Source organism: Colwellia piezophila ATCC BAA-637 (genome assembly GCF_000378625.1).
Classification (GTDB): Bacteria; Pseudomonadota; Gammaproteobacteria; order Enterobacterales; family Alteromonadaceae; genus Colwellia; species Colwellia piezophila.
Map to the genome: position 1 here is coordinate 173015 of NZ_KB905167.1, position 57671 is coordinate 230685.

A 57671-nucleotide genomic window follows, 5' to 3' on the forward strand; every position below is an offset into this window, starting at 1 on the left:
GCAGTAATGGTTTAGGTTTTGTTATTTCAGTTGATACTATTCAACATATTATTGATAGCGACCCAGGTACCTTTTCTGGCTTTATCCCATTATTACTAAGTAAGGAACAGTCTTACGCTATTAATAATTCAGCTGGGCACGGCATGTTAATACAACATGTTATTCCAGGTACTTTAGCGGATAAACTCGGCTTTAAAGGTGGTCACTTGAGTGTGGTTATGGGTCGTAGTCCTATTTTATTGGGTGGTGATATACTACTTGAGGTTGGCGGTCGTGCTATAACTGATTTGGCTTCAGCGGTGCAACTTAAGAAACATATTGCTAGTTATGAAAAGGGCGATAAAGTTACTTTTAAATATCTGCGTAATGGCGAAATTAAAGAAATTTACTGGATTGTTGAGTAATGACTGCTAAGTAGCCTATTTAGCTACTGATGAGTACGGTGCTGAATAAGAACTGATACCAAGTTGATTAAGTTCTTTCCCACTCAGCGAGAGTTAAAGGGTTTAGAGGCAAGGCATTGATTGAAGAGAATGGTTATTCCCTTGTCAAAATCAATAACGCCGTATATAAACCCTTTAAACTCGCCCTATGGGAGCTTACTCAATGATCACTAACATCGTTAAATTTATTTGGTTTAGAATGACTAGACCTTAACAAATTTGCCTTGTTATTGAACATTGAACACAGCTCTGAGCTGGGAAGAAATTTAATCAAATTGGTACAGCACAAACGGCAGATATCCATCGGCCGTTTTTTTTGTGTTAACTAACCTCTACTCTGAATAAGGAAGTTACTCAAAAAGCTATTTTTGGCGATATCAGCGTTTGTATTTCTACCCATAACCCGTTATTGGCTAGGTAATACCGCCTTGTTATCACCAAAACTATCAATATTAAGACCAATAAATAATTTTATAATATAGGTGTTTGTGCTATGTGATTGATAATAAATAAGAACTTATGAAAATTAACATTCATTATCCAGAATTGAGGGTAAATAATTAAAAAAACATTTTTTAATGGTGTTCTATTACCGACTCTTTATAATAGTTGATAACATTGCTCGGAAAAAACTTATGAATATAGTATATAAAACAAGAACGCAGCTAGTGGTTGAAACACTTAGAGAGAAGATCCTTAGTGGTGAATTTAAGGCTGGCGAGTCACTTCGTCAAGCGGCGTTAGCGACAGACTTAAACGTAAGCCGAATTCCAATCAGAGAAGCCTTACTTCAACTTGAAGGTGAAGGCCTTGTAGTCTTTGAACCACATAAAGGCGCGACAGTCACAGAGTTGAATGCCAAGCATGTTGGCGAACTTTTCGACTTAAGAGCAATGCTTGAAGGTAATCTTTTAGCTGCATCGCTACCGCTTTTAAGCAGTGAAAAGCTAGCTGAAGCAAGTGATATTCTTGCACAATTAGATAAAGCCTTGGGTAAGGAAAATGCCGCTAATACTTGGAGTGAGCTTAATTCCCGCTATCATAATTGTTTGTATTCAGCGGCTAATCGTCCACAAACTCAAGATTTAGTTAATACCCTAAATAAGAATGCAGACAGATACATTCGTATGCATTTATTATGGGCAGGTGGGATTTCAAAAGCGGGCCCTGAGCATAATCAGCTACTGGCATTTTGTAAAATTGGTGATGTTGATAAAGCTGTTACCGTATTAACAGATCATATCCTCGGCTCTAGAGACGAGATCAAAGCCTTTTTAGAGCAACGTGAAGCAAACAGCTAAACCCTTTAAATTTGAGGTTGATCTGTTTACTGTGTTGTAAAAGTAAGCAGATATTGACTTTACCTCTTCATTTCTATAGTATTCCCGCGCCTTAAAATCACAGAAAACTTGCCTGTTTTTGTCTATGCTTAACTCAGTTAAGTATAAATAAACATGCTCGCCAATTAGCATTCGTAGTTGTTTAGTCTTTTATTAAATAACCGCGACAAACCCAATGAGATAAAAATGTTTGAATTACACGCCAGTAAAGTGTCCAACCTAAAAAATGATGTGCTATCAGGGCTAACCGTTGCCCTAGCATTAGTCCCTGAAGCGATAGCTTTTGCCTTTGTTGCCGGCGTTGGCCCCTTAGTAGGTTTATATGCCGCCTTTATGGTCGGCTTAATTACCGCTATTTTTGGTGGCCGTCCAGGCATGATCTCTGGTGCAACTGGCGCTATGGCTGTAGTAATGGTTGCTCTTGTGGCAACCGGTAATGCGATGGGGGAGGCCATGGATGTACCGGTTGATAATATGGGACTGCAATATCTATTTGCAACGGTTGTACTCACCGGGATACTGCAAATGTTGGCTGGTGTATTTAAGTTAGGTAAGTTTATTCGCCTAGTGCCACACCCGGTAATGCTAGGTTTTGTAAATGGTTTGGCTATTGTTATTTTCTTAGCGCAACTTGGGCAGTTTAAAGTAACCAATGCTGCCGGTGAGCTAGAGTGGATGCAAGGTACACCACTTTATACTATGGCTGGTTTGATCTTTGCAACAATGGCAATCATTCACTTTTTCCCTAAATTAACTAAAGCAGTGCCTTCAACCTTAGTGGCTATTGTTGGTATATCTTTCTTAGTTTATTTTATTGGTTTAGATACTAAACTAGTTGGCGATGTCGCTTCTATTGCAGGTGGTTTACCTACCTTTGGCATTCCTGATGTGCCATTTTCACTTGAAACATTGAAATTCATTTTCCCTTTTGCTTTAGTTCTAGCGGCGATTGGTTTAATTGAGTCATTATTAACATTGACCCTAATTGATGAATTAACCGGAACACGTGGCCGTAGCAATAAAGAATGTATTGCTCAAGGTGCGGCGAATACGGCGACAGGCTTCTTTGGCGGCATGGGTGGTTGTGCGATGATAGGTCAGTCGATGATTAACGTTAATTCGGGTGGTCGTGGTCGTGCATCGGGTATTACCGCTGCCTTAGCTTTATTAGGTTTTATCTTATTTGCATCGGGTTTAATTGAGCAAATTCCATTAGCAGCACTTGTTGGTGTTATGTTCATTGTTGTTATCGGAACTTTTGAATGGTCTAGTCTACGAATTTTAGGCAAGGTACCTAAAGCCGATGCCTTTGTAATCATTTTAGTTTCAGCGGTAACAGTGTATTCAGACCTAGCGGTAGCCGTTATTGTCGGTGTTATTGTCTCTGCGCTAGTATTTGCTTGGGAGCATGCTAAACATATCGCTGTTACTCGTAGTGTTGATGAAAATGGCTCAACGGTATATGAAGTAAATGGTCCAATATTTTTTGGTTCCATTGCTAACTTCCTCGAACAATTCACCCCTGAAGATGACAGTAGTGATGTTATTGTTGAGTTTAAAAATGCCCGTGTTGTTGATCACTCAGCAATCGCCGCGATTGATACCTTAGCGGAACGTTATTTATCGCGTAACAAGACCATGCATTTAAAACACTTAAACAAAGAGTGTAAGGAATTGCTAGAGAAGGCTGATAAATTAGTTGAGCTTAATGTAATTGAAGACCCTGATTATCATATTGCTAGTGATAAACTAGCCTAAGTAGGTTTACTGTAAATAGCGTTAATTTCGCTATTAATGCTTGCTGTTATAAAAAATGCGTTGATAAGTTATACTTAACTTACAGCGCATTTTTTATTTGTTTTTCTACTTTTTTTTTAGTAAGTGAGGTTAAGTGCAATTAGAGTTCTTTGACGTTCCTAGCCCCTGTGTCAGCATTTGTGAGTCTGATGAGAAAGGCCACTGCCGAGGCTGCATGCGCTCGCGTGATGAACGACAAGAATGGATTAACTTTACTAACGATGAGAAACAAAAAGTAATTAAACGCTGTCTACAACGCAAAAAACGTAAATTGAATCAGCTAAAGGCAAAACCAGCGGAACAAGTTGTTGAGCCTTTACTTGACGAAGACCGACAACCTTCATTACTTGACCCGCCGAGTAGACCTGCAGCTAAGTCCAGACAAAATACCGATTTAGACTTTAGCGAATTTGAGCTTTGATTTTTAGTTTTTTCTTCGTTTTTATTTTAGTTATATTGCAGTGTTTATTAGAATAACCTACCACAATTCCATGTGTTAATATTTCCTTGAACTCGAACTTAAGCGATACTTTTCAAGGATGAATCTATGCGGTTACCGCACCTTTTTATAATATTTCCCTTTCTATTGATAGCTTGCAGCCAAGAGCACGCTAGCGTGGCCATTACCTCTGATGAACGTCTCAAACAACAAATAATCGCGAGTAGTATCGCTATCGATGTCGACAACTCAGGAGACATCGTTACTCAATATTTAGTGGCCTTTGCAAAAAAACTTGATAAAGTACGGATTCTCGGGTTAGGGGAGCAAACCCATGGTGCGGGTAGTGTTTTCACCTTAAATACATAGTTAATAAAATATTTACATCAACACCATGGTTTTGATTTGTTTATTTTAGAAAGCGGCATGTACGATGTGGCTGAAATAGTTAAAAAAGCTCAACAGGGTCAATCGATAAAAACATTGGCGCCAGGCAATATCTTTTATATGTATGCTAACAGTGAAGAGGTTACGCCTTTATTTGATTACGTTAACGAGCAACTCAATACTGACAACCCTTTAACTATGGTTGGTTTTGATAGTCAGCATACCGGTGGCATAGCATTAACTAGGCTAGTTACCGATTTAACTTAAGCCCAGGGTGAAATTGACAATGACTGGATAAATAGCCAAGTGTGGCGGATTTTTTCACAGCAGATTCAGCAAGTTTTGGACGGCTCGAAGGTCCGTTTTCCACTAGATCAAGAAACACTGTTTTTTAACCAACTTGATCAAATAGCAGATAACTTCGAATTAAGCGGTAATGGCTTTTGGTTGCGTATATCCAAAGGGTTATTGGCACAAGCGAAAAGGCAGTGGCAATTGGGTGATAACCGTAGTCAGCAAATGGGTGAAAATATTAAATGGTGGGCTGAGCAATACCCAGATAAGAAGATTGTTGTTTGGGCGCATACATGGCATTTAACTAAAGAAGGCAACAATCAAGTTAATGCTGGCAAAGTGGTTAGTGAAACCTTTGGTGATGCTTATTACATGGTGCACTTTAGCGCAGAGCAAGGGCAGTATTTAAGTTATATCGATTTAAAAAATAAACAGGTCGCTAAGTTAAAACAAAACTCAGTCGAGGGGTTTTTTAAGCAGACGACATCCTCAGCCATCAATTACATTGAAAATAGCGGCTTATCACTGCAAGGCAGTACTATGGAAGCTTTTGCTAATGACTATCAAAAGACACTACCAGCAAGTGAGTGGGACACTTATTGGGATGGCATGTTTATTCTAAAAGAAATAACGCCAGCTACTTATCAGCGCTAAAGTGTATAAGTTAAGTATTACCTGCGTTTACATGCCAGCGTCAAGTTAGATAATAGTGGTGAGAACTGCGAAATTTAAGTTTAGCTTTAGGGTAATAATTGCCCACTTAATACACGGTAAAGTATCAATGAAGTACTAAATTAAACTTTAAGTTAATTATTGTTATAAAACGGTTGCCACTGATAATTTTTAACTATACTATACGCGCTCTTCAGAGAGTTCAACTCCCTTGAGAATGCCCCGATAGCTCAGTTGGTAGAGCAGAGGATTGAAAATCCTCGTGTCCCTGGTTCAAATCCGGGTCGGGGCACCATATAAAGATAAAGCCTCAGCATTACTAATTATAAATAGTACTGCTGAGGCTTTTTTCGTTTATAAAGTTTGATTTATTAGTGAGTTTATAAGAACCGTTATTAGAAAAGTTATTAGGCTATTTATTAGGTATTGATTAGCTGGTTGTTTTGCTTAGTAACAAGTTATGGGATGCATGAAATTGTCTATCACTGCCCGTTGAGTACTCTATGCTCAACGGGAAATACAGTAGAGTATAAAGCTAGCTTTTAAAGCTGTTCCTTCAAAGCGAATAGTAAGTCTAACGCTTGTCTCGGGCTTAAGTCATTAACATCGGTATCGATAAGCATAGTTAATGCAGGATGTTCATCAGGAGTTAAATTCAGCTGTTCAAAAGCATTACTTTGTACTGGACTGGCAGTCAATACCGAGGGTATTTGTTGCTGCTCTAATTCACTTAACCTTTGCTTAGCGCGTTTTATTACCATTTTGGGCACACCCGCTAATTGAGCCACTTGTAAGCCAAAGCTTTTACTGGCGGCGCCTTCTTGCACTGTATGCATGAAAATGATGGTATCGTCATGTTCCATGGCATCTAAGTGAACATTGGCAAGGGTTTCAATTTGCTCTGCTAGCATCGTTAGCTCAAAATAATGCGTGGCAAAGAGGGTAAAGGCCTTGGTTTTTAATGCTAACATTTCTGCACAAGCCCAAGCGAGTGATAAACCGTCATAGGTACTTGTACCACGGCCAATCTCATCAAGTAGCACTAAACTTCTGTCGGTAGCGTTGTGTAAGATATTAGCGGTTTCCGTCATTTCGACCATAAAAGTTGAACGACCACTGGCTAAATCATCTGAGGCGCCTATTCGAGTAAATATTCTATCAACTAAGCCTATAGTCGCGCTGCTAGCCGGTACGTAGCAACCTATATGAGCAAGCAATACGATTAAGGCGGTTTGACGCATATAGGTTGATTTACCGCCCATGTTCGGGCCGGTTATTATCAACATTTTACGCTGTTCAGTTAACAGGACTGAGTTTGCGATAAAAGCATCACTGGTCATTTGCTCAACCACAACATGTCGACCAGCGTCAATGATAATGCCAGGCTCTGTTACCAGTGTTGGCTTAACATAATCCAACGCTAAGGCGCGCTCTGCGAAGGTGGTCAAGACATCAAGTTCTGCGATGGCTTGGCTTAATTGCTGCAATTGCGCTAAATCAGGCATGACCTGATCGAACAACTCCTGATAAAGCGATTTTTCTAAGGCCAAGAATTTACTTCTTGCACTTAGCACCTTATGTTCATGTTCTTTTAATTCTTCGGTAATAAAGCGCTCATTATTTTTTAATGTCTGACGGCGGATATAATCATCAGGGACATTAGCGGCGGCGGTGCGGCTCATCTCAATAAAAAAGCCATGCACCTTGTTATAGCCAACTTTTAGGGAGTGAATGCCAGTGCGCTCTTTTTCTCGTTGTTCCAGTTGTTTTAAAAACTCGGTAGCACCATCACTTAAATCACGTAATACATCGAGTTCGCTATTATAGCCTGGCGCAATAACACCGCCGTCGCGAATAAGTACCGGGGGGTTTTCGATTATGGCATGTTCAAGTAATGCTTGTAACTGCGGCATGGGTTGGCTTTGTTGAGCTATAGTACTTAAGTAATTAGCGGGCGATTCAGTTAACTCATTGTTAAGTTCATTCGGTAACTCATTCTGCAACTCTGGTAGTTGTTGTAATGCATGGCGTAAGCGAGCAAAATCTCGCGGTCGTGCAGATCTTAAAGCTATTCTAGAAACAATACGTTCAATGTCGCCTAAGCCTTTTAATATTGGTTGAATTGGTGTGATCAGGTCTCGCGCTATAATATCACTTACCGCATTTTGGCGATTATGAAGCACGGTTAGGTCGCGTAATGGGAAGTGCAACCAACGTTTAAGTAGACGCGAGCCCATTGGCGTCGATGATTTATCTAAAATTGACGCTAGGGTATTCTCAAGTCCACCTTGCAAATTTTGCGTTAACTCTAAATTACGTCGGGTGGCAGCATCAAGTACCACGCCAGTATTGGCTGATTCACAAATAATGGCGCGAATATGGGGCAGAGCAGTGCGTTGAGTATCTTTAACATATTGGAATAAACACCCTGCAGCCGCTAAACCTAAGGGTTTGTCATCAACACCAAAGCCGGTTAATTCTTTAGTATCAAACTGTTTATTTAATAAACTAATGGCGGTTTCTAGATCAAATTCCCATTCAGGACGACGGCGTAAACCTTTTCTTTGCTCGATTAAACTAAAATCTTGTAGTGATTCACTATAAAGTAATTCCGCCGGTGATAACCTTTGTAGTTCAGCTTGCAGTTGTTCACTGGTTTGTGGTTCAGTTAAAACAAAGCGGCCACTGGCCATATCTAAATAAGCCAGTCCAAAAGCTGGGGCTGAGCTGGTTTTTAGCTTTGCTTGTGGAGATTGATTATCAACGATGGCAACAATGAGGTTATCTTGCCTATCCAGTAGCAATGCTTCATCACTGAGTGTACCTGGCGTGATAACCCGCACTACTTTACGTTCAACCGGACCCTTGCTGGTCGCGGGATCGCCTATTTGTTCACAAATAGCGACTGACTCACCTAAAGCAACCAGTTTGGCTAAATAATTTTCCACTGCATGATAAGGCACACCAGCCATTGGAATGGCGTTACCACCAGTTTTACCACGGGCAGTAAGCGATATATCTAATAAGTCAGAGGCTTTTTTGGCATCATCAAAAAATAATTCGTAGAAATCGCCCATGCGATAAAAGATCAAAATATTTGGGAACTCAGCCTTAATGGTTAAGTACTGGCGCATCATGGGTGTATGTGATGAAAGATCTTTTATGGCAGTGGTCATGAAATGCTAAAACTCTTATGTTATTACTAGCTTGTTGTTAGCTTAGTACTAGGGATGAAAATACCGGCAGGCATTCTCGCTAGATTATGCCATAAGCAGGATTAGCATTTCTCATTTTTTGATAAGCATAGGGGCAATATTTATTACCTTGCCATCCAGGTATTAAAGAGTGACCAAGCAACTAACCACATAACTAAAGCAATAATGATATCTATAGTCATTTTTACCCTTGGTCTACTTAATTGCTTAGATAGCTTAGCCGCGCCTAACGCTAAACAACCAAACCAAGCCATTGAGCCTAAAATAGAGCCAATAAGAAAGTATATCTTTGCCTCACCGGCATATTGCCCACCCACGCTACCAATGACCATAACCGTATCGATATAAGCATGTGGGTTTAAAAAAGTGACCGCGAGCGTGGTTAAGAAAACAATTTTAGCCGATTTTTTTTTCAATACGCTATCAGCGCTATTGTTATTTTTGGCAAAAGCCGATTTCATTGACAATAAGCCATAGACACTAAGAAATAAAATGCCGCCCCAGGTTAATAGATTAAATAAAGTGGGGCTTTGTGACAGTAAAATACTACCACCTAGGACACCAAGGCTAATTAATAAAACATCATAAAGTACAAAAAGTGCCGCCGTCATTTTATGATGGTTTCGACTAATTCCTTGGTTAATTAACATAGAATTTTGTGTGCCTATGGGCATGATCATGCTTAATGTCAGGGTAAAGCCTTTGGCTAAAATTAATAAGCTCATAATGGTACTCGGTAAAATTGTCAGGGGATTTAATAAAGTTAGGGGCTGTTGAACTTTCGATATTACTTTTACAGCAACATCTTTGATATTTAGGCAAGGCAGAGCATGTGAAGTGGTGTGGCTACATGAACTTGCGATAACGCCGTATAAATTTCAAACAAGTGCTGCCCTTTGGGTTCATTTAAAATGAACTTACTTCTTGTTGCTCGCTTCTCTAATAGAATAACTATGATTCAAAGCTCGCGCCGCGATTAAGTCCGTTTTAAATTGAATAAAATTTAACCCTGAAAGATCAATAGCCCCTAGTTTGCACTAATTTTTCATTTAATTATAATTAATAATATTTAACTATCATTAGTAAAACTTATGACTGAGGTTGTGAGTAATAAGAGGATTTATGGAAAATTTTGATTATAAGTTGCTTGCTGCATTAGCAGAAGTCATTGAACAACAAAGTTTTGAATTAGCGGCGCAAAAATTATTTATTTCACAATCTGCTATTTCACAACGAATTAAGGCACTAGAAGAGCATGTTGGCCAACCGGTACTTATTCGTAATCAACCCATTATTACCACGCCTGCAGGAGAGCAATTACTGAGCCACTTTAAGAAGGTTAAGCAGCTTGAGCATGAGCTAATACCATTATTATCGCCAGAAACGCCGGTAATGCCGATGAAAGTATCGTTAGCCATTAACGCTGATAGCATTGCTACTTGGTTTATTGATGCCATTACCCCAGTGCTCAAGGATCACTTAGTGGAATTAAACCTCATCATTGAGCATGAAGAGCGGACGTTAGATAAGTTACGCAGCGGTCAAGCCATTGGCGCAGTAAGTGTTATTGAGCAACCGCTCAAAGGTTATCGATCGTTCAAATTAGGTGAGATGGAATATTGCTTGGTGGCTAGCGAAGGTTTTGCACAAAAATACTTTCCTAACGGCGTTAATCAAAGTTCTCTGAAAATGGCGCCGGCAATAAGTTTTGATCATAAAGATGATATGCATGTGCGTTATATTGCTAAGCATTATAATTTAGCGGCCAGTGAGTATTATTGTCATAGCGTACGGTCGTCAGAAGCTTTTGTTGCCCTAGCAAAACAAGGTGTGGCGTATTGCTTGCTGCCGAAATTACAAATCACTCGGGAGTTACTCAGTGGGGAGCTAATTAACCTATCACCAGAGAATGAGTTAATTGAAACTTTATTTTGGCATAGTTGGGTGCTAGTTAAAGGTATTAATAAGAAAATATCACAGCAAATAGTAAAAATAGGACAACAAAAACTAGCAGGTTAGCTATTTTTTTTGAATGAAAAAAGTACTGTATGATAACGTGATTACTTGCTACAACACCTAAGTAGTAACTTTTTAATGTTAAATTAAAAAAAGTTACTATGTTAAATAAATGTCAACTTATTCAGTTGCTTGTATGTATGGTCCATTTGTTTTTGTTGGTTAGATAAAAAATATTGTAAAAGAACTTGATACTGTACGCACTTACAGTATACTTGCTTCATTAAAACGAAATAACACAACAGCTCGCGGAGTATTCAATGAAAGACGATAAAGAAAAAGCACTAGCAGCAGCCTTAAGTCAAATCGAGAGACAGTTTGGTAAAGGTTCAATAATGAAACTTGGTGATAATACCACCATGGACATAGAAACTATTTCTACTGGTTCATTAGGATTAGACATTGCACTAGGTGCTGGTGGTTTACCGTTAGGTCGTGTTGTTGAAATTTATGGCCCTGAATCAAGTGGTAAAACGACATTAACTTTAGAAGTTATTGCTCAAGCACAACGTGATGGGAGAGTTTGTGCCTTTATCGATGCTGAGCATGCACTTGATCCAATCTATGCAAAAAAACTAGGTGTAAATATTGATGAGTTACTTATTTCTCAGCCAGATACCGGCGAACAAGCTTTAGAGATTGTAGATATGCTAACGCGTTCTGGTGCTATTGATGTGATTGTAGTTGATTCTGTTGCTGCTTTAACACCTAAAGCTGAAATTGAAGGTGATATGGGCGATTCACACATGGGCTTACAAGCTCGAATGATGAGTCAAGCAATGCGTAAGCTAACCGGTAATCTTAAATCATCCAATACCATGCTTATTTTTATTAATCAAATTCGTATGAAAATTGGTGTTATGTTTGGTTCTCCAGAAACCACTACGGGTGGTAATGCATTAAAATTCTATGCTTCAGTACGTTTAGATATCCGTCGTATTGGCGCGGTTAAAAATGGTGATGAAATCATTGGTAATGAAACTAGAGTAAAAGTGGTTAAAAATAAAATTGCACCACCGTTTAAACAAGCTGAATTCCAAATTTTATACGGTCAAGGTATTAACAACTTAGGCGAATTAATTGAGCTAGGCGTTAAGCATGGTTTTGTTGAAAAAGCGGGTGCTTGGTATAGTTGTAATGGTGAACGTATTGGTCAGGGTAAAGCTAACGCGGCTAAATATTTAGATGAACATCCTGAAATGGCGAAAGATGTTGATACTAAATTACGCGATATGTTTTTATCAAAAACAGTTGAGACCGAAGATAAAAAAGTAGAAGCTGTAACACAGTAGTTTATAAAGAGTCTAAAACTAAGCTTCTATAGCTAAAAATAAGTACAAAAAAAACGTAATCTTAGACGTAAGGTTACGTTTTTTTATGGCTTAATTTAGTGGGTATTTTAGCTCTTAAGTCTTATACAGATTGGTATTAAATGTTTTTAGTGATTGTGACCACAACCGCCCTCAACGTGGACATGACCATGTTCAAGTTCTTCAGCAGTGGCTTCACGCACTTCAATAATCTCAACATCAAAACTTAAGTCTAAACCTGCAAGGGGATGGTTACCGTCAACGGTAATCTCATCATCTTGCACATCAATAACAATCACAGTTTGTTCACCATCATCTGTTGTTGCACGCAATTGGGTGCCTAAACCAAGATCTTCAACACCAGCAAGAGCTTCTCTAGGCACTGTTTGTACATAATCGTCAAAACGCTCACCGTAAGCTTGATCACAAGATACTGCAACTTCGAATTTGTCTCCCATTTTATAACCTAAAATCGCATCATCTAAGCCAGGAATTAAATAACCTGTACCTTGAATAATAGCCATGGGCTCATCTTCGTATGAACTATCAATTAATGTGCCTTCGCTGTCAGATACTGCATAGTGCATAACAACAACATTGTTTTTAGCGATTTTCATGTTTTATCCTAATGATTTTAAATATTGAGCTTATTCAGCCGCAAGGGTATACGGTAATGTTTGATTTATTATGACAGAGTCCGTTTGCGAAGCAATGCGCATTGTTGGCAGCTCACCATCGTTAGCAAGCACGGCTTGTATGACACAACTACCGTCATCTGCTTGATAATAAGCGAGGATATCGCCAGCTTTACGCCAGTTATCGCCTAATTGCTTTTCAATTTTGTCATCAGCTTGCAGCTGTGCTGTTAGTTGTACCTGCAAAGAAAATAGAGCGCGTTTATTTTTTCCTAAATACTGCATTCTAGCGACGGTTTCTTGGCCAAGGTAACAACCCTTAGTGAAACTTATACCATTAATAGCCTGTAAGTTGAGCATTTGAGGAACGTAGTGACCACTAGTACTTGCAGTTAAAATGGGAAAACCTTGGCTTATTTCTAATAAATCCCAAACTGAATGAGAGTATGTAGGAAGTGCTAACTTCTCGATGAGTACTGATATAGCGATTTCTTCATCAATGATGATATAACGAGGCTGATCACCACAAAGGTAAACTAGGCTGGTTGAGCCAACTTGTACTACCGGACTTAAACTATCAGGGACTTGCGCGAACTCTTGTTGCAATAATGAACTTGCTTCTTTACCAACCAAAGCAATAAAGCATAGCTCTTTAGCCTCATCGATATTAACCTTAGCGAAAACACCAAATTTTTTCAGTGCGTTAAGTGAATTTTCAATACCGGCTTTAGGTTGTAATAATAAATGAGCAGCAGAGCGGTTAATTAATCTAAAAACGGAAAAAACTTTTCCTTTGGCATCACAGTGAGCCCCAACAAGTAGGTTTGTTGCGGTGCTATTGTCAACATCACAAGTAACTTGTCCTTGCAGATATTTGCTTTGCTCTTCACCAGATAACGAAATTGCCCCAAATTCACTAAGTTCAATAAGGTAAGTCGCTGGTAGTTGTGCTAATGATGGTAATTGTGTGCTGATAGTAGTGGTCATATTGAACTCAATGAAAAATCGCGGCTTGTATACCCGTGACCATTCAAGATGCATGTTTCAGAGTGCTTGAGCAATTTAAATTCAAGGCGCTGTGATGAAATAATGGTTGTTCCATTATAAGTCACAGCAACGATGAAGTGATGTTGCTCAAACGCTTCTTCGATGGGTTTAAAATGACTTTATACCGCGTTTAAATAATCAAACCATAGAATGACTATGCTTAAATTATTCTCCTTGCCTAAAGCCATTTTAATTCCCACTGAAATCCTGCACTTTGATTGGTAACGGGTATATATTAAAGGTTAACTATAGAATAGGGGCGAAAATGGCAAAAACAACTAAGGTGATGGATTATATTAGTAGTAATTACTGTTTTTAATAGCTGTGCTGGCTGAGTTATTGTTACAATGCGTCCGTGTTAATCACCAGTGTTCATCAACAAGGGGTACTTATGTCTGGTAATGAAGCTTCAAGCAATGCAGTGACAAATAATGAAAACTCGACTAATATTTCAAAAGTTAATAAAGCTCGCTTAAAGTGGGCATGTCGTCGCGGTATGCTAGAGTTAGATGTATTGTTTATTCCTTTTGTCGATGAAGCTTATGATGACTTATCAATAAAAGATCAGTTTATTTTTGAACGTTTACTGACTAGTCAAGATCCTGAATTATTTGCATGGTTTATGGGGCATGAAGTTTGTGAAGATACAGAATTCAACGCTATGGTGCAATTTATACTCAAACGCGTCAAAGTATAATGTCAATGTTCGTAAATCTCGCTTAAAGCTCGCTACGTATGGTTTATTAGGGCTAATACTTAGCTTAATATTGTTAGTAAACTTTACCTATTACTATGTTCTAGCGCTAGTTATCGCGGTGATAGGCCTCATATATCTATGCTTCTTGGTAAATGTTAAACATACTCAGCCCATCATTCACTCCTTTACCTTAACGGAGAGTGGCGATATTCACCTAGATAAAAACCCGCAGCGTTATCAACTTGTACAAGTGAGTCGAGTGAGCTTTATTGGTTGTTGGTTGATTATGGTGCCAAGTGAGTCGGTACTCAGTCAGCGCAGTATTGTGGTAAATCATACCCTGAAACAGTTTTTTATATTTAAGGATAGTATTTCCGAGCAAGATTTCTCTCGTCTTGCTCGAGTGATAAAGCAGCTAAGTTAACTTTGTTCTAGTTTAGTTTAACTGGGTGATAGTATGGTTGGTTGTGCCGTTGGTAATAAGTCTGGATAATCTAAGGTGTAATGTAAACCTCTACTCTCTTTTCGCTCCATGGCACATTTGATAATGAGCTCAGCCACCTGCACTAGGTTTCTTAATTCAAGTAAATTATTACTGACTTTAAAGTTTTGATAATAATCTTCTATTTCTCTCTGTAACAACTCAACCCGATGTAATGCTCGTTCAAGACGTTTTGTGGTGCGAACAATGCCAACGTAATCCCACATAAATAATCTAAGCTCGTGCCAATTATGCTGAATGACCACTTCTTCATCTGAGTCAGTTACTCGGCTCTCATCCCAAAGTGGTAGCGTTAAGTAGCGGTTATCTTGCACTAAGCTCTCAGTGATCTCTATGGCTGCTGCTCTAGCAAAAACTAGGCATTCAAGTAGAGAGTTACTGGCTAAACGATTTGCACCGTGCAAACCGGTATATGACATTTCACCAATAGCATAGAGTTGGCTAATATCAGTTCTACCTTGATGATCAACCATAACACCACCACAGGTATAATGAGCGGCAGGCACAATAGGAATAGGTTGTTTAGTAATATCTATGCCTAAGGACATAGTTTTTTCATAGATAGTTGGAAAATGCTGCTTAATAAAGTCACTGGGTTTATGGCTAATATCAAGGTACATACAATCTGCACCTAAGCGTTTCATTTCATAATCAATCGCCCGAGCAACAATATCACGTGGTGCTAACTCTGCGCGTTCATCAAAAGCAGGCATAAAGCGACTGCCATCAGGGCGTCTTAACTTAGCGCCTTCACCGCGAAGCGCCTCGGTCAGTAAAAAGGTACCAGCAGAAGGGTGAAATAAACAAGTCGGATGAAATTGATTGAATTCCATATTGGCAACGCGACAACCTGCACGCCATGCCATTGCAATACCATCACCACTAGCAACATCGGGATTAGAAGTATATTGATATACCTTGCTAGCACCGCCAGTCGCTAAAATAGTTTTTTGTGCATAGATGCTTTCTACTTTTTCAGTATTTCTATTCCATACATAGGCGCCAATACACTGTTTTGGTTGGCTACCCGAGGAGCTAGGTTGACAAATTAGGTCGATAGCATTAAATCGTTCAAATATACGAATACGTGAATGTTGCTTTACTTGATCGGCTAACGTTGTTTGGATGGCTTGGCCTGTTGCATCAGCGGCATGTAATATTCTACGATGACTATGACCGCCTTCGCGCGTTAAGTGGTAACGGTCTTCCCCCTTAGCATTATGCTCCTTATCAAAGGCAACACCCTGGCCAATCAACCACTCTAAACAAGACTTAGCATTTTCAGTGGTAAAGCGTACGGTCTCTTCATCACACAAACCAGCACCAGCAATAATAGTGTCTTCAACATGAGCGGCAATACTATCATTCTCATCAAAGACCGCGGCAATGCCTCCTTGGGCATAATATGTAGAGCCTTCGTTTAATGGCCCTTTACTTAAAATGACGACATCAGCACTTTTAGCTAAATGTAGCGCTAAGGTTAAGCCTGCGGCGCCACTACCTATGATTAAAACATCACAATTGTTTTGTTGAGTCATGTTGAATTGGTTTAATTCTGCTGTTAAAGCGAATGTATAAGTAAATAAGATTCAGGTATTCTATAATACATAGATATAAGCTGCCAGAAATAGCGTTTAATTACCTTCTGGAAAATGTAATATCATTGCTCTACAAGCTATTTAATGAACTATTTTTAAAAAGATTGAAAATAAACAGAACTTTTTAACAATACACTAGTCTTATTTTATGCGTTTGTTTCGAGCCAATGGAAAATATGAGTAGCAATCAATTGTCAGTGTTAAAAGATATGGCTCAAAAGAGCGAACCAAATATAGATCAGCAACTTGTTGAACGGGTTCAGCGTGGCGATAAAAATGCCTTTAACCTGCTGGTAACTAAATATCAGCACAAAGTTGCTAATTTAGTGAGTCGCTATGTTAAAAATCATAGTGATGTACCAGATATAGTACAAGAAGCCTTTATTAAAGCATATAGAGCCTTGCCTAATTTTAGAGGGGACAGTGCTTTTTATACTTGGCTTTATCGGATTGCGGTCAATTGTGCAAAAAACCATAGTGTAGCGCTTGGTCGTAAACCACCAAGTAATGATGTGGAAATTGATGATGCTGAACTTTACGACGGTGGTGGTGCTTTGCGGGAGAATGCCTCTCCTGAAAAAATATTACTTACCGAAGAAATTAAAAAAATTATTTTCAGTACCATGGAATCTCTACCCGAAGATTTACGTTTAGCGATTAACTTTCGAGAAATTGAAGGGCTTAGCTATGAAGAAATAGCTACGATAATGGAATGTCCTGTAGGCACAGTACGATCACGTATTTTTAGAGCTCGTGATGCCATAGACAAGAAAATTCGTCCTTTATTACAAAGAAGTAATTAAGTCATTTGTGAAAGCAGATTTAACTAGGTGTTTTAAGGTAAATGTATGAGTGAAAATAAATCAGAATCAATATCATCATTAGTTGATAATTACTCGCCATCAGCAGACGATACGGTTAGCGCTCATTTAGTTGATAGCATGCTAAAGGACGAAAGTTTATCTAGTACCTGGCAAAACTACCATCTAATAGGTGATGTACTGCGTGATGAAGTTCAGCAGTCTTTACCACTAGATTTAAGTGAAATTATTTCGGCGGCAATTGCTCAAGAAGCTACTATATTGTCACCTAATTCCGCAGCACAGTCTTCAAACGAAAATTTACCAAAAAATAATGGCTTAGCTGCAGAGGATGACGGTCTTGTCTCCCAAATACAAGCGTCGAAGAACACTGGTGGTGTTATTGATGCGACATACCGATTTAAAGCCAGAGTTTCTGCTTTTATCAAGCCTATGGGGCAAGTTGCCATCGCCGCCTCTGCTGCTGCTTTAATGATTGTTGGTGTTCAACATAATGTTACTGATAATTTATCAGTAACACCAAGTGACGTGGTACAAACTGTACCTTTAGCGGGTTATGCCAACCCGGTAAGTTTTAATGTGCAATCACCTCAGGTTCAACACCAATCGGGTCTGCAAAAGTCAAAACAAGCAATTAATGAGCAATTAGTTGCTCAGAGAGTTGCGCAACATCAACGTTTGCAAGCTCTTTTAAAAGATCATAATCAGCAAATGAAAATAGGTAGTAATATAAAATAGCTTGATTGGCTGAATTAGTTGATAATTGCACTTTCAGCCATCATTTTTGAGAACCTATGAAATTATCGGCACTTTTTTTATTGCTGCTAAGCTTTAACGTATCGGCAATAACTACCGATACGGCCAAACTGTGGCTCGACCGACTCTCCCAGTCACTTCGTCAACTCAACTTCACTACTTCTTTTGTTGTTGTTAAAAACAATCAAGCCGAGCCTTATCATTGGCTGCATGGCATTGGTGAAAATGACCAAGAACTAGAAATACTTTCTCGCCTTAATGGACCGCGTCGTGATGTCTTACGCCAAGGTGATATCGTGAGTTATATCGAGCCGGAAATAGAGCCTTACTCTATTATTTCTGATGAGGTTCACAGTCCCATACCGACAATTTTTAGAGGAGATATAAGCGATATAGAAGAAAGTTATCGCTTTATTTCTGTTGGCCGCAGTCGAGTTTTAGGGCGTGTTGCTCAACTTGTTCGAATTGTTGCAAAAGATAAATATCGCCTCAGTTACTGGCTCTGGCTTGATCAACAAACAGGTCTGTTACTAAAAATGGCTGTGCTTAACCGTCAAGGGCAGTTACTGGAGCAAGTTCAATTTACCCATATAGAGGTAACCGACAAGTTATCTGATAATTTAGAGCAGTTACAAAACACAGAGTTACCCGCGATTATAACGCTAAATAATCAACAGAAAAATACCGCCTTACCTTGGCAGTTAGGTTGGCTTCCACAAGGGTTTTCTAAAGTAAAATCAAATCAACATAGGTTAAACAGTTATAATCAAGACACTAGTAAATCAGTAGATTTAATGCGTTTTTCTGATGGTCTAGTCGATATATCCGTTTATGTGAATCCAAGCCAGCAGACGTATAGAGAACCAGAATACGCTCATGATGGCGCAATTATGGTTTTTAATTATATTGTACAAGGGATTGAAGTGGGTGTTGTTGGTAATATACCATTAGCTACGGCGAGAAAAATTGCTGAATCAATAAAATATAGACCAATTAATGAACAGAAAAATCATGACCAGAACAAGATCCAAAGTAGTGGCAACGGTTCCGGCAATGTTCAGCATCCTGTCAGAGAAGAAAAACATGATTAAAGAGCAAGCTACTATTACTGCCATTGAGAACGGCCAAGTTACCGTTACAAGTCAAATAAAATCAACTTGTAGTGGTTGTGCGCAAGTTGATAGTTGTGGTAGTGGTCAAATTGCTAAAGCGCTGCCGCAACGAAAGCTCATGTTAACTTTACCCTATGATGTCACAACTCATGGTACCAGTTTAAAACTGGGGGGCGATGTGGTAATAGCCCTACCGGAAAAACATCTGTTATCGAGTTCCGGTCAAGTTTATTTACTGCCCATATTTGGTTTGATTTCTTTTTCCGCGGTTGGGCAGTGGTTATTTAATCAGCAAATATTACCTCATGAACTCATTGCGCTAGGTTTTGGCTTAACGGGGGGGTATTTAGGATATAGGCTTGCCAAGTTTAAGCAAAAACAGGGTGAACAGAGTGAAAATTTACAACCGAGAATAATTGAAGTTCTCTCTTCGCCAAGTCAAGGCAAATAAGTCTCAGCCTGTCACGGCTTGAAACAAAAGATATCTGAACAAAAGATAGCCCCAAGACAGTAAATTCGTTAAAATCCCTCACATTATTGCATTTAATATTTTTCCTTGATTCCTTTTCGGGATTTTAAGTTTGAAAAATAATCCATTATTTAGAGAAAATCTATAAAAATGAAGAATATACGTAACTTTAGTATCATAGCTCACATTGACCATGGTAAATCTACACTTTCTGACCGTCTAATCCAGCATTGTGGCGGTTTACAAGAGCGTGAAATGGAAGCGCAAGTACTAGACTCAATGGATATTGAGCGAGAACGTGGTATCACCATTAAAGCGCAAAGTGTGACTTTAGACTATAAAGCAAAAGATGGTGAAGTTTATCAATTAAACTTTATCGATACGCCCGGTCATGTTGATTTCTCTTATGAAGTATCACGTTCATTAGCCTCTTGTGAAGGTGCTTTGCTCGTTGTCGATGCTGGGCAGGGCGTTGAAGCGCAAACCGTTGCTAACTGTTATACCGCCCTTGAAATGGATTTAGAAGTTATACCTATTTTAAATAAAATAGATTTACCACAAGCTGACCCTGAGCGTGTTGCTGAAGAAATTGAACATATTATTGGTATTGATGCTACCGATGCGGTGACTTGCTCGGCAAAAACAGGTTTGGGCATTGAAGATGTATTAGAAACTATCGTTGCCAATATTCCTCCACCTAAAGGTGATAAAGGTGCACCATTACAAGCTTTGATTGTTGATTCATGGTTTGATAATTACCAAGGTGTTGTTTCACTGGTTCGGATAATGAATGGTGAAGTCAAAAAAGGCGATAAAATGCTGGTGATGTCTACTGGACAAGTTCACCAAATTGATAAAGTAGGAATTTTCACCCCTAAACAAACTGAAACGAGCATTTTAAGAGCCGGTGAAGTTGGTTTTATTATTGCGGGTATCAAAGAAATTCACGGTGCGCCAGTGGGCGATACTATCACTATCAGTAAAAAAGAAGCGTCTGAGCCATTAGCGGGTTTTGCTAAAGCTCAGCCACAAGTTTATGCCGGTATTTTCCCGATAAGCTCTGAGGATTATGAAAATTTTAGAGATGCACTCAACAAATTAAGCCTTAACGATGCTTCTTTATTTTTCGAACCGGAAAGCTCATCAGCGTTAGGTTTTGGTTTCCGTATAGGTTTCCTTGGCATGCTGCATATGGAGATTATTCAAGAACGTCTTGCCCGTGAATATGATCTTGATTTAATTACTACAGCGCCAACGGTAAACTATGAAATCGTATGTACTAATGGCGAGTTATTATCCATTGATAACCCAGCAGATTTGCCTGCCGTTAATAATATTGATGAGATTAGAGAGCCAATCGTTCAAGCTAATATTCTAGTACCACAAGAATTTTTAGGTAATGTGATTAAGCTATGTATTGAAAAACGTGGTGTGCAAAAAGATATTATTTATCACGGCAATCAAGTTGCGGTAACTTATGAATTACCTATGGCTGAAGTGGTCATGGACTTCTTCGATAAACTTAAATCTACCAGTCGTGGTTATGCTTCACTTGATTATCACTTTGTTCGTTTTGAAACCGCCGATATGGTTCGCGTTGATGTGATGATCAATGGTGACAGAGTAGATGCTTTAGCGATGATCACCCATAGAAACCATTCAGCCGCACGCGGTCGTTTATTAGTTGATAAACTGAAAGAGTTAATCCATCGTCAGCAGTTTGACATTGCTATTCAAGCGGCTATTGGCAATAACGTAATTGCCCGTACCACAGTAAAGCAATTACGTAAAAACGTAACAGCGAAATGTTACGGTGGTGATATTAGTCGTAAGAAGAAACTTCTTCAAAAGCAAAAAGATGGCAAGAAACGCATGAAGCAAGTAGGTAATGTTGAAGTACCTCAAGAAGCGTTCCTAGCTGTACTTAAGCTTGATAGTTAGTTCACATATTAAGTTGAATTAAGAGGTAGCGACAGCTGAGCAGAGCAAGTCGCTACTTTCTACCTAATAGGATTTTTAAATAGGAATAGTATGGCCGTTTATTTTTCGATTATTTTAGTGATCATTACCGTATTAACCGGGATGGTTTGGTTTGCAGATAAGTTTTACTTAGCACCACAACGTAAGTTGAAAGCCCTAGCCGCACAAGATATAGCGAAAGAACAGTGTGCAGCAGAGCTTACTCCACAAGCTCTTGCAACATTAATCGAGCCTTCACCACTTGTTGATACCGCCGTTCAAATCTTCCCTGTGATTGCGTTTGTATTAATCCTACGCTCTTTCTTATACGAACCCTTTCAAATACCATCAGGCTCGATGATGCCGACATTACTAGATGGCGACTTCATTTTAGTCAATAAATTCAATTATGGTTTAAGAGATCCAGTAGTAAGACATAAATTCTTAGAAAATAATTTGCCTGAACATGGCGATGTTGTTGTGTTCAAGTACCCACAAGATCCCCGAGTAGACTATATAAAGCGAGTTATTGGCTTGCCAGGCGATCGTATTATCTACCGAAACAAATCAATTTATATAAAGCGCCCTTGTACCGATACTGATGTAAAGTGTCCAGAGTTCGTGCAAATACAACAAGATTATCTTGGTAAATATCAAGGCCCTGATGCGGAATTTGGTATGAATGAGTTCGAATCTAAAATGCTTAATAAGAGCCATAAAGTGTTAAATGATAGCCATACATTACCAAGAGTTGCTCATTACTTTGGGCAAGCTGGAACTGCTTCAGATGAGTTCTTAGTACCGGCCAAACATTATTTCGTTATGGGTGATAACCGAGATAATTCATTAGATGGCCGTTTCTGGGGCTTTGTCCCAGAAGAAAATCTTGTTGGTGAAGCCGTTGCTATTTGGATGAGTTTTGATTTTAAGCGCAGTGAAGATAGTTTTTTACCTAAGTGGTTACCCAGTGGTGTTCGCTTTGAGCGTATCGGCGCTATAATTTAATATGACCAATAAAGATAATAACGTGAAAATTAATCCTCTTAACCTTGCACGATTAACCAAAAAACTTGGTTATGAATTTAATCAGCCTTCATTGTTGGTGCAAGCACTTACTCATCGTAGTGCTAAAGGCGCTCATAATGAAAGACTTGAGTTTTTAGGTGACTCCATCCTTGGTTTTGTCATTGCAGAAGCACTTTATGATAAGTTCCCAAACCATGATGAGGGTGACTTAACACGAATGCGTTCTAGTTTAGTGAAAGGCGTAACTTTAGCTGAAGTGGCTCGTGATTTTAATTTGGGCGAATGTTTAATTTTGGGTCCAGGAGAATTAAAAAGTGGCGGTCATAGGCGTGAGTCTATTTTAGAAGATGCTATTGAGGCCATTATTGGTGCAGTGTATCAAGACTCAAGTATTGAACGCTGTAAGGCGCTTATCTTAAACTGGTTTGATAAACGTTTAATGGTAATTAAACCGGGTAATGAACAAAAAGATCCGAAAACACGCTTGCAAGAGTTTCTGCAAGGGAGAAGAATCCCGCTTCCAACTTATGAAGTTATTGCTACCAGTGGGCAGTCTCATAATCAAGAATTTACCGTTCGCTGTCAAACCTCAGTGATCAGTGAAGTCGTTGTGGCGAAAGGCACTAGTCGCCGCAAAGCAGAGCAAGAAGCGGCTCAGCAAATACTTGCTTTAATTGAACAAGCGAATGAAGTAAAAAAAAACTCATCAAAGCAAGCAAAATTAATAAAGCCCCGACATACTAAAAGTAACCCAAGCAAATAAAGCAGCACGAGAAAATAAATTATGCAAAATGATACCTCACCAACCTATGCAGGCTTAATTGCTATTGTCGGTCGCCCCAATGTTGGTAAATCAACATTATTAAATGCCTTATTAGGTCAAAAAATTAGTATTACCTCTAAAAAGCCCCAAACAACCCGTCATCGTATTTTGGGGATTTTGACTGAGGGAAATAGACAGGCAGTTTTAGTCGATACTCCGGGTTTACACACAGAAGAAAAGCGTGCCATAAATAGATTAATGAACCGTGCGGCAAGTAGCTCTATTGCGGAAGTTGAAACAATTATGTTTTTAGTTGAGGGAACTCATTGGACACAAGATGACGAGTTGGTCATGTCTAAAGTGAAACAAAGTGATGCAGAGTGTATATTGGTTGTCAATAAAATAGACAATATCTCTGACAAAGATGAATTATTACCCCATCTGAAAAAATTGGGTGAAATGCACGACTTTAAAGAGATAGTCCCGATTTCAGCCAGTAAAGGCCATGGTGTCGATACCATTCGCAAATTATGTCTAGCTGCTCTTCCTGAAGGCGGTTTCTGGTTTCCAGAGGACCACATAACTGATCGTTCTAGCCGCTTTATGGCCTCTGAGATTATTCGTGAAAAACTAATCCGCTTTACTGGCGATGAGTTACCTTACTCTATTACCGTAGAGATAGAGCAATTTAAAATGGATGATAAGGGAATTATCCATATCAATGCCCTAATACTCGTTGAACGTGATAGCCAAAAACGTATGGTTATTGGTAATCGAGGCGCGAGGTTAAAAACTATCGGTCAAGAAGCTAGGCGAGATATGGAAAATTTATTTGAGAGTAAAGTCTTCTTGGAAACGTGGGTAAAAGTGAAGTCTGGATGGGCTGATGATGAACGAGCATTACGTAGTTTAGGTTACGGTGATGATTACTCTGGCTAGTTGGATGCGGTAGATGATTGAACAAAACGCATTTGTTTTACACCGTCGACCATACCGAGAAAATCAACAGTTAGTTGATTTACTAACAGAGTATGATGGCAAAGTGACTGCCCTAGTCTATGTTGGTCAATCTAAACGCTCTATTAAAAAAGGCTTAATTCAGCCTTTTTTACCGCTAAGCTTAATACTGAAGGGGCGGGGGGAGATTAAGCAAATTACTCAAATTGATGCTATCGCCAAATCTTTTGAGTTGAAAAAACATAGTCTGTTTAGTTCTTTTTATGTAAACGAATTACTTATTCGTTTACTAACAGAGCACATCCCTTGTCAGCCGCTATTCATTCAATATCAGGCTACATTAACCGCCTTGAGTCAAGGTAGAGCCATTGCTCCCCAGTTACGTCTGTTTGAACTTGCCCTTCTTGAAGAGCTGGGTTTGTCATTTGACTTTAGTCCGGTCTTTGAGCACGATGTTAAACACTTTCATTATATCGCCGAGCAAGGTTTTGTACCGGTTTATGATACTTATCAAAAAAGCAGTATTAACTGCTTCGATAAAAGTCATTTACAAGCAATTGCACAGCGAGAGACCCTATACAAAAACGGTGTTCCGACAGAAGTAAGTAATACCTTTAAGCTATTAATGCGTCAGGTTATCAATCAACTTTTAGGAAATAAACCTTTAAATAGTCGTAAACTCTTTGCGAAAAAAACGTAGTGTTTAGCTATTTATATTGTCAGAAATCATTCAAAAAAATTAACAAGAGACTAAAAAATGACGGAATTATTATTAGGTGTAAACGTTGATCATATCGCCACGCTAAGACAAGCCAGAGGTACAAATTATCCTGATCCTGTTTACGCTGCTAGTGTTGCTGAACACGCGGGTGCAGATGGTATTACCGTTCACCTACGAGAAGACAGACGCCATATTCAAGATCGAGATATTTACATATTGAAGCAAACGTTGCATACCCGTATGAACTTTGAAATGGCGGTGACTGATGAAATGGTAGCGATAGCTTGTGATGTTAAGCCAGCTTTTAGTTGTTTAGTACCAGAAAAACGTGAAGAACTGACTACTGAAGGCGGTTTAGATGTTGTGGGTCAATTAGATAAAATTACCAAGGCAACGCAGAAATTAACGGCTGCAGGTATTGCGGTAAGTTTGTTTATTGACGCTGATAAAGCGCAAATTGATGCAGCGTTAGCCAGTAAGGCTCCTTATATTGAGATTCATACCGGGCATTATGCTGATCTGACTTCAGAGGACGAGCAACAACTAGAGCTAGAGCGCTTAACTACAGGGATAAAGTATGCCCATAGCCTAGGACTAAAAGTTAACGCGGGTCATGGTTTAAATTACTTTAATGTTAAGCCGATTGCTGCTATTAAAGAAATTCTTGAGCTAAATATCGGTCATGCCATCATTGCGCGTGCTGCTATTGATGGTTTAGACAAAGCCGTTCGAGATATGAAGCAGTTGATGTTAGAAGCAAGAGCTTATACCCAAGCTACATCAAGAACCTAGTTTCAGGACGGCTGAGCGACTCATAATCAAGACGCGCATTTTATTAATGATTATTCAGGAGAATATTCTCAAGATAATTGCTCCTGCATTATCTTAATAAGGTACTTCCTGTACCGTCTGCATTCTCTATTAAGCTGCATCCATGCAGCGTCCTTAATTACCTACGCAACGATGAATATGGATTGCTCATGCGTCTCCGTAGCACTGGTTGAGAAACGTTTTATCCATCGTTATTGATTTCGACAAGGTAATAAACATTCTCTTCAATCAATAACTTACCTAAAGACGTTTCTAACTCCAGCTGAATCCTGAATCTTGAGGTTGTTTGGGTATACAATAGCTAGTTTACCAACGCAGTATTAGTAGCGATTAAAAAAACACTCATTTATTTATCTTTGTATAAATTATAGTCTACACTTTAGGGACGAAGGTGCAGAAAGGAATCGGCATGCAGATAAGTGAGGTCGAACATGCAGACACAGATGAAACCAGTGCTCGAGCGAAGAAGGGAGGTTCCTGAGCAGTCAGTATGGTGGAATAAACTATCATTGGCACAAAAATTTTCGGCTAGTAGCCTTGGAAAGTTCGGCTATGAGCTGACTTTTGTTCGTAATGAAAACGGCCACAGTTTAGCTGTATTGCAATGTAGTGGCGGTGTCGCAGTGATTGCAGAGGACGGAGATATAGACACTTCGCCAACCATAGTGATACGCTAATATCACTGAATAATGGCGGCCCAGTTCGTGAATATTTAGCCAAATAGTTAAATCTAAAGCAACAGTTCATGTTGCTTTTTTTATTGGTTTTGTCTAAATACTTATACTCACATAGCACTAAATTCTTTTAGGGCTTCAGGTACGGCAAAGAGCACCTGTTCAATGTGTTCAAAAAATTCTAAAAATTCAGGTTCAAGCTCCTCTAAACTTAAGCCCATCTTTAACTGTGTTTCTAATTGGATAGTGATTTTAGCTAAGTTTGGTGCACCAGTATAACAACAAGCGCCGTTTAATTTGTGAACTAATTGCTTAATTAAGGTGATATCCTGAGCATCAATAGCGTCGAGGATATTTTGCTGAGTTTCAGGTAAGCTTTCTACTAAGCCCAAAAACATTTCTTTGGCTAAATCAGCTTTATTAGCGCTTCGATAAAGGGCTAATGGCCAATCAATGACTTTTTCAATGGCCCTTACATCATTCAGCTCTGCAGTAGGTATAATGGGGTTGACCAAGTGATTAAAGTCACAGTACTCATAAATAATATGACGTAACATAGCTTCATCAATGGGTTTTGTCATATAAGCATTAAAGCCTTGCTGATGCATTTTTTCTTTCTCACCACTTAATGCGTGTGCAGTAACAGCAATAATTGGCGTGTCGTTATTCATCGAAAGTTTCTTTATTTCTTTAAGTGTACTGATGCCATCCAATATAGGCATTTGGATATCCATAAAAATAAGGGCAAAGGTTTCTTTTTTACAGAGTTCAATAGCTGAAAGGCCGTTATCTGTTATCGTTACTTGAGTAACTTGCTCCAACAACAAGGCATTAATGAGCTTTAAGTTAGCCTCATTATCATCCACCGCTAACACTTTAATCGGCAGTATTTGTCCTATTGGCGCATTTAAGATAAGTTTCTCAGTACTAGCCTTTATCGTCGGTTGTAATACTTTAACCAAACCGCTCGGTGTTAACGGTTTACTCATACAGCTAACAGCACCACTGGCTATGAGAGCTTCTTGTAAACTTGGCGAGTTACTGTTTATTGCTAAGTGTATATCGCCAGTGATTGGCAATAACTTCGCAATAGTTTTTCGTAAATCACTTAAGGCTGTAGCGGTGTGATTGTGGCCAACCAAGGCATAGTCAAAACGTTTCTGTGCTTGGTTACTGTGAGTAAGCACTTGGGATAATTGATGCTTGTTAATAACACTTGTTACCCGCATTTTCAGGTGTTTCAATATATTTTTAGTGGCTTCTCTACTATGATTATTTTCTTCGTAGTAGAGAACGGTCTTGTTCACTAAATGCTGATTATCTAATTCGAGCATTAATGGCATAGCATTAATTTCACATTGAAAAGTAAACCAAAAACTCGAGCCATGGTTTTTCTCACTGCTAAAGCCAATGTCTCCAAGCATTTCTTGCGCTAGTCGCTGGCAAATAACCAAACCTAAGCCAGTTCCTCCGTATAAACGAGTAATACTTTGATCTGCTTGAGTAAAAGCATCAAAAATAGTTTGCTGTTGTTTCTCCGTCATACCAATACCGGTATCTGTGACAGTGACTTTAACTTTGATGTTTTTTTGGTTGTCCTCGACAAGGTTGATGTCGACGGCAACAAAGCCTTGTGGGGTGAATTTTATCGCATTGCTGATCAAGTTAGTGATGATTTGTTTGATTCGCATCGTATCACCGACAAGCGAGTCCGGTAACTCTTGTGCTATATCGATAGATAGTTCTATGTTTTTCTTATGCGCAGCAGGGGCTAATAGCGTTAAAGTATCTTCAAGAGTCTCTCTTAATGAAAAAGGAATATTTTCAATAACCATTTTTCCAGCATCTAATTTGGAAAAATCTAGAATATCATTAATAATCGCTAATAAGTTATTAGCCGAACGATCAATCGTTTGCAGGTAATCACGTTGGTTTTCGGTGAGGGGTGTTTTTAATACTTGTCTGGTAAAGCCAATAACGCCATTGAGTGGTGTACGTAACTCATGGCTCATATTCGCTAGAAATTCTGATTTTACCCTATTTGCTTCCTGCGCCTTGCGTTTAGAAATACTCAGTTCGACGTTTTGTATTTCAAATTGCTCTAAACTTTCTCGTAAATCTATAGTGGCTTGATCTATGCTGGCATTCATCTCATTTTGGTAGCTATCAAGTGATTGAGCCATGGCATTAATACCATTTTTTAAAAAATTGAGTTCACCAATAAGTTGACCACTCACTCTACTTTCCAACTTTCCTTCTTTAATACGTTCAATAGCTTGAACCATAGAATTGATAGGCTTAGTTACTTTTTTAATTAGCTTAATAGCAAAGATCGCGCTGATTAAAGAGCCAAGCAATGCAAATGCAAAAGCGATCAAAACTTGGCTTTGTTGCTTGAAATTTAGATGGTCCTTGTCGATTTGTATCGCTATGTAGCCAATGGGATATGGCTTAGAGCTATTGAAAGTAGAGTAAGGTCGAAAATTATTATTGCTTGTCACGTTTTTATTGCTTTGTGCGTTAAGGTTTTCCTCAATAATAGGCGTTCTAAAAATAATGTAATCGTCTAAACTTTCCATGATGGTATGACTCGGTAGCTCTGCACCTGCTTTAAGTCTCATTAAATGGGTATCACCATGGTAGGAACTGGCAGCAAATACTTGATTATCACCGGTAAAAACAACAATGCTCTTAACTATGTTTGATTGGGTACGGTGAGTAAAGTCTATTAATTGGCGAAGTTTATCTCTGTCGTTATTAAGTAAGGGGTCTTTACTGGCAATGGCAACGGGCTCTATGATGCTTTTAGCACGTTGTTCTAAGAAGTCATTTAACTCAACTGAACGACTATAAGAGAAATAACTAGCCAAGCCAAAACTGATCAAGGTGGTTGGCAGGATAGTGAGTATGATAACCCAGTCTTTTAGACTTATTTTATGCATTTTTTGTTGAACTTTTATGGTGAGTTTAGGGTAAAATACCCACTTAAATAATTAGCTATCTAATTGATGATCCAAGTTAACATAAATAATCACATAAGCTGTTATAAATTTATCGCTTGGATGGTCGAGCTAATTCAAAAATAAGCACTTTTTAACTTTACTTGTTAAGTAAAGTTAGCGTTAGATTTAAGGTACAAATGGCAAATTTTTATAAAGCATCAGTAAAAGCAAAACAGTCAAACCAACTCGTGATGGTGAGTGTTGATAAACTCGATATAAATGGTGTCGGTGTTGCCCGTTGGCAAAATAAACCGCTCTTTATTGCTGGCGCATTACCCAATGAAATGGTTAAGGTGAAAGTTATCGAGCAAAAAAATAAATATGCTCGAGCTAAACTCATTTCAATTAGCAAGCAAAGTGATAGTAGAGTTACACCTCATTGTCAGCACTTTGGTGTTTGTGGCGGCTGCGATTTACAGATGCTTAGTATTGCCGAACAGCTAGACTTCAAGAAAACCAAAGTGAGTGAGCTATTCTCGCGCAGCTTCAGTGCACAACAAATAGTTAATAAACTTGAAGCTAAAGACCTACCTTGGCAAGACTCAATAGTCGGTACTGCGTGGAACTATCGTCGTAAAGCGCGTATCGGGGTACAATTCGACAAGAAGTGCCAAGCGACTATTGGTTTCAGACAAAAGTTGACCAACCAGTTAGCCTCTATCAAGTCATGTCCGGTACTCGTTGAGCCACTTAATGCTATTTTTCCCTTACTAAAAAAATTATTGGCGCAACTGACAGTAAAATCTTCTATCGGCCATATAGAAGTGATTCAAGCAGATATTATTAAGACCAATTCTCCAGAGAAAATCCAAACAGATAATCAAGTTGTCTTGGTCATAAGACAACTAAGACCGATGAATAATTCAGATGTTGAGCTTTGGCAATCTTATGCTCAGCAGCATTGTTGGCATGTCATTGTTGATGATGGTAATGAGCAATTCACGCTCGGTGATATAAAAGCGAGTAGCGCGGTTGAGCTTTCTTATACATTAAAAGATAAAAACAAAATTTACTTTGCCAGTAATGATTTTATTCAAATTAACCATCAGGTTAATAATGCCATGATAAGCCAGGCCTTAGCTTGGTTGGATATTTCACCTACCGATAACGTATTGGATTTATTTTGTGGGCTCGGAAATTTTAGTTTAGCGTTAGCGAAAAAAAGCAAAAGTGTTGTTGGTGTTGAAGGCGTACAAGTTATGGTTGATAAGGCGTGTAAGAATGCCGAAGTGAATAGCATTAATAATTGTCAGTTTTATCAGGCAGATTTAAACAGTCATTGGTTGTTAGAGCCGTGGGTGAAAGCAACAGTTTTTGATAAAGTGTTGCTTGATCCAGCCAGGGCTGGCGCTGAACAAGCGGTTGCACAAATTGCACAACTAAAAATACCTAGCGTTTTATATGTCAGCTGTGATCCTGCAACTTTAGCCAGAGATAGTGCAATACTTGTTTCTCAAGGTTATAAGCTTGAGAAAATATCATTGATGGATATGTTTTCACAAACAAAGCATGTTGAGACTATGGTATTATTTACTCAGTAAGGCTTAAGGTTAAACTTTACTTAACTAGCTATTAAATAACATTAAATCCGCCTAAAAGATAAAGGAACACTCATGGTTTCCGTGCGTAAATCACATCAAATAACAGGGCAGAGCTTTGAGCAACGGTTAACCGGCTTAAGCTTAACCGATGTTAAAGCTAACGCTTTGTCAGCTTTATGGGTTCAAGTGTCCCATTGTTATCAGCATGAAACGGCTCAAAAGTTAGCGTTACTTAATAAAAGCATGGAAATGGTGGAGATTCTAAGTGGCTTAAACTTAGATACAGACTCATTAGTCGCGGCTTTCATTTCGCCGTTATTAGCCCATGATATTATTAAAATAGAGTATGTTAAAGAACATTTTTCCAAAGATATTTTAATGCTTTGTCAAGGCGTTGAACAAATGGCTGCCATTAAAGCGCTACGCCAACAAAGCAGCCAATCAACAGGTCAAGCACCACAAAACATAGATAATATTCGTCGCATGTTATTAGCGATGGTGGACGATGTTCGTGCTGTCGTTATTAAGTTAGCTGAACGCCTATGTGATTTGCGTGATAAGAAAAATAGCGATGAAGAAACACGGGTACTGGCGGCAAAAGAGAGTGCTAATATCTATGCGCCTCTAGCGAATCGTTTAGGAATAGGGCAGTTAAAGTGGGAACTTGAAGATATTTCGTTTCGTTATCTTCATCCTCAAGTCTATAAAAAAATAGCCAAACTCTTAGACGAGACTAGGCTTGAACGAGAGCAGTATATGGCCAGCTTTGTTGGTCACTTATCTAATGAACTAGATGACTTAGCTATCAATGGTGAAGTTTATGGCCGTCCTAAACATATCTATAGTATCTGGAAGAAGATGCAGCAGAAATCCCTTGGCTTTGAAGAGCTATTTGATGTTCGCGCGGTGCGTGTCGTGGTTGAAAAAGTCCAAGATTGTTATTCTGCCTTGGGCATTGTTCACACCCAGTGGCCACATATTGCCAAAGAATTTTCTGATTATGTAGCAACGCCAAAAACCAATGGCTATCAATCAATACATACGGTGGTTTTAGGGCCGCAAGGCAAGTCAGTCGAAGTACAGATTAGAACCAAGCAAATGGATGATGATGCAGAGCTTGGCGTTGCTGCACATTGGCGCTACAAAGAAGGTAATGCCAGCGGTAAAAGCAATAGCTTTGATGATAAAATTGGTTGGTTAAGGAAAATATTACAGTGGCAAGATGATGTTAGCGAGAGTGGCGAGATACTTGATGAATTACGTAGTCAGGTATTTGAAGACAGGATCTATGTATTCACCCCCAGTGGTGATGTGATCGATTTACCTATGGGAGCTACCCCGTTAGATTTTGCTTATTATATTCACTCTAATGTTGGTCATTGCTGTATCGGGGCAAAGGTGTTTGGCAAGATAGTACCTTTTACTCATCAATTGCAAACCGGTGATCAAGTAGAAATCCTGACGAGTAAAGAGCCGAACCCAAGTAGAGACTGGCTAAATCCTAATTTAAACTATATATACTCTTCACGTGCCCGAGCAAAAGTTCAGCACTTCTTTAAATTACTCGATAGAGATAAATACATTGCTCAGGGTAAAGAGCTCTTTGATAGTGAAATTGCTAAACATGATTTAGACGCTATCGACATGCTCGGTGCAGCAAAACGCTTTAATATGAAAGCGATTGATGATCTATATGCTGCCATCGGCACAGGTAATGCAAGATTGCAGCAAGTTATTAATCACTTTACCCAACTTGATAGTAAGTTAAAGCCGCAAGCTGAAATCGATCCCCAAAGTCTAGTAAAACAGAGTCCGGTGAACAAATCGCTAGCGCAAGAGGATGATGGTATCACCGTCTCTGGTGTTGGTAATTTACTTACTCATATGGCGAAGTGTTGTCAGCCAGTACCTGGAGATACAATTTCAGGCTTTATTACTCAAGGACGTGGCATTTCGGTACACAGACAAGACTGTGAGCAACTTGCTAATGCCCTCAATTTGCAACCCGAGCGTTTAGTTGAAGTACAATGGGGCAGTGAGCATAAGCATAGTTACCAAGCGACAGTACAAATTATTGGTAGCGATAGGCAAGGCTTATTACGCGATATCTCGACTATTATTGCCAACGAAAGAGTCAGTATCGTAGGTATGGATAGTAATACCGATAAAGCCAAACAGACGGTGAGCATGAACCTGAAGTTAGAAGTCTCTAGTAGTGAGTTGTTAGCACGGGTCTTAGATAAATTACGCCAACTAGACGATGTAACCCAAGTAAGACGCCTTTAATTAATACGGTTATTACCAGTGAAATTGATAAGTAAATTATTATGTTAAATGAACAAGCCTCAATAGAAAAATTACGTTGGATCATGACAAAATTACGTGATCCTTTGACCGGGTGTCCGTGGGATCTTAAACAGGATTTCGCTTCTATAACGAGTCATACTTTAGAAGAAGCCTATGAAGTAGTCGATGCTATTGAACAAGGTGATTTTGTCGAGCTTGAAAAGGAGCTAGGTGACTTACTTTTTCAGGTGATTTTCTATAGTCAGCTCGGTCAAGAGCAGCAGTACTTTAATTTTGATTCAGTTATTGCTGCCATTTGTGAAAAGCTTATTCGCCGCCATCCTCATGTCTTTGCTCAAGCGAACCTACAAACAGATGAGCAAATAAAAGCTAATTGGGAAAATGAGAAAATACTAGAAAGAGAGCAGAAAAATAAGCAACACCTGGGCAGTCATAATAACTTAAGTATCTTGGCTGATATCCCGAAAAACTTACCTGCATTATCGCAAGCGGCAAAAATTCAGCAGCGCTGTGCGCATGTTGGGTTCGACTGGGATAATAAATATGATGTCTTCGCTAAAATTGAAGAAGAAGTGCAAGAAGTCAAAGAAGAGTTAGAGGCTGATACCATCAATGAAAAAGCGCTTGCTGAAGAGTTAGGTGACTTAATGTTTGCGGTAGTCAATTTATGTCGCCATGCCAAGCAAGATCCGGAAACCTTACTTAGACAGGCAAATAAAAAATTTACTAAACGCTTTAATGGCGTAGAAGAACAAGTAGCAACATCGGGAAAAAGTTTTACCGCACATGATTTAGCCGAACTAGAAAACTATTGGCAGAATGTTAAAATACAAGAAAAGAAAGTATAGGACATTTCCTCGATACTTTATGCCCGAAATAAGAAATTGAATATGACCGAAAATATGACCGAAAATATGGCAGTAAAAAACGAGCCGAAAAAAACACAAAATAAAACTCACGTTACCATCGCGTTAACCAATCCAAAAACCCCTACGAATGTTGGTGCAGTAATGCGTGCAGTAGGTTGTTATAAAGCAGACCAAATTATTTATAACGGTCATAGGTTTGCACAAGCCGCCAAGTATCATAAAAACACATTGCAAACCGATACCTTCAATATGCAAAAGAAAATTCCATTATTACAGGTCGAAAGTTTTATAGGTATTAAAGACTCACTGGAAAGTATTCCAGCGTCGGCTAAAATAATCTGTGTCGATTTAGTTGAAGGTGCTACACCGTTACCACATTTTGTTCATCCAGAGCAGGCTGTTTATATTTTTGGCCCTGAAGATAGTTCGATAAAACAAGACGTGATTGATATAGCTGATCATGTCGTTTATGTGCCAACAGTAGGGTGTATGAACCTAGCAGCAACGGTTAATGTGTTGCTGTATGACAGATTAGCAAAATCTTTGACTAATCAGAAAGACTCAATGTTAGCTGATAATGCGTTAATTAGAAAAAGTCGAGATACCAATAACACATCAAAAGTTAAAAATAATACCGCCAACTAATATTTGAAAGAATGAGAATAGATATAGGGGAAGAGTGATTAATACCGAGCGAAAAGTAAACACAAGTACAAAGCTCAAAGCTAACGCTTGCCCAGTATCTCTGTCTGCGCGAAGTAAGATTAAGATTTTTTTACTCAAGCTTACCGGACTCTTCTGTGTAGGTTTAGCTATCTTAGGTGCGATTTTACCTGTGCTACCGACAACAGTATTTCTCATTATGGCGGCAGGGTGTTTTGCTAAGTCTTCACCCCGTATGCAGCAAAAACTGCTAGAAAATAAAATTTTTGGCCCCCTGATCCACGATTGGCAAGAACATCGAAGTATTCCGATAAAAGCTAAGCGTATTGCCTTGCTATCTATTATTCTTTCCGTATGTTGGTCGGCCTATATGTTGCAAAGTACCATGTTAACGGCGTTGGTAGTCGCTTTGGTTATTGGTCCTTTTATTTTTTTATTGCGTTTACCGCTGAGTAAATGAATAGAAGAAGAAAATAGATAAATAACTACTATACACCTCACCAATAGCGCCCTAGTAAATATCTCGCTAATATATAAGGGGGTGGTTGCAATGCAGACATTCCTAATAGTAATGGGTGGCATAGTATAGCCTGCATTGTCGGTTGAGCTGATTTGAAGTCGCTAAGAAGAAGGCTAAGCAAGTGCCTTATTTACGATTATCGCTAAATGATCAGGTAGTGTTAAACCTAAAGCAATATCATGAGCTTGCTCGGACATTTTATGCCAGGTTAATTGCACAATACGAACAATCTTGGCTTCATTATCTTGCTCGGTATATTTCGCCGCAAATGCATTAAAGTAATGCATAAGAAAAACTAAACAGGCAACATCCTCTAAAGTTTGGCTATCACTATTGGTTTTTAAGTTATCTTTTCGGATGATGGCGGCACATTGGTCAGCTTGCACTTTGTTATAACCATGCTCAAGCATAATGCTTGCCGTTAGCTCGGCATGAAACTTACCTTGGGCAATTCGCCATTGGAAATATCCAGATTTTCCTTCGGCAAACTCAGTACGTTCTAACTGCCAACGCTTAATATGCTGTGCTCGAACCGCAATTTGTAAAAGCTCATTTGCCTCAGGCCAATATTGTTTCAAGCACTCAGTCATTTGTTGCCCGTAAACTAACTCTTTTGCTTGGCTGCTACCGTTAGATAATAGGGTATTAGGATCTTGGCGATTAATTTCGTCAATGGCGGCTAAAGTCTTATTTAATTTTTCTAAAGTCATTTTAAAATCAATCACGGTTTATTTAATAAAAGTAATACTATTATACGCAACTACTATTAAAAAAGAATCAGGCTAAATAAAGTCCAATAAGAAAATAGTAGAAGATAGATAATTTCTCGTTGTGATGGCCTGTTGTTATTGTTGTTTGTGCCACTTTTACGTATAATACTTTCCCGTCCTGCTTGTTTGGCAAAACTCCTATTTCAACAATTAAATCTTTACGCTTTTACTTGATATAATCACTTGTTAAATTTAAGTATATAGAGTGTTTGTAATTATTAGTTTGAAATAAAGTTTATAAATATTAGCCAATTAAGCACAAAATTCTGTTTTTTCTGACATCGGTGTAAACATGACAACTAGATATATTTTTGTAACTGGCGGTGTAGTATCGTCTCTTGGTAAAGGTATTGCCGCAGCATCCCTAGCAGCAATTCTTGAAGCGCGTGGTTTAAAAGTTACCATGTTAAAACTTGACCCGTATATTAACGTTGATCCCGGTACCATGAGCCCAATACAACACGGTGAGGTTTTTGTTACCGAAGATGGCGCTGAAACCGATCTAGATTTGGGCCATTATGAGCGTTTTATCCGCACCAAAATGACCAAACGTAATAACTTTACCACAGGTCGCATCTATCAAGATATTTTAGCTCGCGAACGTAAAGGTGAGTTTTTAGGTGCCACGATTCAAGTTATTCCACATATTACTAACGATATTAAACGTCGAGTAATTGAAGGTGCTGAAGGCTACGACGTGGCCATGGTTGAAGTCGGTGGTACGGTAGGCGATATTGAATCACAACCATTCTTAGAAGCCATTCGTCAATTAGCATTAGAAGTAGGTCGTGAACGCGCTATGTTTATGCACCTTACGTTAGTGCCTTATCTAGCAGCGGCAGGTGAAATTAAGACTAAGCCCACTCAGCATTCAGTCAAAGACTTACGTTCTATCGGTATTTTACCTGATATTTTAGTGTGTCGTTCTGACAGACCTATTCCCAGTGCACAGCGTGCTAAAATTGCTTTATTTTGTAATGTTGAAGAAAAAGCTGTGATATCACTGCGTGATGTCGACAGTATTTATAAAATACCGGCAATATTAAAGGCACAAGGAACTGATGAGATAGTGGTTAAACGCTTTGGTTTAGACGTACCAGAAGCCGATTTATCTGAATGGGAAGAAGTGCTTTATCATGAAGCAAACCCACAAGGTGAAGTCACTATTGGCATGGTTGGTAAATATATTGAATTACCTGATGCCTATAAATCAGTCAACGAAGCATTAAAACATGCCGGACTTAAAAACCAAGTAACAGTTAATATAAAGTACATTGACTCGCAAGACCTTGAAGTAAAAGGTGTCGGTATTTTAGCTGACCTTGATGGTATCCTAGTACCAGGTGGTTTTGGTGAACGTGGTGTTGAAGGTAAAATTTTAGCGGCAAAGTATGCCCGTGAAAATAAAGTGCCGTATTTAGGTATTTGTTTAGGTATGCAGGTCGCCTTAATTGAGTTTGCGCGAAATGTTGCTGGCTTAACGGATGCACACAGTACTGAATTTAATAAAGATACACCGTATCCTGTTATTGGTTTGATCAGCGAATGGTTAGATGAAGATGGCCAAGTAGAGTATCGCAATGAGCAATCAGATTTAGGCGGTACTATGCGTTTAGGTTCACAATTGTGTCACCTGATGAAAGGTACCAAGGCATGTGACGTATATGGCAGTGAAACAATTAATGAGAGACACCGTCACCGATATGAGGTAAATAATAACTACCGCGAACAATTAAGCAAAGCAGGTTTAGTGTTCTCGGGGCTATCAGCAGATAAAAGTTTAGTGGAAGTGATTGAAATGCCTGATCACCCATGGTTTATTGCCGGGCAATTTCATCCGGAGTTTAATTCAACTCCACGTGATGGACACCCGTTGTTTGAAAGTTTTATTGCCACCACCTTTGAGTTGCAAAAACAAAAAACAAACGTATAACCACTTTATCAAAACCGTAGCCAATGCTGCGGTTTTTTATGTTCAGGATGAACGGTAGGTCACGGTACTATGGATGGTAAATAGTGATCACTCTGCCACATTTAAGATTATAAAATTTAACAGGAATGATAATGTCAAAAATTAGCAAAATTTTAGCACGTGAAATCATGGATTCTCGTGGTAACCCAACCGTTGAAGCAGACGTTTATTTAGAATCAGGTGCTTGGGGTCGTGCTGCGGCACCCTCTGGAGCGTCTACTGGTTCACGTGAAGCTCTAGAGTTACGCGATGGTGATAAGTCTCGCTATTTAGGTAAAGGTGTATTAAAAGCCGTTGCCGCGATTAAAAATGATATTACCCCTGCTCTTATTGGTCAACGTGCTGTCGAGCAAGCTAACATCGATCAAATCATGATTGATTTAGATGGAACTGAAAATAAAGAAAAATTTGGCGCTAACGCTATTCTTGCAGTGTCTTTAGCGGTAGCTAAAGCAGCGGCAATGGATAAAGGCGTACAGTTATTCGAACATATCGCTGACTTAAATGGCACTCCAGGTGTTTATAGCTTACCTCTTCCTATGATGAACATCATCAATGGCGGTGAACATGCTGATAATAACGTTGATATTCAAGAGTTTATGGTTCAGCCGGTCGGCGCTGAAAGCTTTTCAGAAGCATTACGTATGGGCGCTGAAATATTTCACGCCTTGAAAAAAGTACTATCAGACAAGGGGTTAAGTACCTCTGTTGGTGATGAAGGTGGTTTTGCTCCTGATTTAGCTTCTAACGCTGATGCTTTAGCGGTAATTAAAGAAGCGGTAGATGCTGCGGGTTATGTTTTAGGTAAAGATGTTACTTTAGCGATGGATTGTGCAGCGACTGAATTTTACGATAAAGACAAAGGTATTTATGACCTTAAAGGTGAAGGCAAGCAATTTACTTCAAACGAGTTTTCTGATTTCCTAGGCGAACTTTGTAAACAATACCCAATCGTTTCAATTGAAGATGGCTTAGATGAGTCAGACTGGGATGGTTTTAAATACCAAACTGATTTACTTGGCGATAAAGTACAAATTGTTGGTGATGATTTATTTGTTACTAATACTAAAATCTTCAAGCGTGGTATTGATACTGGCGTTGCTAACTCAATCTTAATTAAGTTTAACCAAATTGGCTCATTAACTGAGACTTTAGCTGCGATTAAAATGGCAAAAGATGCCGGTTATACTGCCGTTATTTCACATCGCAGCGGTGAAACTGAAGATGCTACTATCGCTGATTTAGCGGTAGGTACTGCTGCCGGTCAAATCAAAACGGGTTCTTTATGTCGCTCTGATCGTGTTGCTAAGTATAACCAATTATTGCGTATTGAAGAGTTCCTAGGTGATAAAGCAATATATAACGGTCGTTCTGAAATTAAAGGCCAATAATAATTAACACCTTCGCTCTTTAGTAAAATTACGGTGTTGCTTGTGCTCACTGACTCACGTCAGCTCCGCGCAAGCGCCTTGTTCTTTTATTAAATAGCTTTGGTCTTAAATATTATTCTGTTTAATATTATTTTGTAAAGTAATAGCAGTAACAGACATAAAAACGCAATTGCTACTGTAAGAGCAACTGCGTTTTTTTTGCCTAATATTTAGGGAGCATACTTAATTTGATAGCTTCGTTGCATGTGCTCACTGACTCACGTCAGCTCCGCGCAAACGTCTTGTTCTTTTATTAAATAGCTTTGGTCTTAAATATTATTCTGTTTAATATTATTTTGTAAAGTAATAGCAGTAACAGACATAAAAACGCAATTGCTACTGTAAGAGCAACTGCGTTTTTTTATGCCTGTTATTCAGTGGCAGAACCTACCCCTCAGGGAAACTTATTAATAATATCAGCGATTAACTTAGCTGTACGCTCAGGGCTCTCTAAGGGAAACATATGGCCACCAGGCGTGGTCTGTAATTTGATATGTTTATTGAGCTTAATAAAGCGGCTAAAGATCTTATGTGGGAATACATCAGTGCTCTCACCATAAACTAAGGTGGCAGGCATGGTTAATTTGTTTTTATAGCGAGATAAGTTTGAAGGGATATTTCTAAATATGTTGGCTTCTACTTGTGCATCAAATGTTAGCTCTAGTTGGTTGTTGCGCTCACAAATGCCATGGGTGACGTAATCAGTTAAACAGCGGCTATCAAAATCTTTAAATAGTTTTCTACCTGAAAATAGTGCACCAATATCTGAGCCTAGTGGCCAATGAACACGACGGTTTTCAGCACGCCCTGCAGGGCTAAATTTATCTATCCATCTGGTCTTCTTAACCAACCTTACCGCCAGCGCTCCAACGCCACTGAGTACTGGAGGATCTAGCATAATAAGCCCTTTGAATAAGTCAGGTCTTTGACAACAAGCAATAAAAGAGATCACCCCACCGAATGAATGACCGAGACAAACGATCTTGTTATTATCAATTTGCTTTGACTCCACATAAGCGATTAACTCTTCAACTTGCGCTTGCCAGTTATGGTTAATCGGTTTATTTTCTTGATGACCATATTTATCTAAAGCGATGATCTGCATATCATCAGGCAGGTAGCTAAATAAGGTTTGATAACTGCCCGCAGGAAAACCATTGGCATGAGCGAAATTGATGATATCTTTAGACATTAAATTTATTCGTAAAAAGGTGAAGGTTAAATTTAAACGGCTGTTTGAAAATTGTCAACAAATTACTTCTTTTGAAGGTCTATACCCAAACAATCTCAAGATGCAGCTGGAGTTAGAAGCGTATTTAGGCAGGTATTGATTGAATAACCATTAATTACATACGGGTCTTGATTATGAGTTGCTCAGCCGTTCTAAAACGAGTATTTTGAAGCAACTTGGCTATACACTTAGCGGTGGCAACTGGCAGGTATAAAAAAGCCCAGCGAACTGGGCTTTTATGTTTTAGTTGAATTTAATTTTAATTCTAATAGTCGACTAAAACTCTTCTAGCATATGCTCTAAGGAATTTTCATACATGCGTAGATCTTTTTCTAGCTGAAACTTATCACGAAAGGATTCTATTTCACGCCATTTCATTTTAGCTGTTGATACTACGCGTTTTTTTGTTACTTGAGTTATTGATTTGGAAACTTGGTTTATCTTATCCATAAAGTGCCCCTTATTTTTACCATCACATCGAAAAACAAATACCTTATTTATAAGCCCTTAGGCTTCATGCCATTATTAACACAATTTTTTAGACATTAAAATGAAAAAACGCATATTTTATATAAAATATGCGTTTTAAATAGTCGTTATCTGTACGAAATATAAATAAAGCCTGCTAGAGCATCGCGGCTAATTGCAGCTCAAGTTTCACTTGATCGATAGTAAAGTTACGAATACCTTCAGCAAGTTTTTCTGTAGCCATGGCATCTTCGTTCATCAACCAACGAAATTGTGCTTGGCTTAATGGCGTCTCTTGCTCTGCTGAAGCTTCACTGGCAATTAGTTTTTGTATAATGGTAGTAGTGTTATTTGCTAGTTCATCCATTAATGCCGGGCTAATGGTTAAACGGTCACAACCGGCAAGTTCAAGGATTTCACCGATATTCCTAAAGCTAGCACCCATAACAACAGTGCTATGGCCTTGTTTTTTATAGTAGTTATAAATACTGGTAACAGATACAACACCAGGATCTTCATTACTTGCATAGTCATCACGACCAGTATCCTTTTTGTGCCAATCTAGGATGCGACCGACAAAGGGAGAAATTAAATAAACGCCGGCTTCAGCACAGGCACGCGCTTGAGCAAAGCTGAATAGTAAAGTCAGGTTGCAGTTAATACCTTCTCGCTCAAGTTGTTCCGCGGCTTTAATACCTTCCCAGGTAGAAGCAAGTTTGATCAAAATTCTATCGTTGCTAATGCCAGCTTCGTTATACATGGCAATCAATTTATAGGCTTTAGCCATTGATGCTTTGGTATCAAAAGATAATCTCGCATCAACCTCCGTAGATATACGACCTGGGACAATTTTTAGTATTTCGAGGCCGATTAAGACAGAAAGTTTATCAGCGGCATCGATAACTTGCTGCTCAGCACTGGCGGATTGTGTTTTAGCCCAAGTAACAGCATCTTTTACTAACCCTTGATAATTTGGTAAAGCAGCGGCTTTTAATAACAGCGAAGGATTGGTGGTCGCATCTTGCGGTTGAAACTTTGCAATAGCTTCAATGTCACCCGTGTCAGCCACAACGGTGGTCATCTGTTTTAATTGGGCAAGTTGTGAAGAAGAGTTGGTCATAGCATTACCTTAATAGTGTCTCGGAAAGTTAATTTATACCAATTTCATTAAATTATTGCTCACTTGTGCTGGTTAAAATACTCCAGTTCAGCGTTGCTCTCAATCCCAATAGCTAGCTATTGCTCAATCGAGCGCCTTGCTCTGATGTATTTTTCCTATGCACAACAAGATCACAAACTTAATGGAACTGATATTAAAAATATTTTAAATTCGAAAATGAATGTAGCTGAAGAAATATTACAACATAATGATAAATAAAGTAGCCTTTATTGCGATATATTAACAACTAACTGGGTTTTTGTTTGTAAATTACGCCAAACAGCATGCGTTGGCGTAATACCGTGATTGATTTAACACTGTTAACTTGAATAAGCCTTATGATATATTATGTGCTATTAAGCAATCACTACTAATGGCTGAAAGTTAATGTTACTTGTTGTTTCCCCTGCAAAAAAATTAGATTTTGAATCCCCTTTAGCTACAGAGAAATTTAGCCAACCAGCTTTACTAGAGCAAAGTCAATTATTGATGGATGACTGCCTCAAATTAACACCGAGTGACATTGCCAGTTTGATGAAACTTAGTGATAAGCTTGCCGGTTTAAATGCGGCAAGGTTCGGGGAGTGGGCAACCCCCTTTACTACTGATAATGCCAGACAAGCAATATTAAGTTTTAATGGTGATGTATACACCGGGCTAGATGCACAAACCTTTAGCGATGACGATTTTGCCTTTGCTCAAAAGCATTTTAAAATTCTGTCAGGTTTATATGGGTTATTAAAACCGTTGGATTTAATACAAGCTTACCGTTTAGAGATGGGTTGTAAATTGGGTAATAGCCGTGGTGATAACTTATACCAATTTTGGGGTGAGATTATCACTAACGAACTTAACAAAGCGTTAAGTGATAATAAGGATGATGTACTGGTTAACCTCGCCTCAACGGAGTATTTTAAGTCAGTAAAAACGAAGTTGCTCAATGCTACCGTTATTACACCAACCTTTAAAGATTGGAAAAATGGCCAGTATAAAATCATCAGTTTTTACGCTAAAAAAGCGCGCGGTCTGATGGCGCGTTACATCATTCAAAATAAGTTAACCAACGTTGAGCAAATCAAGGCATTTGATTTGGCTGGTTATCGATACGATGAAGCCATGTCTAAAGGTAACGATTGGGTCTTTACCCGTAAAGAAAGTTAGTGTTAGCACAGACGGTTTAGCTATGTCGCTGGCATTGGTATGCGTTTCTTAATCATTTTAATATTTTAACATTTTAACCGGAGTCGACATGTTAACTTTACTGGCCAAGCTATTACATGCCTTAAATAGTGATAGCTCTATTAGGCAAATAGCCTTAGCCATAGCGTTAGGTTTTATTGTGGGTCTGTCGCCCATTTTTACCCTACATAATATCGTCATAATATTTTTTGTCTTCATTATTCGTGTGCACTTAGGCAGCTTTATTCTTGCGGTTGGCTTATTCTCTGGTATTAGTTATTTACTTTCACCGGTGATTGTTCAAGTGGGTGAGTCACTACTGACACAACCGGCATTGACCAATTTGTTCACTTATTTATATCAAATTAGCTTATTTAAACTCGCGCATTGGCATCACACTTATATCTTGGGAGCCTTTGTTTTAGGTGTCGCGTTAAGTGCGCCGGTGTACTTTATCAGTAAACTGCTTATTGAAAAATACCGTGTGCATATCATGACCTTCTTTGAGAAATTTAGAATTGTGCAAGCGTTAAAAGCCTCTAAGTTCTACCGTTTATACACCAGCATTGCCGGTGATTCTAGCTTATCTAAAGGAGGCCTGTAATGGTACGATTTATTCGTTGGCAAGGTATGATTGCCTTTATAGTTATAAGCGCGTTAGTTATTACCTTTATGTATTTCTTTGCGGAAACTCTGGTGAAAAAAGCCATTGTAAGCTCGGCGGAAAGTGCCTTTGGCGCTGAAGTCAATGTGGCAGAGGTGAAGTTGTCTTACTCTCCATTACAGATCAGTATTTTAGATATGCAAGTCACTGACAAAGAAACCCCTAGCGAGAACTTATTTAGTTTTGGGCGGGCATCAGCGGGTGTTGATGTTTGGCAGTATTTATTCGGTAAAATCATTATCGATGAACTTGAAGTGAGCCAGTTAGCTTTTTCTAGCATAAGATCTCAAATAGGTAAGGTTTATATTGATGAGAAGTTAACGGAGGCGACTAAAGAAAGTTTAGCAGAGCAAGCTAAAGCCCTGTTGCCAGAAGTTGATATGCAGTTGCCTAATGTGAAATCGTTACTTGATGATAGTAATTTGTTAACTATCAAGGCTGCCACTCAATTACAACAAAGCTATAAAATCGAACAAGAAAAACTTTTGGCATTGAAAGCGCAACTGCCTAATAAAGCGAAATTAAAGGCTTACCAAGATAAGGTTAAAGCCCTAGGCAAGATGAAAGTGAAGTCATTAGCTGACATCGAAAAAATAAAAACTGAATTTTCGCACATTAAAGCAGAGTTCAAAGCCGACCAAGCTCTAGTTAAAAATGCAAAGCTGCAAATCTTAGCCAGTCAAAAGTTATTAGCTAAGCAAATTAGTGAAGTAAAAAATGCTCCGGCGAAAGATTGGCAACAGATTGAAAAAACTTACCAACTTGACAGTATTGATAGCGAAGATTTTGCCCATATTCTCTTTGGTGAAAAAGCCAGAGAGTATGTTCAAAAAGCACAGTGGCTTTATGACACTGTTGCGCCTCTGCTGAAAAATAGCCAAGGTGATAATGTCACTACCGAGGGAAAGCCTCAGGCTAATGGTCGCTTTATCTATTTTATCGAAGAGACTCCGTTACCGTCGGTACTGGTGAAAAAAGCCTTATTCTCAATACAACTTGAGCAGGGTGAGGTGGCGATAACGGCTAGTGAATTAACCCATCAGCATTGGATTAGAGGCAAAGACAGCCTACTAAAGATCAGTTCAATCGATAATGGCGAACTTAAGCTGACAAGTCACTTTAATATAAGCCAGTCAGGTGATTTTAATGGCCAAGGCAAGTGGCTTGTTAATAATAGAGCTATATCAAATACCATGTTAACGCAAAGCAAAGCGTTAACATTGTCACTAAAATCGGCACAACTCGATGGTCAGGGTAGTTTTCAATTACTCAATGAAGATATAGCAACGACGAATCAATTCTCACTGAGTCAAGCAAGTTATCAAGGTAACGCGCAGTCAACAATCACCAAGCTATTACTCGATACCATTGAATCATTAGAGCATTTAACGATTGAACTTGGTGTAAACGGTAAAGTAAGTAAGCCAAACTTTACTATTACTTCATCGCTAAACGATGCATTAACTGGGGCGTTCAAACAACAGGTTGCCGGTAAGTTAGCTGATTTCAAGCAGACAGTGAATAAAGGGTTAAATGAAAAACTCGCAAATGCTCTGAAATTAGGCGACAGTCAAATGACTGAGCTTGTTGATCTTGAAGCCTTCTTAAATGACACCGATAAAGCACTTATCGATTTGAAGAACTCTGATGTTGTTAAACAGCAGCAGAAAAAACTCGAAGATAAGGCAAAAGATAAAGTAAAAGATAAGTTAAAAAAGAAATTTGGCGACTTATTTGGTTAAAGAAAGTATAAGAAATCATACGGCGCTACCTCAAACGCCTAAGCAGAAGTTTATTAATCGTTTAAAGGAATAATAATGAATAAATATCTTGCAGAATGTATTGGTACTTTTTGGTTGGTACTTGGAGGGTGTGGTAGTGCGGTATTAGCTGCAGGATTCCCTGAAGTAGGTATTGGCTTACTTGGCGTTTCCTTAGCCTTTGGTTTAACCGTAGTCACTATGGCTTATGCGATAGGACATATTTCAGGTTGTCATTTAAATCCAGCCGTGTCGGTAGGCCTTTGGGCTGGCGGTCGTTTTCCTGCCAGTGAACTTATGCCTTATATTATTGCCCAAGTTGTTGGCGCTATTGTCGGGGCAGGTGCGTTATACCTTATCGCTAGTGGTCAAGCCGGTTTTGATTTATCTGCAGGTTTTGCTGCCAATGGTTTTGGTGAGCATTCACCCGGTGGTTACTCTATGACAGCAGCGCTGGTTGCTGAAGTAGTATTAACCATGATGTTTATATTTGTCATTATGGGCGCAACTGATAAACGTGCGCCTGCAGGTTTAGCGCCCATTGCTATTGGCTTGTGCTTAACCCTCATTCACTTGATCAGTATTCCGGTTACAAATACCTCAGTAAACCCTGCACGTAGTACCGGTGTGGCATTATTTGTTGGTGATTGGGCTGTGGCTCAATTATGGTTGTTCTGGGTTGCACCTATTGTTGGCGGTTTTATTGGCGCTAAGTTATACCGCTTTGTCTCTAGAGAAGAAGAAAAAGAAGCAACGAGTTAATGGCACCCGAATAGAATCTAAGTAGAAGAAAAAATGCATAAAAAAAGACTGGTTTGCTATAGCAAACCAGTCTTTTTTATACGCTTAAATTACTAAGGGTAACTAGGCATAGCAGGTAAGTCTTACTTAGCTGCTTTTGCTTGCTTAGCTTTTTTCTTGCCTTGCTTCTTTGCTTTAGCTTTTTTCTGCGAGTTAGTCAGTTTCATCTTTGCTTTTTTATTAACGACACGAGACTCTTTATGTTTAGGTCTTAAATCAGGAATTACACGGCGTGATAAACGCTCTTTGGTGTAACGCTCAATTTTGCCAATAACGCCCATATCGTGCGCTTCAACTAAAGATATGGCGGTACCCTTGTTACCAGCACGGCCAGTACGACCAATACGGTGGATATAAATATCAACTTTGCGCGGCATATCAAAATTAATCACATGAGTGATGTTGTCAATATCTAAACCACGAGCGGCAACATCAGTTGCCACTAATACTTTAATTTCACCACTTTTAAAACGTGAAATAGCTTTATTACGTTTATCTTGTGGCATTTTTCCTTCTAGCCAGACACAAGGTAATTCTTCAGCGTAAAGTTTGCCCGAAAGAGTCTGTACAGTTTCACGTTTATTGGCAAAAACAACAGTACGTTCGACGCCTTCTTGCTTCAATATATTGATCAACATGCTTAACTTGTGATTAGAATCATCAGCTAAGTGCAGCCATTGATGAATGACCGCTTTTTCTTTACGCGATGGGTTTGACTCTAAAAATATAGGGTCATTGAGCACATCTTTAGCAAAACCTAGTACACCAGCACCTTCTAAGGTGGCTGAAAATAGCATGGTTTGTTTGCGCCAGCGAGCTTCAGCAACAATTCGGTTGATGGTCTCACTAAAACCAATATCGAGCATGCGATCGGCTTCATCTAACACTAAAATTTCAATTTCACGCGCATCAAACTGTTCGTTCTCAATATATTCTAATAATCGACCTGGGGTCGCTACTAAAATATCTGTAGTGCTTGTTAAAATATCAGCATGGCTACCGTAGTTAACGCCACCGGTGATCACGCCGGTTTTTATTTTAGTTAGCTCGGTAAGTTGTTCACAATCTTGACCAATTTGTATCGCCAACTCACGAGTTGGCGTTAAAATTAATACCCGAGGGAAACCCGGCTGGGTACGTGGATAATCTAATAAATGCTGAGCGATTGGTAATAAAAATGCGGCTGTTTTACCTGTGCCTGTTGGGGCTGATGCAAGTATATCTCTACCTTTCATCGCTTCAGGAATAACAAGTTCCTGGATTGAAGTCGGCTTGGTGTAACCAATTTTATTTATACTGGCTAATAATTCTGAGTCTAGATCGAATTGCTCAAACATAGGGGATAATTCACTAAAAGTTATAATACCATTTTCATTAAATAAGGGATCTACTTTACAGGTTGGGAAACAGGAAAATACAGGGTCATTATTTCAATAACTAGTTGATCTAATTATTAAATAAATAACGAAGTAGGTGGCTGTTTTTAACCAGTAGAAATGATTAATTAATTAGTGAGATTGGTATAATGATAATATGGCGGCAATTATAGTGGTTTTAGCCCTTGCTGTAACTATTTATCGCTAGGACTAAACGCTTGTTTGCAGAACGTAATTGGATATATACCCGTTACCATTCAAAGTGCTCGATTTCAGTGGGAATTTAAATGACTTTAGGCAAGGAGAAGAACGTAAACATAGTCAGTCTATATTTTTGTTCTTTAACGCCGCATAAAGTCATTTAAAACCCATCGCAGAAGCGCTTGAGCAACATCACTTCATCGTTACATCCATTTGAATGGCGCTATATGGATGTAGCTTATAAGAGAATGCAGACGGTACAGGAAGTACCTTATTAGATAATGCAGGAGCATATTATCCTGAGCATATTCTCCTGAATAACCATGGCTACATTGATATGCCTTGAATTGAAATTGCTCAAGCACTCTGAAACATGCATCTTGAATGGTAACGGGTATAATGAAGAATAAATCCTATGAAGCAAAGCGATAAACTAAAAGAAGACGCTATAGTAAGCTACTGTACTCGAGTAATATTTGCTCACACCAAGTATCTAAACGATCATCGGTTAAGTTATATTGACTGTCTTCATCTAAGGACAAACCAACAAAGTGGCTTTCATCTGCTGTTAATGCTTTTGACGCGACAAATTCATAACCTTGAGTAGGCCAATAGCCAACAACTTTTGCCTCTTGCACCAGTACTTGGTCATGAAGCATGCCTAGGGCATCTTGAAACCATTCAGTGTAACCAACTTGATCGCCCATGCCATAAATGGCAATAATCTTATCACCAAGATCTAACTGACTAATATCGCTCCAAATAGATTCCCAATCTTCTTGTAATTCACCATAATCCCAAGTGGAAATACCTAAAATAATAAAATCATAATCTAGGCACAGCGCTAATGGTTGATCTTTAATATTGAAAATATCAACTATATCTGCACCAATTATTGCCTGGATTTTTTCGGCAACTATCTCTGTGTAACAAGTAGTTGAACCATAAAATAAACCAATTTTCATTATGCTAATTCCAAATTTTATTCTAGTACGAGTAACTTTGACGGGATTTTAGCAAAAACATTTAACTTTGTTTACAAGTTAATTCAATATACTGGTTATTTTAAGTTGCAAATAATCCCTCAGGGCTGTAATTTCCCTGCTAGTTATTAGGTCTATGTAAGTAAGCATGAGTATAAAGGTCATTGTTATCTGCTTTATTGCTTTCACTTGTTAGTTCGATATTAGAAATTTGTAGGAATCTTTATGTTTAAGACGTTTTTATTTAGTGCCGCACTGGCTGTTTTTACCTTACCTTTATTGTTATCAAGCGCAAATGCCTCACCAGCCAATGTACCTGAAAAATTAGTTAAAGCTGTCAATGACGCTACCATTCTGAATGTTGAACTTTTAAAAGAAAAAATCAACAGCTCTTTAGGCTTGACCGTGGTTAAGGTTGAAGCAACGCCAGTACCGGGCATTGCATTGTTAGTTACTAATCAAGGTTTGTTTTACGCCAGTTATGATGGCGATTTTTTTATTCAAGGCAAAGTTTATAGCTTAGGGGATGAAGTGAAAGATTTAGCCGAAGACAGTTTAGTTAAACTCCGCCTTGAAGGCATGGAAACCTTTAAAGACGATATGATTGTTTATAAAGCCGAAAACGAAAAGTATGTCGTGACTGTGTTTACTGATATTACCTGTGGTTATTGTCGTAAAATGCATGGCCAAATGGCTGATTACAATGCTCGTGGTATCACCTTTCGTTATTTAGCTTATCCGCGTTCAGGTATTAAAGACCGAACAGGTAACTTGAGCAAAGGCTTTATAGATCTACGTTCAGTGTGGTGTAGTGAAGATAATGCCGAGGCGTTAACTAAAGCTAAATCAGGCAGTGGCATCGCTCATCGAATTTGCGAAGCGCCTATTGAAGCGCAATTTGATTTTGGCCGCCAAACTGGCGTTAACGGTACGCCAGCCATTATATTATCAAATGGTATGATGGTTCCTGGCTATAAAGAACCTGCACAGTTAGAAGAGATATTAAAAAGTATCTAGTACTTAGGCCAAATGACGCGGTTAAAAGTACTTGCTGATTTTCAGTAAGTGCTTTTTTTATGTTAAAAATAAGTCATCATAAGAGCCAATTACTGTTCCCGTTCGAGAATCACTGAGATTTAGCTGAGATTTAACTGAGATTTAATAGAGATGAGTAAAAAAATTGTTCGCCGCGATCAAGTCGCCACCAGTCATTTACCTGATAGTTTATCCGAAATTATAAAACAGATTTATGCCAGCCGAGGCATGAAATCAGCAGATGAACTTGAGCTTAATGTTGCACGTTTACAAGGCATGGTTGCTGAAACTGCCCTTAAGGGGATGGACAAAGCTTGTCAATTATTACATCAAGCACTGCTCAATAAAACGCGTATCATCATTATTGGTGATTTTGATGCCGACGGCGCAACAAGTACGGCTTTGATGATGACAGCCTTAAGTTTGTTTGGCAGCAATCATCATGACTTTATTGTGCCAAATCGCTTTGAATTCGGTTATGGCTTAACGCCTGAAATTGTTGATATGGCTGCCAAGCAAAATGCTCAAATGCTCATCACTGTCGATAACGGCATTAGTTGTATTGCCGGCGTTAAACGAGCAAAAGATTTAGACATGCAAGTTATCGTTACCGACCATCACTTGCCCGGTCATTCATTACCTATAGCGGATGCGATTGTTAACCCAAATCAACACGGTTGTAATTTTCCGAGTAAAGCACTTGCCGGCGTAGGTGTCGCTTTTTATCTAATGCTCGCGTTAAGGAAATATTGTCGAGAGCATAACTACTTTGCTGAACAAGGGATCGCCGAGCCAAATATTGCCCAATTACTCGATTTAGTCGCATTAGGTACTGTTGCTGATGTAGTGCCACTTGATGCCAATAATCGAATTTTAGTTGCTCAAGGGTTAAAGCGTATTCGTGCCGGCCAAACACGGCCAGGCATTCAAGCACTGATTGAGATATCGAATAAAAACCAGCAAAGACTGGTTGCCAGTGATTTTGGCTTTGCTTTGGGTCCACGGATCAATGCTGCTGGACGCTTAGACGATATGTCCTATGGCATCAACTGTTTACTCGCTGAGGATTTATCAAGTGCGAGGGTCATGGCCGCCGAGTTAGATGATTTAAATAAAGCCCGCCGAGAAATAGAGCAGGGTATGCAGCAAGAAGCTGAGCGAGTACTCATCTCGCTAAATTTTGATGAGTTAAATTTACCGAGCGCTATCTCACTATTTCAAGCGGACTGGCATCAAGGCGTTATTGGTATCGTTGCTGGTCGTTTAAAAGAAAAATTTCATCGTCCTTGCATAGTCTTTGCTAAAGCAAAGCATGATGATAATGATCTAGAAAATGCTGAAATTAAAGGCTCCGCGCGCTCAATTCCAGGTTTACATATACGAGATTTACTCGAACATATTGATAGTCAGCAGCCTGGCTTAATTCTGAAGTTTGGTGGCCATGCCATGGCAGCGGGTTTATCAATTAAGCAAAAAGACTTCGCCAGGTTTCAACAACACTTTAATGACATGGCGAAAAAATGGTTAAAACCGGAAGACTTAGATAGCATTATCCTGTCTGATGGTGAATTAAGCGCAGAGTTACTCACCCTTGAATTTGCCGAACAATTACGTGAAGCAGGCCCTTGGGGACAGAATTTTCCCGAACCTTTATTTGATGATGTATTTACCTTAGTACAACAGCGAATTGTTGGCGAAAAACATTTGAAAATAGTGGTAGAAAAAGACACAGCTCAAGGTAAGCAGGTTTTTGATGGCATTGCTTTTAATGTTGATGTTAAAGCTTGGCCAAATGCGCAAGCGAAACAGGTTCACCTGGCTTATCGTCTAGATGTTAATGAATTTCGTGGTAAGCGTACTGTACAGTTGATGATTACTGATATGCGTACGGTTTAGCTGTAAAGCTAGTTAACTAAGCACCATACCCGCGAGCGGCATCAAGCGAAAACACCGGTGCCGCTCGCGGGTATGGTATTCGCTAACGGCATGAATAGCGTCAGTTTATGTGGTGAGCGTTTTTTTGCTGAAGTTAACCGCGGTGAAAGTTATATCTATGCGCGAAACATTGCCTTCAAAACGTCGATGACCCCCAATATTAATGCCTTATTTGCCGTTGGTATTGTCTCTTTACCTGGCATGATGACCGGACAAATTCTTACTGGTGTATCGCCTTTTATTGCAGCTCGTTACCAAATCATGGTGATGTGCATGGTCTTTGCTTCAGCAGGGTTAGCATCGGCAATATTTCTAATGTTGAATAAAAAAAGTCAAAATACAACTAACATCTAGTTCAGCGGAAATATCTTAGTTAAGGTGTTTTTATTAATCCGTATTGCCTTTTTCCTACGCTTTACTGACTAACTCCTAACCCATATCAATATGACATTTGTCACTTCAACTGATGACAAAGCGCTCTTACGGTTAACATTTGTTTTTGGCAAACTAACGTCACTGTCTCATTAATCCTAAAACAACTTATGAAATTATTTATTAAAGCATTACTTTTATCTTTAGCCCTTTTGCAAACAGCTTGTTCGGTCTTTGAGTCTCAAACTGAGTCCCGTGAAGTGGCGAGATTTACTGCGTTAGCCGTCTCAGGGCTTGCTGAAGTTATTATCACTCAAGGTGAGCAACAAGCATTATTAGTGAAAGTATCAGGTATGCCGATTAGCGATGTTGTGACCACAGTAGAAAATGAGACCTTGCTTATAACAACTAAAGGCTTTCATCGTGGTGAATCGGTACAGGTTTTTGTCAATTATAATCAGCTTTATAGTATTAGCACTTCAGGCTCTGCAGAATTAACGGGCACCAATACCTTAAACACTAAGGAAATGCTTATTACCACTAATGGTGCTGGGGATATCAAAAGTCTGGCTATCAAGGCCGATACCTTAACGGTGAGCATAAACGGTGCGGGTAATGCTAACTTAGATGTTGATGTTGAAAGTATAGATATAGAAATGAACGATGCAGGTGATTTAAAGGTTCAAGGCATTGCAAAGCGCCAAAATATTCGCTCAAACGGCTCTCATGGCACTTTAACTAACGCTGATTTAACCTATTCTAAATAAGAATTTCGCGCTGCTCAAATCATAAAGTCAATCATCAACGTCGAGTATTAACATGAAAAAATTCTTCATCTATTTCACCCTATTCATTATTACCATAGCGGCCATTTTTATGATTGCTTACCACAACAATTTATATGTTTGGGAGAATCCAAAGCAAAACATATGGATTGCCAATGGTCAGCTTTTTGATGGCACCAGTGAACAAGTCAGAGACAACCCCGGCATTCTGATTAAAGACGGCAAGATAGTTTGTATTGGCAGTAACTGCCAAATACCAACAGAAGTTAAGCGCATTGATGCTACAGGCAAAGCCATTGTACCGGGATTGATTGATTTACATGGGCATTTTCTTTCTGGTAAAGCTAGAGATCCTGAGCAGGGTATACCTTCGATGATCTGGCAACAACTTCGATATTTACCCAGTGTTAGGCGTGAACTTATAGCGGCTGGCGTTACCAGTTACCGATCTCTTGGCGATGTTATGCCCGCAATTTTAGATCTTAAAAAAGAGCTTAGCGAGCAAAACATCGCCGGCCCACGGTTGTTTATTGCCGGACCAATATTTACCGTTAAAGGCGGGCACCCAACGCAAGGTAAAGGCATTCCAACTTGGGTGGTCGAGCGCATGACTATACAGTCCGATGATCCAAGTTATGTAAAACAACAAGTGGCAATTTTAGCAGAACAGGGCATAGATGGCATTAAAGTGATCTACCAAGGTAGTACCAATGAAAAAGGCGTTGTTACTATGCCACGTATTTCCAGTGATACCTTATTAGCACTAACCAGTGAGGCGCGTAAACACGGGTTATGGGTTGCAGTACATACTGGCTCGCCAGAGGAAACTGACGAAGCTATTGCTGCGGGTATCAATACCATTGAGCATGGCATTCGTCATGGTAACCTTATCAATTCAACAACGTTACAAAGCATTGTGGAGAATAACATTGTCTACGTACCTACTTTGGGTAGAGAGCCGCAAGGTCACTTAAATATTGCTGCGTTAAATCAATCGGGTGTAGTTTTTGGTGTAGGAACAGATTCTCCTGTAGAAATGGCTGATGGTAATAGCTATCACAACGAATTATCACGTATGGTGAATGCTGGCATTCCTGATGTCAAAGTGCTAATCGCCGCGACTCGCAATGGTGCTGACGCTTTAGGGAAGTTAGCCGAATTAGGCACCATTGAAGTTGGAAAATACGCTGACTTATTAATAGTAAATGGTCAACCTTGGCAAGATATCAGAGAACTTAAAAAAATCAACATAGTTATTCTGTCAGGTCGTATAGCGTTAGATAACTCAACGGAGCCTTTAGCATATTGATTGGTGAGCACTGAGTTGTTTATTAACCCAAGAAATGCAAGGTGATATACTGCATAATTATCACCTTGTAAATGTGCCTATTAGGAGTCACATGAGTTTACTGATTAAAATACATAATTTTCTCTTACCAAATGATGAAGATATTGGTTATTCCGTCTATACCAATTTACTTTTCTTGAGCCTATTTTTTGGTAACTTGTATTTTCGACCGGTGCAGGGAGTTGAAATAGCGATTGTTATTGCTGGACTAATTACCTTTTTAGTACTGTATTTTCGAGCGTTTTCAGTTCAAGAGCATGAGTTGGTTTTTTATATCGCGGCTATCTGTTTAATTGGTATTGTCTTGTCCGAAATTAATGTGGGGGGGAATGTTTTTTTCGTTTATGCCGCGGCATTTAGTGGCCAATTTGAAAATCGGAAGAAAGCTTTCCAAATGCTTTTATCCGTGCTGATATTCACTGTTTTATATACGGTTATTACTGATAAATCGAGTTATTTTTGGATCCCTGCAATTTTTATGTCGGTCACTTTAGGGTTGATGAGCATTCAAGGCTCTGAGGTTTTGAAAAAAAATAAAGCGTTGAAAAAATCGCAGCAAGAAGCTAAGCAATTAGCTAAAATCGCCGAGCGAGAGCGTATCAGCCGCGACTTACATGATTTACTCGGCCATAGCTTATCTGTCATCACTTTAAAGTCAGAACTCGCCGGCAAGATGATTGAAAAAGGCTTACCACTTGAAAAAATTAAAAAAGAAATAAAAGATGTTGAAGAGTTATCGCGAAAAACCTTGGCGCAAGTCAGAGGAGCAGTTAAAGGATATAACATCGCAACGATTAAAGGAGAACTACTACAAGCTAAAGTGGCAACAAAGGCTGCTAACATTGAATTGATAGCAAGCATTGAAGTGGATTTGTTGTCTACTGAGGTTGAATCAGAATTGGCATTAATCATTCGTGAAGCGATAACGAATGTTATTCGTCATGCTGAAACTGCAAAAGTGTGGATAGTATTACAACAAGCGTCAACTTGTTTAAAGTTAACGATAAGCGACCAAGGGCAGATAATCACCACGAAAGAGCAATCCGGTATGCAAAATATGCGTACGCGTATTAACCATATAGGAGGTAGCATGAACGTAGTAAACGCCCCTAATACACAACTGCAATTTATTATACCTATTATTCAAAATACACAAAGCGGCAACTGCGAAGCCATAGAAGATGGCAACCTTGACTAATATTGCTAATGGATAAAAATAAAATGATCAAAATATTAATAGCAGAAGACCAATCGATGGTTCTTGGCGCTTTGTCTGCTTTACTGGATATGGAAGAAGACTTTGAAGTCGTTGCCAAAGCAGAAAATGGCCAAGATGCGCTAAGCAAAGCTCAGCAACAATCCATTGATATCGTTTTGACTGATATTGAAATGCCTTACATGACAGGTATCGAATTAGCGCAGGAATTACAAAAAATAAACCATCCAGCCAAGGTCATGATTTTAACAACCTTTGCTCGTGGCGGTTACCTACGTCGAGCGATGAATGCGGGGGTAAAAGGTTATTTATTAAAAGATGCTCCTGCTGATTCTCTGGCTGATGCAGTAAGAAAAATCCATGCAGGTAAAGTGATTGTTGCACCTGAGTTAGTTACTGAAGCATGGGCTGCCGATGATCCACTGAGTGACAATGAACGTAAAGTATTACGCTTGTCGCAAGCAGGTCATTCAACGAAAGACATCGCTGAGTTAATCTTTTTATCAGCAGGTACAGTACGTAATTATTTATCGGAAGCGACAGCAAAATTGGGGGCTAAAAATAGAATTGAAGCAGCTCGCATTGCAAAGCAAAAAGGCTGGTTATAATTTTTATAGTCTATTGAAACTGCCCATTTCGCCTCTCATTTTGTAACTATAAAGGGGGGGGCGTTTATGTTGCACTACTTAGATTGCTAACCGCTAATCATAGTCCCAGATTAAAGTTATTTACAATAGCGAGTACTCACAGGTATGCTAATTTAACGGGTAATATTGCCATGCAAAATAGGTGCGTTAACTAAATGTTCAACTTAAGAAATTTCTACGCTTTATAGCCGTTTATTTACCCTCTTATTTACGTTACAATGCGCGACTATTCGTCTTTTTCTGTTCAATGTCGTCAAAGACTACACATTAAATTTATGTTTGAAGATTTATGTTTGAAACAAACCCAATATTAACCAAATTAAAAGAAATCCGTGCCCGCGCTAATTCGCTTCGGGGGTACCTTTGACTACGATGTTAAAGCTGAACGTTTAGTTGAAGTTTCTCGTGAATTAGAGCAGCCTGAAGTTTGGAATGAACCTGAGCGGGCTCAAGCCCTTGGTAAAGAGCGCAGCGCCTTAGAAGAAGTCGTTAATACCATAGTCGAACTTGAAACTGGTTGTGAAGATATTGCCGACTTAGTTGAGTTAGCGGTTGAAGAAGAAGATCAAGAAACCTTTGATGAGGCAATTACTGAAGCCGATGCTTTAGATGCCATATTGGCTAAATTAGAATTTCGCCGGATGTTTTCGGGCGAACAAGACATAAATAACTGTTATTTAGATATTCAATCGGGATCTGGCGGCACAGAGGCACAAGATTGGGCTGAAATGTTAATGCGCATGTATTTACGTTGGGGCGACGCGCACGGTTTTAAAACCGAAGTCGTAGAAGTTACCGATGGTGATGTGGCTGGCATTAAAGGTTGTACGATTAAATACAGTGGTGAATATGCTTATGGTTGGTTGCGTACTGAAACAGGCGTGCATCGACTGGTTCGAAAATCACCGTTTGATTCATCTGGTCGCCGACATACCTCCTTTGCCTCAGCATTTATT

Annotated in this window: 52 protein-coding genes, 1 tRNA gene and 1 pseudogene (2 of these 54 running past the window's edge); 42 read left to right on the forward strand and 12 right to left on the reverse strand. The window is 39.1% G+C overall.

Features of this window, described 5'->3' with window-relative positions; all coding sequences use genetic code 11:
• From F580_RS0114615 to F580_RS0114650, 8 genes are all read left to right on the forward strand, one after another.
• Nucleotides 1-404, forward strand: the 3' end of a protein-coding gene (locus F580_RS0114615) for a S1C family serine protease (protein WP_019028485.1). It extends 646 nt beyond the left edge of the window; 404 of the gene's 1050 nt are visible here — the last part of the coding sequence; the start codon falls outside the window, past its left edge; the stop codon is at nt 402-404.
• 674 nt (nt 405-1078) lie between these two features.
• Nucleotides 1079-1744, forward strand: a complete 666-nt coding sequence (locus F580_RS0114620; RefSeq protein ID WP_019028486.1) for a GntR family transcriptional regulator — start codon at nt 1079-1081, stop codon at nt 1742-1744.
• Between the two features lie 225 nt (nt 1745-1969).
• Nucleotides 1970-3541 carry a SulP family inorganic anion transporter gene (locus F580_RS0114625; RefSeq protein WP_026301455.1) on the forward strand — a complete coding sequence of 524 codons (1572 nt, stop codon included), beginning with the start codon at nt 1970-1972 and terminating at the stop codon, nt 3539-3541.
• Between the two features lie 133 nt (nt 3542-3674).
• Nucleotides 3675-4001, forward strand: coding sequence for a DUF1289 domain-containing protein (locus F580_RS27135; protein WP_019028488.1), 327 nt, complete (start codon nt 3675-3677; stop codon nt 3999-4001).
• Between the two features lie 126 nt (nt 4002-4127).
• A complete protein-coding gene (locus tag F580_RS0114635) occupies nt 4128-4388 on the forward strand; it encodes a hypothetical protein (protein WP_019028489.1) in 261 nt (86 codons plus the stop codon).
• A gap of 36 nt (nt 4389-4424) precedes the next feature.
• On the forward strand, nt 4425-4673 hold the full coding sequence (locus F580_RS0114640; protein WP_157443125.1) for a hypothetical protein: 249 nt from the start codon (nt 4425-4427) through the stop codon (nt 4671-4673).
• A 39-nt stretch (nt 4674-4712) separates the two neighbouring features.
• Nucleotides 4713-5354 carry an erythromycin esterase family protein gene (locus F580_RS0114645; protein ID WP_019028491.1) on the forward strand — a complete coding sequence of 214 codons (642 nt, stop codon included), beginning with the start codon at nt 4713-4715 and terminating at the stop codon, nt 5352-5354.
• Between the two features lie 237 nt (nt 5355-5591).
• Nucleotides 5592-5667 (forward strand) — tRNA-Phe (locus tag F580_RS0114650).
• A 247-nt stretch (nt 5668-5914) separates the two neighbouring features.
• Here the strand turns inward: F580_RS0114650 and mutS are convergent.
• Both mutS and F580_RS0114660 read right to left on the reverse strand, forming a co-directional pair.
• The gene (mutS, locus tag F580_RS0114655) at nt 5915-8548 is read right to left on the reverse strand and encodes a DNA mismatch repair protein MutS (protein ID WP_019028492.1); all 2634 of its coding nucleotides are present in this window, start codon (nt 8546-8548) and stop codon (nt 5915-5917) included.
• 143 nt (nt 8549-8691) lie between these two features.
• Nucleotides 8692-9312 (reverse strand): LysE/ArgO family amino acid transporter, encoded by a 621-nt coding sequence (locus F580_RS0114660; RefSeq protein ID WP_019028493.1) that lies wholly within the window; start codon nt 9310-9312, stop codon nt 8692-8694.
• A 397-nt stretch (nt 9313-9709) separates the two neighbouring features.
• Between F580_RS0114660 and F580_RS0114665 the strand changes: the two genes are divergently transcribed.
• Complete coding sequence (locus F580_RS0114665; RefSeq protein WP_019028494.1) at nt 9710-10606, forward strand: LysR family transcriptional regulator ArgP; 897 nt, start codon at nt 9710-9712, stop codon at nt 10604-10606.
• 257 nt (nt 10607-10863) lie between these two features.
• Entirely contained in the window at nt 10864-11895 is a 1032-nt protein-coding gene (recA, locus tag F580_RS0114670; RefSeq protein ID WP_019028495.1) for a recombinase RecA, read from the forward strand.
• 146 nt (nt 11896-12041) lie between these two features.
• Here recA and F580_RS0114675 read toward each other — a convergent pair whose 3' ends face one another.
• Both F580_RS0114675 and ygfZ read right to left on the reverse strand, forming a co-directional pair.
• Nucleotides 12042-12530, reverse strand: coding sequence for an FKBP-type peptidyl-prolyl cis-trans isomerase (locus F580_RS0114675; protein ID WP_019028496.1), 489 nt, complete (start codon nt 12528-12530; stop codon nt 12042-12044).
• A 30-nt stretch (nt 12531-12560) separates the two neighbouring features.
• The gene (gene ygfZ / locus F580_RS0114680; protein WP_019028497.1) at nt 12561-13535 is read right to left on the reverse strand and encodes a tRNA-modifying protein YgfZ; all 975 of its coding nucleotides are present in this window, start codon (nt 13533-13535) and stop codon (nt 12561-12563) included.
• 451 nt (nt 13536-13986) lie between these two features.
• Here ygfZ and F580_RS0114685 point away from each other — a divergent pair, with 451 nt between their 5' ends.
• Nucleotides 13987-14292, forward strand: coding sequence for an FAD assembly factor SdhE (locus tag F580_RS0114685; protein ID WP_019028498.1), 306 nt, complete (start codon nt 13987-13989; stop codon nt 14290-14292).
• On the forward strand, nt 14225-14716 hold the full coding sequence (locus F580_RS27240) for a protein YgfX (RefSeq protein ID WP_342663221.1): 492 nt from the start codon (nt 14225-14227) through the stop codon (nt 14714-14716). The genes F580_RS0114685 and F580_RS27240 overlap by 68 nt, the downstream gene beginning before the upstream one ends.
• Before the next feature lie 17 nt (nt 14717-14733).
• Here F580_RS27240 and nadB read toward each other — a convergent pair whose 3' ends face one another.
• A complete protein-coding gene (gene nadB, locus F580_RS0114695) occupies nt 14734-16332 on the reverse strand; it encodes an L-aspartate oxidase (RefSeq protein ID WP_019028500.1) in 1599 nt (532 codons plus the stop codon).
• A 236-nt stretch (nt 16333-16568) separates the two neighbouring features.
• On the opposite strand from nadB, the gene rpoE reads away from it, so the two are divergent.
• The 11 genes from rpoE to F580_RS0114750 all read left to right on the forward strand — a co-directional run bounded on the left by rpoE (nt 16569) and on the right by F580_RS0114750 (nt 26484).
• Nucleotides 16569-17195, forward strand: a complete 627-nt coding sequence (gene rpoE, locus F580_RS0114700; RefSeq protein ID WP_019028501.1) for an RNA polymerase sigma factor RpoE — start codon at nt 16569-16571, stop codon at nt 17193-17195.
• 45 nt (nt 17196-17240) lie between these two features.
• The gene (locus F580_RS0114705; RefSeq protein ID WP_019028502.1) at nt 17241-17951 is read left to right on the forward strand and encodes a sigma-E factor negative regulatory protein; all 711 of its coding nucleotides are present in this window, start codon (nt 17241-17243) and stop codon (nt 17949-17951) included.
• A 56-nt stretch (nt 17952-18007) separates the two neighbouring features.
• Nucleotides 18008-19060: a MucB/RseB C-terminal domain-containing protein gene (locus tag F580_RS0114710; RefSeq protein ID WP_019028503.1), complete on the forward strand. Its 1053-nt coding sequence runs from the start codon at nt 18008-18010 to the stop codon at nt 19058-19060.
• Nucleotides 19053-19532, forward strand: coding sequence for a SoxR reducing system RseC family protein (locus F580_RS0114715; protein WP_019028504.1), 480 nt, complete (start codon nt 19053-19055; stop codon nt 19530-19532). Before F580_RS0114710 ends, F580_RS0114715 begins: the two co-directional genes overlap by 8 nt.
• Nucleotides 19533-19700: 168 nt before the next feature.
• The gene (gene lepA, locus F580_RS0114720; protein WP_019028505.1) at nt 19701-21491 is read left to right on the forward strand and encodes a translation elongation factor 4; all 1791 of its coding nucleotides are present in this window, start codon (nt 19701-19703) and stop codon (nt 21489-21491) included.
• A gap of 90 nt (nt 21492-21581) precedes the next feature.
• Nucleotides 21582-22514, forward strand: a complete 933-nt coding sequence (lepB, locus tag F580_RS0114725; RefSeq protein ID WP_019028506.1) for a signal peptidase I — start codon at nt 21582-21584, stop codon at nt 22512-22514.
• Nucleotides 22515-22542: 28 nt separating this feature from the next.
• The gene (rnc, locus tag F580_RS24605) at nt 22543-23298 is read left to right on the forward strand and encodes a ribonuclease III (protein ID WP_157443130.1); all 756 of its coding nucleotides are present in this window, start codon (nt 22543-22545) and stop codon (nt 23296-23298) included.
• Nucleotides 23299-23319: 21 nt separating this feature from the next.
• Nucleotides 23320-24237 (forward strand): GTPase Era, encoded by a 918-nt coding sequence (gene era / locus F580_RS0114735; RefSeq protein ID WP_019028508.1) that lies wholly within the window; start codon nt 23320-23322, stop codon nt 24235-24237.
• A 13-nt stretch (nt 24238-24250) separates the two neighbouring features.
• Nucleotides 24251-24955: a DNA repair protein RecO gene (gene recO, locus F580_RS0114740; protein ID WP_019028509.1), complete on the forward strand. Its 705-nt coding sequence runs from the start codon at nt 24251-24253 to the stop codon at nt 24953-24955.
• A 57-nt stretch (nt 24956-25012) separates the two neighbouring features.
• Nucleotides 25013-25768 (forward strand): pyridoxine 5'-phosphate synthase, encoded by a 756-nt coding sequence (gene pdxJ / locus F580_RS0114745; RefSeq protein WP_019028510.1) that lies wholly within the window; start codon nt 25013-25015, stop codon nt 25766-25768.
• A 470-nt stretch (nt 25769-26238) separates the two neighbouring features.
• A complete protein-coding gene (locus tag F580_RS0114750) occupies nt 26239-26484 on the forward strand; it encodes a hypothetical protein (RefSeq protein WP_019028511.1) in 246 nt (81 codons plus the stop codon).
• 107 nt (nt 26485-26591) lie between these two features.
• Here the strand turns inward: F580_RS0114750 and barA are convergent, their stop codons facing one another.
• Nucleotides 26592-29423 (reverse strand): two-component sensor histidine kinase BarA, encoded by a 2832-nt coding sequence (gene barA, locus F580_RS0114755; RefSeq protein ID WP_019028512.1) that lies wholly within the window; start codon nt 29421-29423, stop codon nt 26592-26594.
• Between the two features lie 197 nt (nt 29424-29620).
• On the opposite strand from barA, the gene rlmD reads away from it, so the two are divergent.
• From rlmD to F580_RS24610, 5 genes are all read left to right on the forward strand, one after another.
• Nucleotides 29621-31024, forward strand: a complete 1404-nt coding sequence (gene rlmD, locus F580_RS0114760; RefSeq protein WP_019028513.1) for a 23S rRNA (uracil(1939)-C(5))-methyltransferase RlmD — start codon at nt 29621-29623, stop codon at nt 31022-31024.
• 72 nt (nt 31025-31096) lie between these two features.
• Entirely contained in the window at nt 31097-33310 is a 2214-nt protein-coding gene (gene relA, locus F580_RS0114765) for a GTP diphosphokinase (protein ID WP_019028514.1), read from the forward strand.
• A 41-nt stretch (nt 33311-33351) separates the two neighbouring features.
• Complete coding sequence (gene mazG / locus F580_RS0114770; RefSeq protein ID WP_019028515.1) at nt 33352-34179, forward strand: nucleoside triphosphate pyrophosphohydrolase; 828 nt, start codon at nt 33352-33354, stop codon at nt 34177-34179.
• 54 nt (nt 34180-34233) lie between these two features.
• Nucleotides 34234-34845 carry an RNA methyltransferase gene (locus F580_RS0114775; protein WP_083926996.1) on the forward strand — a complete coding sequence of 204 codons (612 nt, stop codon included), beginning with the start codon at nt 34234-34236 and terminating at the stop codon, nt 34843-34845.
• Nucleotides 34846-34879: 34 nt separating this feature from the next.
• Nucleotides 34880-35323 (forward strand): YbaN family protein, encoded by a 444-nt coding sequence (locus tag F580_RS24610; protein WP_019028517.1) that lies wholly within the window; start codon nt 34880-34882, stop codon nt 35321-35323.
• 173 nt (nt 35324-35496) lie between these two features.
• Here the strand turns inward: F580_RS24610 and F580_RS0114785 are convergent, their stop codons facing one another.
• The gene (locus F580_RS0114785) at nt 35497-36093 is read right to left on the reverse strand and encodes a DUF4202 domain-containing protein (RefSeq protein ID WP_026301459.1); all 597 of its coding nucleotides are present in this window, start codon (nt 36091-36093) and stop codon (nt 35497-35499) included.
• Nucleotides 36094-36445: 352 nt separating this feature from the next.
• On the opposite strand from F580_RS0114785, the gene F580_RS0114790 reads away from it, so the two are divergent.
• Together F580_RS0114790 and eno are read left to right on the forward strand one after the other, a co-directional pair.
• Nucleotides 36446-38086, forward strand: a complete 1641-nt coding sequence (locus F580_RS0114790) for a CTP synthase (protein ID WP_019028519.1) — start codon at nt 36446-36448, stop codon at nt 38084-38086.
• A gap of 131 nt (nt 38087-38217) precedes the next feature.
• Nucleotides 38218-39516, forward strand: coding sequence for a phosphopyruvate hydratase (gene eno, locus F580_RS0114795; protein WP_019028520.1), 1299 nt, complete (start codon nt 38218-38220; stop codon nt 39514-39516).
• A 433-nt stretch (nt 39517-39949) separates the two neighbouring features.
• Here the strand turns inward: eno and F580_RS0114800 are convergent, their stop codons facing one another.
• The 3 genes from F580_RS0114800 to tal all read right to left on the reverse strand — a co-directional run bounded on the left by F580_RS0114800 (nt 39950) and on the right by tal (nt 42374).
• Nucleotides 39950-40747, reverse strand: a complete 798-nt coding sequence (locus tag F580_RS0114800; RefSeq protein WP_019028521.1) for an alpha/beta fold hydrolase — start codon at nt 40745-40747, stop codon at nt 39950-39952.
• A gap of 315 nt (nt 40748-41062) precedes the next feature.
• Nucleotides 41063-41236, reverse strand: coding sequence for a DUF3545 family protein (locus F580_RS26410; protein ID WP_019028523.1), 174 nt, complete (start codon nt 41234-41236; stop codon nt 41063-41065).
• A 175-nt stretch (nt 41237-41411) separates the two neighbouring features.
• Nucleotides 41412-42374, reverse strand: a complete 963-nt coding sequence (gene tal, locus F580_RS0114815) for a transaldolase (RefSeq protein WP_019028524.1) — start codon at nt 42372-42374, stop codon at nt 41412-41414.
• A 426-nt stretch (nt 42375-42800) separates the two neighbouring features.
• Between tal and yaaA the strand changes: the two genes are divergently transcribed.
• The 4 genes from yaaA (at nt 42801) to aqpZ (ending at nt 46778) form a co-directional block, all read left to right on the forward strand.
• A complete protein-coding gene (yaaA, locus tag F580_RS0114820) occupies nt 42801-43574 on the forward strand; it encodes a peroxide stress protein YaaA (protein ID WP_019028526.1) in 774 nt (257 codons plus the stop codon).
• An 88-nt stretch (nt 43575-43662) separates the two neighbouring features.
• On the forward strand, nt 43663-44196 hold the full coding sequence (locus F580_RS0114825) for a TIGR03546 family protein (protein ID WP_019028527.1): 534 nt from the start codon (nt 43663-43665) through the stop codon (nt 44194-44196).
• Nucleotides 44196-45998, forward strand: coding sequence for a TIGR03545 family protein (locus F580_RS0114830; protein ID WP_019028528.1), 1803 nt, complete (start codon nt 44196-44198; stop codon nt 45996-45998). The genes F580_RS0114825 and F580_RS0114830 overlap by 1 nt, the downstream gene beginning before the upstream one ends.
• Nucleotides 45999-46073: 75 nt before the next feature.
• Complete coding sequence (gene aqpZ / locus F580_RS0114835; RefSeq protein ID WP_019028529.1) at nt 46074-46778, forward strand: aquaporin Z; 705 nt, start codon at nt 46074-46076, stop codon at nt 46776-46778.
• A gap of 122 nt (nt 46779-46900) precedes the next feature.
• On the opposite strand, the gene srmB is transcribed toward aqpZ, so the two are convergent.
• Together srmB and fldB are read right to left on the reverse strand one after the other, a co-directional pair.
• Nucleotides 46901-48154 (reverse strand): ATP-dependent RNA helicase SrmB, encoded by a 1254-nt coding sequence (srmB, locus tag F580_RS0114840; protein WP_019028530.1) that lies wholly within the window; start codon nt 48152-48154, stop codon nt 46901-46903.
• Nucleotides 48155-48840: 686 nt separating this feature from the next.
• Nucleotides 48841-49359, reverse strand: coding sequence for a flavodoxin FldB (fldB, locus tag F580_RS0114845; RefSeq protein ID WP_019028531.1), 519 nt, complete (start codon nt 49357-49359; stop codon nt 48841-48843).
• 243 nt (nt 49360-49602) lie between these two features.
• Here fldB and dsbC point away from each other — a divergent pair, with 243 nt between their 5' ends.
• From dsbC to prfB, 8 genes and pseudogenes are all read left to right on the forward strand, one after another.
• The gene (gene dsbC / locus F580_RS0114850) at nt 49603-50394 is read left to right on the forward strand and encodes a bifunctional protein-disulfide isomerase/oxidoreductase DsbC (protein ID WP_019028532.1); all 792 of its coding nucleotides are present in this window, start codon (nt 49603-49605) and stop codon (nt 50392-50394) included.
• 150 nt (nt 50395-50544) lie between these two features.
• Nucleotides 50545-52308: a single-stranded-DNA-specific exonuclease RecJ gene (gene recJ / locus F580_RS0114855; protein ID WP_019028533.1), complete on the forward strand. Its 1764-nt coding sequence runs from the start codon at nt 50545-50547 to the stop codon at nt 52306-52308.
• A 51-nt stretch (nt 52309-52359) separates the two neighbouring features.
• Nucleotides 52360-52701 (forward strand): annotated as a pseudogene (locus F580_RS24615) (ABC transporter permease); the annotation flags it as partial.
• A gap of 188 nt (nt 52702-52889) precedes the next feature.
• Nucleotides 52890-53486, forward strand: a complete 597-nt coding sequence (locus F580_RS0114865) for a GIN domain-containing protein (RefSeq protein ID WP_019028535.1) — start codon at nt 52890-52892, stop codon at nt 53484-53486.
• A gap of 52 nt (nt 53487-53538) precedes the next feature.
• On the forward strand, nt 53539-54813 hold the full coding sequence (locus tag F580_RS0114870; protein WP_083926994.1) for an amidohydrolase family protein: 1275 nt from the start codon (nt 53539-53541) through the stop codon (nt 54811-54813).
• A gap of 91 nt (nt 54814-54904) precedes the next feature.
• Entirely contained in the window at nt 54905-56050 is a 1146-nt protein-coding gene (locus F580_RS0114875; RefSeq protein ID WP_019028537.1) for a sensor histidine kinase, read from the forward strand.
• Nucleotides 56051-56073: 23 nt separating this feature from the next.
• Entirely contained in the window at nt 56074-56676 is a 603-nt protein-coding gene (locus F580_RS0114880; protein WP_026301460.1) for a response regulator transcription factor, read from the forward strand.
• A 328-nt stretch (nt 56677-57004) separates the two neighbouring features.
• Nucleotides 57005-57671, forward strand: a protein-coding gene (gene prfB, locus F580_RS24620; protein WP_169338312.1) for a peptide chain release factor 2 whose coding sequence is annotated in 2 segments (ribosomal slippage) — nt 57005-57079 and nt 57081-57671 — 1098 coding nt in all; it runs 432 nt beyond the window's last position. Because the reading frame shifts where the segments join, the coding sequence is not laid out codon by codon here.

Bases quoted from the DNA above. Each gene is read 5' to 3' on its own strand.
- F580_RS0114620 (WP_019028486.1), top strand. From the start codon at position 1,079: ATGAATATAGTATATAAAACAAGAACGCAGCTAGTGGTTGAAACACTT.
- F580_RS0114625 (WP_026301455.1), top strand. From the start codon at position 1,970: ATGTTTGAATTACACGCCAGTAAAGTGTCCAACCTAAAAAATGATGTG.
- F580_RS0114635 (WP_019028489.1), top strand. From the start codon at position 4,128: ATGCGGTTACCGCACCTTTTTATAATATTTCCCTTTCTATTGATAGCT.
- mutS (WP_019028492.1), bottom strand. From the start codon at position 8,548: ATGACCACTGCCATAAAAGATCTTTCATCACATACACCCATGATGCGC.
- F580_RS0114660 (WP_019028493.1), bottom strand. From the start codon at position 9,312: ATGAGCTTATTAATTTTAGCCAAAGGCTTTACCCTGACATTAAGCATG.
- F580_RS0114665 (WP_019028494.1), top strand. From the start codon at position 9,710: ATGGAAAATTTTGATTATAAGTTGCTTGCTGCATTAGCAGAAGTCATT.
- recA (WP_019028495.1), top strand. From the start codon at position 10,864: ATGAAAGACGATAAAGAAAAAGCACTAGCAGCAGCCTTAAGTCAAATC.
- F580_RS0114675 (WP_019028496.1), bottom strand. From the start codon at position 12,530: ATGAAAATCGCTAAAAACAATGTTGTTGTTATGCACTATGCAGTATCT.
- ygfZ (WP_019028497.1), bottom strand. From the start codon at position 13,535: ATGACCACTACTATCAGCACACAATTACCATCATTAGCACAACTACCA.
- F580_RS0114685 (WP_019028498.1), top strand. From the start codon at position 13,987: ATGTCTGGTAATGAAGCTTCAAGCAATGCAGTGACAAATAATGAAAAC.
- F580_RS27240 (WP_342663221.1), top strand. From the start codon at position 14,225: ATGAAGTTTGTGAAGATACAGAATTCAACGCTATGGTGCAATTTATAC.
- nadB (WP_019028500.1), bottom strand. From the start codon at position 16,332: ATGACTCAACAAAACAATTGTGATGTTTTAATCATAGGTAGTGGCGCC.
- rpoE (WP_019028501.1), top strand. From the start codon at position 16,569: ATGAGTAGCAATCAATTGTCAGTGTTAAAAGATATGGCTCAAAAGAGC.
- F580_RS0114705 (WP_019028502.1), top strand. From the start codon at position 17,241: ATGAGTGAAAATAAATCAGAATCAATATCATCATTAGTTGATAATTAC.
- F580_RS0114710 (WP_019028503.1), top strand. From the start codon at position 18,008: ATGAAATTATCGGCACTTTTTTTATTGCTGCTAAGCTTTAACGTATCG.
- F580_RS0114715 (WP_019028504.1), top strand. From the start codon at position 19,053: ATGATTAAAGAGCAAGCTACTATTACTGCCATTGAGAACGGCCAAGTT.
- lepA (WP_019028505.1), top strand. From the start codon at position 19,701: ATGAAGAATATACGTAACTTTAGTATCATAGCTCACATTGACCATGGT.
- lepB (WP_019028506.1), top strand. From the start codon at position 21,582: ATGGCCGTTTATTTTTCGATTATTTTAGTGATCATTACCGTATTAACC.
- era (WP_019028508.1), top strand. From the start codon at position 23,320: ATGCAAAATGATACCTCACCAACCTATGCAGGCTTAATTGCTATTGTC.
- recO (WP_019028509.1), top strand. From the start codon at position 24,251: ATGATTGAACAAAACGCATTTGTTTTACACCGTCGACCATACCGAGAA.
- pdxJ (WP_019028510.1), top strand. From the start codon at position 25,013: ATGACGGAATTATTATTAGGTGTAAACGTTGATCATATCGCCACGCTA.
- F580_RS0114750 (WP_019028511.1), top strand. From the start codon at position 26,239: ATGCAGACACAGATGAAACCAGTGCTCGAGCGAAGAAGGGAGGTTCCT.
- barA (WP_019028512.1), bottom strand. From the start codon at position 29,423: ATGCATAAAATAAGTCTAAAAGACTGGGTTATCATACTCACTATCCTG.
- rlmD (WP_019028513.1), top strand. From the start codon at position 29,621: ATGGCAAATTTTTATAAAGCATCAGTAAAAGCAAAACAGTCAAACCAA.
- relA (WP_019028514.1), top strand. From the start codon at position 31,097: ATGGTTTCCGTGCGTAAATCACATCAAATAACAGGGCAGAGCTTTGAG.
- mazG (WP_019028515.1), top strand. From the start codon at position 33,352: ATGTTAAATGAACAAGCCTCAATAGAAAAATTACGTTGGATCATGACA.
- F580_RS0114775 (WP_083926996.1), top strand. From the start codon at position 34,234: ATGACCGAAAATATGGCAGTAAAAAACGAGCCGAAAAAAACACAAAAT.
- F580_RS0114785 (WP_026301459.1), bottom strand. From the start codon at position 36,093: ATGACTTTAGAAAAATTAAATAAGACTTTAGCCGCCATTGACGAAATT.
- F580_RS0114790 (WP_019028519.1), top strand. From the start codon at position 36,446: ATGACAACTAGATATATTTTTGTAACTGGCGGTGTAGTATCGTCTCTT.
- eno (WP_019028520.1), top strand. From the start codon at position 38,218: ATGTCAAAAATTAGCAAAATTTTAGCACGTGAAATCATGGATTCTCGT.
- F580_RS0114800 (WP_019028521.1), bottom strand. From the start codon at position 40,747: ATGTCTAAAGATATCATCAATTTCGCTCATGCCAATGGTTTTCCTGCG.
- F580_RS26410 (WP_019028523.1), bottom strand. From the start codon at position 41,236: ATGGATAAGATAAACCAAGTTTCCAAATCAATAACTCAAGTAACAAAA.
- tal (WP_019028524.1), bottom strand. From the start codon at position 42,374: ATGACCAACTCTTCTTCACAACTTGCCCAATTAAAACAGATGACCACC.
- yaaA (WP_019028526.1), top strand. From the start codon at position 42,801: ATGTTACTTGTTGTTTCCCCTGCAAAAAAATTAGATTTTGAATCCCCT.
- F580_RS0114825 (WP_019028527.1), top strand. From the start codon at position 43,663: ATGTTAACTTTACTGGCCAAGCTATTACATGCCTTAAATAGTGATAGC.
- F580_RS0114830 (WP_019028528.1), top strand. From the start codon at position 44,196: ATGGTACGATTTATTCGTTGGCAAGGTATGATTGCCTTTATAGTTATA.
- aqpZ (WP_019028529.1), top strand. From the start codon at position 46,074: ATGAATAAATATCTTGCAGAATGTATTGGTACTTTTTGGTTGGTACTT.
- srmB (WP_019028530.1), bottom strand. From the start codon at position 48,154: ATGTTTGAGCAATTCGATCTAGACTCAGAATTATTAGCCAGTATAAAT.
- fldB (WP_019028531.1), bottom strand. From the start codon at position 49,359: ATGAAAATTGGTTTATTTTATGGTTCAACTACTTGTTACACAGAGATA.
- dsbC (WP_019028532.1), top strand. From the start codon at position 49,603: ATGTTTAAGACGTTTTTATTTAGTGCCGCACTGGCTGTTTTTACCTTA.
- recJ (WP_019028533.1), top strand. From the start codon at position 50,545: ATGAGTAAAAAAATTGTTCGCCGCGATCAAGTCGCCACCAGTCATTTA.
- F580_RS0114865 (WP_019028535.1), top strand. From the start codon at position 52,890: ATGAAATTATTTATTAAAGCATTACTTTTATCTTTAGCCCTTTTGCAA.
- F580_RS0114870 (WP_083926994.1), top strand. From the start codon at position 53,539: ATGAAAAAATTCTTCATCTATTTCACCCTATTCATTATTACCATAGCG.
- F580_RS0114875 (WP_019028537.1), top strand. From the start codon at position 54,905: ATGAGTTTACTGATTAAAATACATAATTTTCTCTTACCAAATGATGAA.
- F580_RS0114880 (WP_026301460.1), top strand. From the start codon at position 56,074: ATGATCAAAATATTAATAGCAGAAGACCAATCGATGGTTCTTGGCGCT.